Origin of the sequence: Paenibacillus residui, assembly GCF_042677205.1 — a bacterium.
GTDB lineage: Bacteria > Bacillota > Bacilli > Paenibacillales > NBRC-103111 > Paenibacillus_L > Paenibacillus_L residui.
Map to the genome: position 1 here is coordinate 1 of NZ_JBHTIU010000108.1, position 57,671 is coordinate 57,671.

General features: G+C 49.8%; 46 protein-coding genes, 2 pseudogenes and 1 riboswitch (1 of these 49 running past the window's edge). Of the genes and pseudogenes, 32 read left to right on the forward strand and 16 right to left on the reverse strand.

Features of this window, described 5'->3' with window-relative positions:
• Positions 1-310: 310 nt before the first annotated feature.
• Both ACFQ03_RS25035 and ACFQ03_RS25040 read right to left on the reverse strand, forming a co-directional pair.
• Complete coding sequence (locus ACFQ03_RS25035; RefSeq protein ID WP_379291748.1) at positions 311-1,540, reverse strand: IS701 family transposase; 1,230 nt, start codon at positions 1,538-1,540, stop codon at positions 311-313.
• Between the two features lie 304 nt (positions 1,541-1,844).
• Positions 1,845-3,029 carry a MalY/PatB family protein gene (locus tag ACFQ03_RS25040; protein WP_313960585.1) on the reverse strand — a complete coding sequence of 395 codons (1,185 nt, stop codon included), beginning with the start codon at positions 3,027-3,029 and terminating at the stop codon, positions 1,845-1,847.
• A gap of 254 nt (positions 3,030-3,283) precedes the next feature.
• On the opposite strand from ACFQ03_RS25040, the gene ACFQ03_RS25045 reads away from it, so the two are divergent.
• Positions 3,284-4,210: a thermonuclease family protein gene (locus tag ACFQ03_RS25045; protein ID WP_379291750.1), complete on the forward strand. Its 927-nt coding sequence runs from the start codon at positions 3,284-3,286 to the stop codon at positions 4,208-4,210.
• A 24-nt stretch (positions 4,211-4,234) separates the two neighbouring features.
• Here ACFQ03_RS25045 and ACFQ03_RS25050 read toward each other — a convergent pair whose 3' ends face one another.
• Positions 4,235-5,002, reverse strand: coding sequence for an HAD-IIB family hydrolase (locus ACFQ03_RS25050; RefSeq protein WP_379291752.1), 768 nt, complete (start codon positions 5,000-5,002; stop codon positions 4,235-4,237).
• 245 nt (positions 5,003-5,247) lie between these two features.
• A complete protein-coding gene (pdxR, locus tag ACFQ03_RS25055) occupies positions 5,248-6,633 on the reverse strand; it encodes a MocR-like pyridoxine biosynthesis transcription factor PdxR (RefSeq protein ID WP_379291754.1) in 1,386 nt (461 codons plus the stop codon).
• A 304-nt stretch (positions 6,634-6,937) separates the two neighbouring features.
• On the opposite strand from pdxR, the gene ACFQ03_RS25060 reads away from it, so the two are divergent.
• The 12 genes from ACFQ03_RS25060 to ACFQ03_RS25115 all read left to right on the forward strand — a co-directional run bounded on the left by ACFQ03_RS25060 (position 6,938) and on the right by ACFQ03_RS25115 (position 22,772).
• Positions 6,938-7,492: a helix-turn-helix domain-containing protein gene (locus ACFQ03_RS25060; RefSeq protein WP_144937433.1), complete on the forward strand. Its 555-nt coding sequence runs from the start codon at positions 6,938-6,940 to the stop codon at positions 7,490-7,492.
• A 192-nt stretch (positions 7,493-7,684) separates the two neighbouring features.
• Positions 7,685-9,418 carry a sensor histidine kinase gene (locus ACFQ03_RS25065; protein ID WP_379291756.1) on the forward strand — a complete coding sequence of 578 codons (1,734 nt, stop codon included), beginning with the start codon at positions 7,685-7,687 and terminating at the stop codon, positions 9,416-9,418.
• 62 nt (positions 9,419-9,480) lie between these two features.
• Entirely contained in the window at positions 9,481-11,094 is a 1,614-nt protein-coding gene (locus ACFQ03_RS25070; protein ID WP_186328354.1) for a response regulator transcription factor, read from the forward strand.
• 301 nt (positions 11,095-11,395) lie between these two features.
• Positions 11,396-12,361, forward strand: coding sequence for an ABC transporter permease (locus ACFQ03_RS25075; RefSeq protein ID WP_379291758.1), 966 nt, complete (start codon positions 11,396-11,398; stop codon positions 12,359-12,361).
• Between the two features lie 12 nt (positions 12,362-12,373).
• Positions 12,374-13,261 carry a carbohydrate ABC transporter permease gene (locus ACFQ03_RS25080; protein WP_144937375.1) on the forward strand — a complete coding sequence of 296 codons (888 nt, stop codon included), beginning with the start codon at positions 12,374-12,376 and terminating at the stop codon, positions 13,259-13,261.
• Between the two features lie 67 nt (positions 13,262-13,328).
• Positions 13,329-14,966, forward strand: a complete 1,638-nt coding sequence (locus ACFQ03_RS25085) for an extracellular solute-binding protein (protein WP_186328352.1) — start codon at positions 13,329-13,331, stop codon at positions 14,964-14,966.
• Between the two features lie 166 nt (positions 14,967-15,132).
• Positions 15,133-15,234, forward strand: a riboswitch (TPP riboswitch).
• An 87-nt stretch (positions 15,235-15,321) separates the two neighbouring features.
• On the forward strand, positions 15,322-15,924 hold the full coding sequence (locus ACFQ03_RS25090) for a YkoF family thiamine/hydroxymethylpyrimidine-binding protein (protein WP_379291760.1): 603 nt from the start codon (positions 15,322-15,324) through the stop codon (positions 15,922-15,924).
• A 14-nt stretch (positions 15,925-15,938) separates the two neighbouring features.
• The gene (locus ACFQ03_RS25095; protein WP_144937366.1) at positions 15,939-16,529 is read left to right on the forward strand and encodes an ECF transporter S component; all 591 of its coding nucleotides are present in this window, start codon (positions 15,939-15,941) and stop codon (positions 16,527-16,529) included.
• The gene (locus ACFQ03_RS25100) at positions 16,513-18,306 is read left to right on the forward strand and encodes an ABC transporter ATP-binding protein (protein WP_379291763.1); all 1,794 of its coding nucleotides are present in this window, start codon (positions 16,513-16,515) and stop codon (positions 18,304-18,306) included. Before ACFQ03_RS25095 ends, ACFQ03_RS25100 begins: the two co-directional genes overlap by 17 nt.
• Positions 18,287-19,072, forward strand: a complete 786-nt coding sequence (locus ACFQ03_RS25105; protein WP_379291765.1) for an energy-coupling factor transporter transmembrane component T family protein — start codon at positions 18,287-18,289, stop codon at positions 19,070-19,072. Before ACFQ03_RS25100 ends, ACFQ03_RS25105 begins: the two co-directional genes overlap by 20 nt.
• Before the next feature lie 369 nt (positions 19,073-19,441).
• Positions 19,442-22,105: a TPM domain-containing protein gene (locus tag ACFQ03_RS25110; protein ID WP_379291767.1), complete on the forward strand. Its 2,664-nt coding sequence runs from the start codon at positions 19,442-19,444 to the stop codon at positions 22,103-22,105.
• 148 nt (positions 22,106-22,253) lie between these two features.
• Positions 22,254-22,772: a ferritin family protein gene (locus ACFQ03_RS25115; RefSeq protein WP_144937354.1), complete on the forward strand. Its 519-nt coding sequence runs from the start codon at positions 22,254-22,256 to the stop codon at positions 22,770-22,772.
• Between the two features lie 118 nt (positions 22,773-22,890).
• Here the strand turns inward: ACFQ03_RS25115 and msrA are convergent, their stop codons facing one another.
• The gene (gene msrA / locus ACFQ03_RS25120; protein WP_144937350.1) at positions 22,891-23,871 is read right to left on the reverse strand and encodes a peptide-methionine (S)-S-oxide reductase MsrA; all 981 of its coding nucleotides are present in this window, start codon (positions 23,869-23,871) and stop codon (positions 22,891-22,893) included.
• A 144-nt stretch (positions 23,872-24,015) separates the two neighbouring features.
• Positions 24,016-24,729, reverse strand: coding sequence for a gamma-glutamyl-gamma-aminobutyrate hydrolase family protein (locus ACFQ03_RS25125; RefSeq protein ID WP_379291770.1), 714 nt, complete (start codon positions 24,727-24,729; stop codon positions 24,016-24,018).
• A gap of 253 nt (positions 24,730-24,982) precedes the next feature.
• Between ACFQ03_RS25125 and ACFQ03_RS25130 the strand changes: the two genes are divergently transcribed.
• The 9 genes from ACFQ03_RS25130 (at position 24,983) to ACFQ03_RS25170 (ending at position 33,408) form a co-directional block, all read left to right on the forward strand.
• A complete protein-coding gene (locus tag ACFQ03_RS25130; RefSeq protein WP_144937344.1) occupies positions 24,983-25,729 on the forward strand; it encodes a YwmB family TATA-box binding protein in 747 nt (248 codons plus the stop codon).
• Positions 25,730-25,825: 96 nt separating this feature from the next.
• Complete coding sequence (locus tag ACFQ03_RS25135; RefSeq protein ID WP_222126662.1) at positions 25,826-26,647, forward strand: DUF4097 family beta strand repeat-containing protein; 822 nt, start codon at positions 25,826-25,828, stop codon at positions 26,645-26,647.
• 123 nt (positions 26,648-26,770) lie between these two features.
• Entirely contained in the window at positions 26,771-27,127 is a 357-nt protein-coding gene (locus ACFQ03_RS25140; protein WP_379291773.1) for a hypothetical protein, read from the forward strand.
• A 339-nt stretch (positions 27,128-27,466) separates the two neighbouring features.
• Positions 27,467-28,069 carry a uracil-DNA glycosylase gene (locus ACFQ03_RS25145; protein ID WP_379291775.1) on the forward strand — a complete coding sequence of 201 codons (603 nt, stop codon included), beginning with the start codon at positions 27,467-27,469 and terminating at the stop codon, positions 28,067-28,069.
• 139 nt (positions 28,070-28,208) lie between these two features.
• Positions 28,209-29,306 carry a PRK06851 family protein gene (locus ACFQ03_RS25150; RefSeq protein ID WP_379291777.1) on the forward strand — a complete coding sequence of 366 codons (1,098 nt, stop codon included), beginning with the start codon at positions 28,209-28,211 and terminating at the stop codon, positions 29,304-29,306.
• Between the two features lie 561 nt (positions 29,307-29,867).
• The gene (locus tag ACFQ03_RS25155) at positions 29,868-30,881 is read left to right on the forward strand and encodes a protoglobin domain-containing protein (protein ID WP_379291779.1); all 1,014 of its coding nucleotides are present in this window, start codon (positions 29,868-29,870) and stop codon (positions 30,879-30,881) included.
• Positions 30,882-30,977: 96 nt separating this feature from the next.
• The gene (locus tag ACFQ03_RS25160) at positions 30,978-31,364 is read left to right on the forward strand and encodes a DUF488 domain-containing protein (RefSeq protein WP_379291781.1); all 387 of its coding nucleotides are present in this window, start codon (positions 30,978-30,980) and stop codon (positions 31,362-31,364) included.
• A 208-nt stretch (positions 31,365-31,572) separates the two neighbouring features.
• Positions 31,573-32,550, forward strand: a complete 978-nt coding sequence (locus tag ACFQ03_RS25165; protein ID WP_379291783.1) for a diaminopimelate dehydrogenase — start codon at positions 31,573-31,575, stop codon at positions 32,548-32,550.
• A gap of 183 nt (positions 32,551-32,733) precedes the next feature.
• A complete protein-coding gene (locus ACFQ03_RS25170; protein WP_379291785.1) occupies positions 32,734-33,408 on the forward strand; it encodes a uracil-DNA glycosylase in 675 nt (224 codons plus the stop codon).
• A gap of 87 nt (positions 33,409-33,495) precedes the next feature.
• On the opposite strand, the gene ACFQ03_RS25175 is transcribed toward ACFQ03_RS25170, so the two are convergent.
• From ACFQ03_RS25175 to ACFQ03_RS25200, 6 genes and pseudogenes are all read right to left on the reverse strand, one after another.
• Complete coding sequence (locus ACFQ03_RS25175; RefSeq protein ID WP_260982077.1) at positions 33,496-34,470, reverse strand: SPL family radical SAM protein; 975 nt, start codon at positions 34,468-34,470, stop codon at positions 33,496-33,498.
• Between the two features lie 162 nt (positions 34,471-34,632).
• Entirely contained in the window at positions 34,633-35,745 is a 1,113-nt protein-coding gene (locus tag ACFQ03_RS25180; protein WP_379291789.1) for an RNA-guided endonuclease InsQ/TnpB family protein, read from the reverse strand.
• Positions 35,705-35,818, reverse strand: a pseudogene (locus tag ACFQ03_RS25185) (IS607 family transposase); the annotation flags it as partial. The gene ACFQ03_RS25180 and the pseudogene ACFQ03_RS25185, both read right to left, overlap by 41 nt.
• Positions 35,819-35,892: 74 nt before the next feature.
• Positions 35,893-36,036, reverse strand: a complete 144-nt coding sequence (locus tag ACFQ03_RS25190; RefSeq protein ID WP_379291811.1) for a MerR family transcriptional regulator — start codon at positions 36,034-36,036, stop codon at positions 35,893-35,895.
• 209 nt (positions 36,037-36,245) lie between these two features.
• Positions 36,246-37,178, reverse strand: coding sequence for an AEC family transporter (locus tag ACFQ03_RS25195; RefSeq protein ID WP_186328484.1), 933 nt, complete (start codon positions 37,176-37,178; stop codon positions 36,246-36,248).
• Positions 37,179-37,243: 65 nt separating this feature from the next.
• Positions 37,244-38,443 (reverse strand): hypothetical protein, encoded by a 1,200-nt coding sequence (locus ACFQ03_RS25200; RefSeq protein WP_379291791.1) that lies wholly within the window; start codon positions 38,441-38,443, stop codon positions 37,244-37,246.
• A gap of 364 nt (positions 38,444-38,807) precedes the next feature.
• Here ACFQ03_RS25200 and ACFQ03_RS25205 point away from each other — a divergent pair, with 364 nt between their 5' ends.
• From ACFQ03_RS25205 to ACFQ03_RS25220, 4 genes are all read left to right on the forward strand, one after another.
• The gene (locus ACFQ03_RS25205) at positions 38,808-39,116 is read left to right on the forward strand and encodes a hypothetical protein (protein WP_144940952.1); all 309 of its coding nucleotides are present in this window, start codon (positions 38,808-38,810) and stop codon (positions 39,114-39,116) included.
• 330 nt (positions 39,117-39,446) lie between these two features.
• Positions 39,447-40,613 (forward strand): HD-GYP domain-containing protein, encoded by a 1,167-nt coding sequence (locus ACFQ03_RS25210; protein ID WP_144940955.1) that lies wholly within the window; start codon positions 39,447-39,449, stop codon positions 40,611-40,613.
• Positions 40,614-40,819: 206 nt separating this feature from the next.
• Positions 40,820-42,007: a hypothetical protein gene (locus ACFQ03_RS25215; protein ID WP_144940958.1), complete on the forward strand. Its 1,188-nt coding sequence runs from the start codon at positions 40,820-40,822 to the stop codon at positions 42,005-42,007.
• 76 nt (positions 42,008-42,083) lie between these two features.
• Positions 42,084-42,497 (forward strand): hypothetical protein, encoded by a 414-nt coding sequence (locus ACFQ03_RS25220; RefSeq protein ID WP_144940960.1) that lies wholly within the window; start codon positions 42,084-42,086, stop codon positions 42,495-42,497.
• Positions 42,498-42,673: 176 nt separating this feature from the next.
• Here ACFQ03_RS25220 and ACFQ03_RS25225 read toward each other — a convergent pair whose 3' ends face one another.
• On the reverse strand, positions 42,674-42,895 hold the full coding sequence (locus ACFQ03_RS25225) for a DUF378 domain-containing protein (RefSeq protein WP_379291795.1): 222 nt from the start codon (positions 42,893-42,895) through the stop codon (positions 42,674-42,676).
• 492 nt (positions 42,896-43,387) lie between these two features.
• On the opposite strand from ACFQ03_RS25225, the gene ACFQ03_RS25230 reads away from it, so the two are divergent.
• From ACFQ03_RS25230 to ACFQ03_RS25250, 5 genes and pseudogenes are all read left to right on the forward strand, one after another.
• Positions 43,388-45,154, forward strand: coding sequence for an ABC transporter ATP-binding protein (locus tag ACFQ03_RS25230; RefSeq protein WP_379291797.1), 1,767 nt, complete (start codon positions 43,388-43,390; stop codon positions 45,152-45,154).
• Complete coding sequence (locus ACFQ03_RS25235) at positions 45,144-47,246, forward strand: ABC transporter ATP-binding protein (RefSeq protein WP_379291799.1); 2,103 nt, start codon at positions 45,144-45,146, stop codon at positions 47,244-47,246. Before ACFQ03_RS25230 ends, ACFQ03_RS25235 begins: the two co-directional genes overlap by 11 nt.
• A gap of 318 nt (positions 47,247-47,564) precedes the next feature.
• Positions 47,565-48,647 (forward strand): glycoside hydrolase family 172 protein, encoded by a 1,083-nt coding sequence (locus ACFQ03_RS25240; RefSeq protein ID WP_144940973.1) that lies wholly within the window; start codon positions 47,565-47,567, stop codon positions 48,645-48,647.
• Between the two features lie 1,054 nt (positions 48,648-49,701).
• Positions 49,702-50,820: pseudogene (locus ACFQ03_RS25245) on the forward strand (DUF4855 domain-containing protein); the annotation flags it as partial.
• A 501-nt stretch (positions 50,821-51,321) separates the two neighbouring features.
• Positions 51,322-51,816: an FIMAH domain-containing protein gene (locus ACFQ03_RS25250; RefSeq protein ID WP_379291812.1), complete on the forward strand. Its 495-nt coding sequence runs from the start codon at positions 51,322-51,324 to the stop codon at positions 51,814-51,816.
• A gap of 550 nt (positions 51,817-52,366) precedes the next feature.
• Here the strand turns inward: ACFQ03_RS25250 and ACFQ03_RS25255 are convergent.
• A complete protein-coding gene (locus ACFQ03_RS25255) occupies positions 52,367-53,530 on the reverse strand; it encodes a transposase (protein WP_379291814.1) in 1,164 nt (387 codons plus the stop codon).
• A gap of 694 nt (positions 53,531-54,224) precedes the next feature.
• A complete protein-coding gene (locus ACFQ03_RS25260) occupies positions 54,225-55,097 on the reverse strand; it encodes an AraC family transcriptional regulator (protein ID WP_379291802.1) in 873 nt (290 codons plus the stop codon).
• A 362-nt stretch (positions 55,098-55,459) separates the two neighbouring features.
• Between ACFQ03_RS25260 and ACFQ03_RS25265 the strand changes: the two genes are divergently transcribed.
• Positions 55,460-57,442: a hypothetical protein gene (locus ACFQ03_RS25265; RefSeq protein WP_379291804.1), complete on the forward strand. Its 1,983-nt coding sequence runs from the start codon at positions 55,460-55,462 to the stop codon at positions 57,440-57,442.
• A 160-nt stretch (positions 57,443-57,602) separates the two neighbouring features.
• Here ACFQ03_RS25265 and ACFQ03_RS25270 read toward each other — a convergent pair whose 3' ends face one another.
• A protein-coding gene (locus ACFQ03_RS25270) for a hypothetical protein (protein ID WP_144940987.1) crosses the window boundary here: on the reverse strand, positions 57,603-57,671 show its end. It continues 111 nt past the right edge of the window; 69 of the gene's 180 nt are visible here — the last part of the coding sequence; the start codon falls outside the window, past its right edge — the gene reads right to left on this strand; its stop codon occupies positions 57,603-57,605.

Here is a 57,671-nt window from a genome sequence, read left to right on the forward strand (position 1 = left end):
ATCGTCTCATGCTGGTCGCCTCCCTAAGAAATACAATAATATATTGTAGGGTAGGACTCCAGTTTCATTAGGGGGCCGTGGAGAAAATACAGCTAGTTTGTGTAAAAAAGGCGTTATCACCGAAAATCCTCAATTTAAATGTAGTTTTTCCCTTTACTTTTTCCTTGAATCTACCTACATATTTTCCATTTACTTTAATCGTTTCCACCATTCGCTTGAATTTACCTATATAAAATACTTGAGTCTTGCGAATCGCGGTACTTTACGCCTTAAAAGGGCAGACCTGTAGCGTGAACGGTAAAGTAACGGTTTAGGCTGAGAGTCTGAGATGACGCAAAATGTCGAGAAGCGGTTTCTTTTCCAGGGCTTGTTGGTAAACATATACGACAATTTGCCCAAAGAACTCTTCTCGGATGCGACGTACCACATCGCCAAGCGTCACATCAGTACCGCCATTCATCCACTCCTGCCGTTGAAACTCCAGGAAGTTCTGCGTCAGGAACTGAATGGCCCAAAATCGCTGAATACCGCGAAACGAAAGCAATTGATATTGGTCAAAGCCCAGCAATTCCTTGAAATAACGATAACCCGTCTCGATGTTCCAGCGTACGTGATAGTAACGTTGAATGGTAACGAGATCCAACGTCGGATCCGTACACAGAAGACAAACCTGCGGTTTGCTCGATGCGGTGTATTCGTCTTTCCAAGAAAGCAGCAGCCTGACATTCTCGATTTCGCTGACCGGCCCCTCATAAGCATAAACCCAGTACACACCCTGACCGTCCACCGTAACGGAGCGGAGATCGGATTTGCGAATATACTGCTCGGCGAAATCGTTAATCTTGATGGTCATGCCAGATGGACAGATGAGTCGGTTCGTCCTGATGGCGGCAATGACATGAAACCCTTTGCGATTACAGGCGTTGACGACTTTCCCGCTGGTATACCAACTATCCATCAGCGCATAAACGCGCTCGTTATCGTTTGCCGGAAAAGCTTCGATCATTTCGACGGCCAAATCGTTCTTGCTCTTGAACGCGATCCGTTGGGATTCACAATATTCGCTCGGGTAGTAAGGGCGAAAATCGAAGGCGTAAGATTGACCGTCGCTGACGACATGAGTAGTAACGAGATTGTGACACCAGACGGATTTGCCTTCTTCATGCGAATACTGGAAGCTGAGCGCCTCCATTTTCTGTGTCGTCCGGTCTTTCTTACAACAGGTGTCATCTACGATCAGGAACACGATTCTTCGGGAATCGCCACCGTTAAGGTGCGATTTCCGAATGCGGTTCATGATCGCCTGAATTCGCCTGCGCTGCATGCGATTCATACACCATGGCGAATGATTCAAAAAATTCGTGAGACAGCTTAAATGATGGTGGTCTTTAGCAGCGTGCTGAATCTGCGTGATATTTTTACGTCCGGCACAGAGAATGATGCCATGGACCAAAGTGAACAAATGATTCAACTGTGGTTTGGAAAATTCCAATTTCAGTGCCAAAATGAACTTGACGATCGGCAGATAGAGGGATACCATGAGAATGGGACATCTCCTTTTATTGGAAATTGTGTTTGTGGTGAACAACAATTTCTCGATTCATGGACGATGTCCTTCTTCTATTCTGTTATTCGACAAAGGTTCTAAATTTCCGATCTTTTGGCACGTTAATCGACGGCGATATTTTTGCAAGACTCAAGTAAAATACAGTTAAATCCTCGTTACTGCGAGTAGACCAGTCAAATCAAACCTTTTCGCTCTGCGAAAGTTAAGTCTTAAGTTCCAGGCTCCCCGCAAAGTACCTGGAATACACTCCGAAGGTTATGCTTCACTTCGCGGGATTTTAATTTGTACGTCCACGTACGGCACGTGTGAAGCGCTCCAGCCCCTCCAGCAGCAGAGAGCGGGGGCAGGCGATATTGACGCGCAGATAGCCCTCGCCTTCCGCACCGAATCCGGAGCCTTCGCTGAAGGCTACCCGGGCTTGCCGGAACATAAGATCCTTCAATACAGAGGCTTGCGGCGAGATGTTCCGGCAGTCCAGCCAGACGAGGTAGGTTCCTTCGGGACGATAGGCTTTAATTTCGGGGAGCTCCTTCTCTACATACCTGAGAACCGTCTCCACGTTTTCTGCCAAATACTCCAGAAGCTGATCGAGCCAGGCTTCGCCGTAGTTGTAGCAGCATTCGACGGCCGCAACGGCGAAATAATTTTCCGATTGGAGGGCCAGCGATCTTTGCTTGCGCTTAAATAGTCTGCGCCATTCCGGATTCGGAATAATCGCGCTGGAGGATTGTAACCCGGCAATGTTGAAGGTCTTGCTGGGGGCGATACAGGTCACGGATTGCTGCGCAAACGCCTCGGAAAGCGAGGCAAAAGGAGTATGGCGGTGTCCGCGATAAATAATGTCGCCATGGACTTCATCAGACAATACGATAACATTGTATTTCAGACATAGCTGCCCTAAGGTGTGAAGCTCCTCCTTGGTCCAGACGCGGCCGACCGGATTGTGCGGGTTGCACAGAAGCAGCATTTTGACCTGTTCCTCCGCCATCTGGCGCTCCATAAGCTCGAAATCCATCTTGTAGCTTCCGTCTTCAATCTTCAGCGGATTGCGGACGATGACGCGGTCATTCAGCGTAATAATATCGTAGAACGGGGGATAGATCGGCACCTGAAGCATAATGCGGTCCCCGGGCCGGGTCAGGACTTCAATCAGCATGCCAAGCGATGTCACTACTCCCGGGCTGCTGCAGATCCAGTCCTGCTTCAGGCTCCAGCCGTGGCGCCGCTGCTGCCAGCCGATAATTGCATCGTAGTAAGATTGAGGACGGATGGTATAGCCATAGACGCCGTGCTCCGCCCTGCGGATCAGAGCCTCTTTAACCTCCGGCGGGGATTCGAAATCCATGTCGGCCACCCACATCGGAAGGATGTCCGGATATCCGAACAGCTTCTCCGCCTCGTCCCATTTGCTGCAAGCCGTACCGATCCGGTTAATCACTTGATCGAAATTGTATTTCACCATGCTCGTCCTCCTTGTTTTTCAGTGGGTCAATTATATTTGATATAAATATTCCAAATAAACGATTGAAATATCGATTTTTCCAGAAAACACTCGATGGTGATTCATTGAATATTATAAAGGAACGAATCCTTTATTCAAAGGGATTGTTCCAAAGCTATCAGAGGATGGAAATATATGTTTGGTAATCATGTACAAATATAGATATGATGGAAAATTGGAGTTATATATATTGTACATATGGAGAGAGACAATGCATGAGAAAATGGATCTTGTTTTGCATGATCATGTGGGGCAGTCTGGCCATTCTGACCGGCTGTGCGAAAGGGCCGTCCCTTCAAGGAACACAGGCATCGACAGGTGTTGAGAGCCAAACCGGATCGGGCTCCCTTGCCCAAGAAGGGGATGAGGACCAAGCCCGCCGGATTCCTGCGCAAATTGTTCGGGTAGTGGACGGGGATACCGTAGAAGTCAGTATTGACGGCAAGCAGGAGAAGGTTCGTCTCTTGCTGGTCGATACGCCGGAAACCGTTCATCCGAACAAACCGGTCGAGCCTTTCGGTCCCGAAGCGTCCCAGTTTGCCAAAGATACGCTGACGGATAAGGAAGTTCAGTTGGAAATGGACGTATCGGAAAGGGATAAATACGGCAGGCTGCTTGCTTATCTGTGGGTGGACGATCAAATGTTTAATGAAATGCTGCTTGAGAAAGGGCTGGCCCGTGTCGCTTACGTCTATCCGCCTAATGTGAAGCATGTCGACCGGTTCAGAGAAATTCAAAAGCAGGCTCAGGAGAAGGGCATCGGCATCTGGTCTATTGAAAATTATGCCCTGGAAGACGGGTTTAATCAGAAGGCTGCTGCCAAGGCGGAGCAGGGCGAGGCCGACGGTCAGGGCACAGCCGGGAAATCCCCCGAGCCATCCCCATCCGCTAAACCGCCTAAATCCTCAGATCAGACCAAAGCTGAGGAGCCAGTCAAGGAAGAAGAGTCTTCTTCCGCTGTCGCCGCCGGGGAGCCGGCTGCGGCCTGTGAAGAGCCGACCATTAAAGGTAACCATAGCTCCTCAGGAGATTGGATCTATCATGTTCCGGGCGGCCAATTTTACGAAAAGACCAAGGCGGAGGAAATGTTTTGTACGGAAGAAGAGGCTGTCGCCGCCGGATATCGAAAATCAAAAAGATGACGAGCAAGCACATTCGCTTGCTCGTTAATTCTTGTCGGCCCCGGCGGCAAGCTCGGTAAGCTTATCCCTCAGCTTGCTCTCAAATTGTTCATCGATGTCTAATTGATCGGTGGCCACGCCGGCAAGCAGGGGATGATTGCCTACCAGCACCGAGCGGGCCGCCTGACGGAACAACGGAAGATCGTTCGTATCGTTGCCGAAGCAAACGGTGCTGCCGGACGACAGGCCGAAAGCTGCGACGGCATTCCACTTGTCTACGCCGCAATTGGTAATATCGAGCACTTCTTCTAACGAATGATTGTGAAGGTTAATGTCCAGAGCCTTCACTTCTTCTTTCAGCCGCTGCGGATCGGCGCTTTCCGTAACCAATATTTTGACCGGCTGCCGGACCTCATCCAGGCGAATGCGGTTTGCTTGCTTCAGAGGATCGACCCTGGACAAGAAGGAATGATCCTCCGCTCCTTTATAAGCATAATCCCATTCGGTGTCGATCAAGTAGGAGGCCTGGAAGCGATCCAGCAATTGAGTGATGCGCTGAAAGAGCGGACCGGGAATAGGACAAGCCCGGATCAGCTTGCCTTCGTAATAAGTGACGGCCCCGTTTCCTCCGATCAGCAGGTGATGATGAAACCTTTCGTCGAGAACCGGAAGAATATCGCGGCTGTGCCGGGCAGAGGCAAAGGCAATGAAGTGACCTTGTCGTTCCAGCTCGCAGAGGGCATCCAGAATACCGCGTGACACAGGCTTTCCATGGAAGCAGATGGTACCATCTATATCGAATACAAAATTCATGGCAGTTTAGTCTCCCTTTCAATAATATCCTCACGAATGACGGCAATGGCTCTTTAAGGGAGGCTTCCGCTTGCAATTCGCAAGACTTGGTTTGTAACGACCTCCCTAGGCGCAGGTATAAAATTTAGTAATCAACTACGTATAAGCAGTGTGCCGTCATGTGAAGAGCGGCTAAGGAAATCATAGCCTGTCATGCGAGAAGTTGAAAAGGGACAGTTTCATCCGGGCTCACCGGGACAAGGCTTTTAAGAAAACCAAGCTTTTGCCAGCCTTTGGATCCCGTCTTTAATCTGTTTTTCCTCCATGGCCCCATATCCAAGGAGTACGGTGGGGTACGAGGCAGGATCCCGGAACCAGTACCGGGAGGTTTCGTAAACTCTGATCCCGGCCCGCAATGCCGTGTCGATCAGCTCTTCTTCCGAACGTTCCGTCCTGACGGTCAGAAAAAGATGCAGCCCGGAATCCTTTCCTCTCATGACGACATGATGGCCCATATATTCGGTGACGGCCTGGAAGAACAGTTCTCTCTTGCGGGCATAGTTCTTCCTCATTCTCTGCACGTGCCGGAACCAATATCCGGTTTGCAGAAATTGGCCGAAGGTTAACTGATCGATAACCGAAACCGGCTGATCATATTCCGGCATCCGTTCTTTAAAAACGGGTACCAGGGAAGGCGGAAGCACCATGTAACCGAGATTAAAGACGGGAAGCAGCGCTTTGGAAATCGAGCCGAGATAAAGAACTTTGCCCGTAGAATCCAAGCTGTGGATGGAAGGGATAGGGTGTTCGTCATATTTGAATTCCCACTCGTAATCATCCTCGATCAGATAGCTCGCTTTCTGCAGCCACTGGACGAGCTCCCTTCTCTTGGACAGAGGCATAACCATCTTATGGATAAACTGTTGGGAAGGGCTGACATAGGCAATATTGGCCGAGCTGCTGCGGAGGTCCTCCATCTCCATCCCATTGTCCGTGAGAGGGATCCCTTTGACGGTAAATCCATAGTTGATAAAAGTATTGCGGGAGCCGTCATATCCCGGATTTTCTACCGCTATTATCGAAGTGTCCCGGTTCAGAATTTGGCAGATCAGCGTCACCAGCTGCTGCGGTGTCGCACCGATAACGATTTGCTCCGGCGTGGCGGCGATTCCTCTGGAGGAATGCAGAAGATGGAGGATTTCCTGCCTTAACACAGCTTCACCCTGGGAGTCGCCCACTACGCTGTATTCGTCCATGCAGCCGTGGATAAGCTCATTGCGGAGCCTGTTCCAGTTGGCGAAAGGGAAGTCGCTCAGCTTGCAGTTCCCGTATCGGAAGTCGTAGACGATCGGATGCGCAGAATCCCACTGAGCAATCTCCGGAAGAGCAGAGGGAGCGGCCGTCAAGCTTCTTTCCAACACCTTATAACCTTTGCGGGGAATGTTGTCCACGTAACCTTCGGACTGGAGAAGCTGGTAGGCGACCTCTACCGTATTTTTGCTAACCCCCAGCGATTTCGCGCATTTTCTGATGGAAGGTAGCAGAACCCCCGGAGCGAGATGGCCCTCGTCTATCTCCGTCTTAAAATAGTCGTAGATTTGGTAAAATAGTGGTCCGTTCTCTGACTGCAAGTGGATAGCATGATCGGTCACCGCTCTCACCTCGATAAACTTTTAAATAGATTCAGTGTATTGTATTATATTATCAAATATAATAATATTACTATATACGATAATAAAATTGGATGTCTGGAAATTCACGCCACTTGCCTTGAAATAGAGCGATATCAATTTTGATAATAGTCGTGGAGCCAATTCATTTCCCGTACAAGCACCGCGCGCGATGGGAGATGATATGGTATGCTCCATTATATATTATATAATAACAGGTTGCCGGTCGGACTGACGGATGCTATCCTCAGTATGACCGTTTGATGAGAGAGAGGGAACAGGAATTATGGCGGAAAACAAAGCGGAGGTCGTTCTCCATCCGATCCGTATGAGAATTATTCAGTGCCTGGCCGATGGAGAGCAGTTAACCGCCCAACAATTAAACGAGAGAATGCCGGACGTGCCTCCGGCTACCCTATACCGGCATCTCAAGAAGCTGCAGGAGGCGGAATTGCTGGTCATTGCGGAAGAACGCCCCAATCGCGGCACATTGGAGAGAGTCTACATGCTTCCGGAGCATGCGGAAGGCATGTCGGTGGAAGAACTGAAGCAAGCCGGTCCGGAGGATCATTTGTCCTATTTTATTAATTTTATGGCCCAAATTATCGGGGATTACGCACGCTATGTACGCCATCCGTCCTTCGATCTGTTTCAAGATGGCGTCATTTACAGACAGATGCCGCTCTATTTATCCGACCAGGAGAATCTGGAATTGCTTCACAGAATTCGGGAGCTGATGCTTCAGGCGGCAGAGAATGAGCCGACGCCGGAGCGGCGTCAACGGTTGGTGACAACGATCGTCTTTCCGGAGCCGGGTCCGGACGCGGAAGGCAGTGAATAGCTGGTCCGGACATTTATCGTTTTGGAAAATCTATAATTTTTACACGAAATTTATAAATTTTCCCAGTAGAATGCGCAAGCCTCACTCCAATATAATTGGAATAAGCAAGTTCCCGTATATTGGATGAGGATGTTGTTTAGTTTGGAATGGAAGCGTTACCAATATCCTTTATCGAGGAACGAGGCTGAGGATATGTTTACTAGAAGACGCCTTTTTACAAGCATCGGCAACAAGATGTTTCTGATCGCTTTCCTGTCGGTGCTGTCCGGTTTAATCATGATCGGGGTGTTTGCCTACTCTACGGTTTATGTATTGATAAAGGAAAATCAGGAGAAATCGCTGCAGTCTTCAGTCGTGCATGTAGAAGACTATTTGAAATGGTACATGTTGAATATCCAGTCCCAACTGCTTTACTTTTCCAATGTCGATATTTTTGAGTCACTGAGCCGTGAAAATTACATGCTATTGATGAATAATTTCATCACCTTGTATTCCAACGATATTAATGCGGCTTATGTTATTGAGCAGGGGGAGCTGCTGGTGATATCGCCGGAGCTGTATAAACATTCCGTTTCGCATCAGTGGCTGGAGGAGGTTGACAAGCAGGCGTCACAGTGGGGCTTCTGGTGGAGTGATCCTTTCGACTCCGGATTCGGCCGGGCGGTGACGGTAGCCAAATCTTTCCGCTCCTCCGACAAAACGAGAACGATAACGGTTGCCCTGGAACTGAATGTGGAATCGTTCGCCAGCTTGGGGGAATCCCGGCCTACGGACAAAACGATTTATATTTTCTCCAGAAGCGGGAAGTTTGTCGCCTCCAACACTCCTATAGACCATTACTCGCAAAAACTGCAGCGGGACGAGATGGTGCGGATTCTGGGGGAAACACTGATTGAAAAAGGGAAGGACTTTAATACGATCCATACACCGCAGGGCGATTTCAAAATTTTAAGAAGCGACAACAACCGATGGGATTGGATCGTGTTCTCGGTCGTTAACGAAGCCAAGGCCTATCCGCTGTTAACTTCATTGCAAAAACAGTTTTTGCTCATTTTGCTTATTTGGATCACCATCTCGCTTATCATATCTTATCGCTTGGCCGCCTATATCAAGAAGCCGATCCGAACGATCATCCGCCAGATGAATGCCGGTTCACTGGGCCGATTGGATACGCGCATCGAAATCAAGCGCAATGACGAATTTGGCTTGATTGCCACGCATTTTAACAAAATGATGCTGAACCTGAACGACCTGTTCAACAATTTGAAAGAGGCCGAAGAAAGAAAACGGGTGCAGGAAATGAAAGTACTGCAGTCGCAAATCCAGCCTCATTTTTTGTACAACACCTTAAACGCGTTCTACTGGCTGAGCGAAACCGAGCGTTCCCGCGAGATCGGACCTTTGATTCAGGCATTAATGGGCTTGTTGAAATATTCCATCGATAAGGTAGGGGATGTCGTCCCTCTGGAGGAGGAGGTCAGGCAGCTGCATAATTATGCGGAGCTGATGAAGCTTCGGTACGGTCCTGTATTTGATCTGGACATCGTCATTCCGGATTCCATTGCGGCTCAAGCGACGATCCCGAAGCTAACCTTGATCACTCTGGTAGAGAACAGCATTTTCTATGGGCTGAGCAAGCCGAATCACCGCAACCATATCATTATTTCTTCGGCGGAATCGGATGCGGGCCAATTGCTTCTGGAAGTGAGCGATACCGGCCCGGGAATGAAAGAGGATGCCATCAGGGATTTGTTCAAGAAGCAGGAGACCCGCTCGACCTTCAAAGGGCTGAACAATCTGGGCATTCGCAATATCCAGGAGAGAATTCAGCTGTATTACGGGTACGAATACGGGTTGAGCATTGAAAATGATGAGGAGGAAGGGCTGCTGGTCAAAATTCGGCTGCCGTTTCCGAGCATAAGCTGATCTTGCGACAGAACATCAGCCAAGTCGAAAAGATGTGGACATCGCATTCAGGGGGGCCTTCTATGGAAAAGCTGAAAACGATGGTCGTGGACGACGAGCATTTTGTCAGAGAGCATTTTGAACGGAGAATTCCTTGGGAGGATGCCGGCTTTATCTGGTTGGGAGCGGCCCAGAACGGGCGGGAAGCCATCGAGATGATGGAGCGGGAGCTTCCTCACATCGTATTGACAGATATAACGATGCCGGTCATGGACGGACTGGAATTTGCGAAGTATGTCCGGGACCGATGGCCGAAGGTGAAGGTCATATTCTTAACCGCGCACGATGAATTTGCCTATGCTCAGAAGGCATTGGTGCTCGGAGCCAAAAATTATTTGCTCAAGATGGGACTGTCTAAAGAAGAGATTCTTCAAGCCTGTACTCAAGTCGCGGAAGAAATCAAGCAGGAACGGGACCAGGAGGAGCATATTCACTTCCTTAAAGCAGAGTATAGCGAAAAGGAGTGGTCCGCCAGACGGCAACTGGTTCAACGTCTGCTGGAGGGAAGTGCGGCCGGCAGCGAGCTCCTGCGTCATCTTAACGGGGCCATCGCTTTAAACGGCCGATACTATGCCGTTCTGTCCTTCGGCTGGGACGGCTATTCCGTAAGTGCGGAACAGGCCTGCGAGGCACATACGCTTGAAGAAACGCTGGATCAAAGGCAAAAGCAGACCGGCCAGGCGATCGAGCAATGGGAAGGGATGTCCGGGGAACCGGATATTCAGGCCGCCGTCTTTCCGTATAAACGCTGCCAATTGTTTATCATGCTTACTTGTCCCGTTCACCGGGGCTATGCCTTTTTCCAATGCAAGCTTAATGAGTTCGTTCATAACCGGCTGTCCCTGTTCAAGCAAAGATTAGGCACAGACTGCTTTGTATACGTCGGCCCGATAACAACCGAACCGGAGCAGTTTTCGAAGTTGGTCAGAGAGGCACTGGCCCGGATTCAGGAACATTTCTATACCGGTCTGAGCGTCATGTCGGGTCCGGACACAGGTTCCTTCTATGAACCGGGGAAGGTGGGGCGGCTTGAAATCATTGCCGAACTGACCCGCTCCCTGCATGCCCGCAACTGGCAGACATTCGCCGAGCATGTGCAGCAGTTAACACAACTGCGCAATCCGCCCTATTCGCCGAATTTTCTGTTAGGTGTAGCGGAAGCGGTTCTCGATACCGTCATGGAAGGCAGCGAAGCGGACATGCATGATTTGAAGCTGCAGTTGGAATTGATTGTTTCCTGGGAGCAGTACGGCTGGTGGTGGCAGCAAGTTAAGGAGCGGCTGGCGGTCATCTACGGGCTGCAGGGGGAGAACCGGAAGGTGCGCAGGGAAATCCAGGCCATCTGCCAGATGGTATCGGAACAATATGGCAAGAACTGGAGTATGGCTGATTTGGCCAAGGCCGTCAATCTCAACCCGGCTTATGTCGGACAGCTTTTTAAACAGGAGACGGGCGAATATTTGACCGACTACATCAGCCGGGTGCGGCTGCATAAGGCTAAGGAACTGCTGGAGCGGACCGACATGAAAATTTACGAGGTGGCCCAGACGGTAGGCATAACGGATTACCGGTATTTTTGTAAAATGTTCAAAAACATGGTCGGAGTGACGCCAACCGAATATAAGAAGTCCATTTAGCTTCGTGGCTGAATGACGCTTGAGGGGAGAATCCTAAGATTGCTTGGGGTTCTCCCATTTTTTCTGCCTCCATTGTCCGCTGCATGGCTGTCCCTGTTTACTTAGCTTCCAAGCGGTATCCTGATCGTTTCTTTGAGCATTCTCGGAGTAGACAAAGCGGCGACAGATTGCTCAGTCTTATATATATAATTTTTACACAGGTTATAAAATTTTTCCCGTAGAGGAGGGTGGAGTCACGAAGCTATAATTAAGTCAGACCAAAATTGTAAGCGCTTTACAAAGAGAAAGTGGGAGTGAGAGAATGGCGGATATTACTTTGGAAAAAGACCTGGCGCCAGCTTCGAACAAGAAAAAGACGTGGCGGACGAGATTCGTCCGAACCATCAAAGAATACAAGTGGATGTATTTGATGCTGATTCCCGGCATGCTTTACTACCTATGCTTTAAATATTTGCCCATGTTCGGCCTGATCATAGCATTCAAGGATTACAACATCATGAAGGGTGTGTTTGACAGTCCATGGGTGGGCTTCAAGCATTTCGAGGAGATTTTCCAAAGCGCAGATTTCTATCTTCTGCTTCGCAACACGTTGGTGATCAGCGTATTCAAAATTATATTGGGCATGGTCCCCGACATAATGCTTGCTCTTATTTTAAATGAAATCGGTTCCAGGTGGTTCAAGCGGACCATTCAGACCATCTCATATATGCCTCACTTTTTATCCTGGGTTATCATTTATGGGCTTGCGTTAGCGTTTCTGGCTCCGGCGGATGGCTTGATTAACGAGTTTCTGAAATTTCTAGGCAAAGAACCGGTCGATTTCCTCACCTCCAAGAGCTGGTTCCGGCCCATTCTGTATATTACCGAGATATGGAAAGAAGTCGGCTTCGGGGCGATTATTTACCTGGCGTCGCTATCCTCCATCGATCCGAGTCTGTATGAAGCGGCGGTAGTTGATGGAGCGGGCCGCTGGCGCAAGATATGGCACGTCACCCTGCCGGGAATCCGAAGCGTCATCGTACTTCTTTTGATTATTCGACTGGGAGGCATTCTGGACGCCGGCTTCGGCCAGATCTACATCTTCCTGAACGCGAGAGTTTACGAGGTAGGGGATATTATCGACACCTGGGTTTTCCGACGGGGGCTGGAGGAGATGCAGTTCAGCTTCGCGGCTGCGGTCGGGTTCTTCAAATCATTCGTAGGCCTTATACTGGTGCTCAGCGCCAATAAAATTGCCAAGAAGTTCGGCGATTCCGGCATTTGGTAGGAGGGAAGCTTCATGAACACACAGATCAAAACAACGGGAGACCGGCTAATCGACGCTTTGTTCTACACCATCCTGACCTTGATCGGCTTGGCGACTCTGTTTCCGATGTATTATGTCGTCATCATGTCCATTACACCGCTCAAGGAGACGATTCGCAACGGAGGCTTCGTTCTCTTCCCGTCGGAAGTGACGTTCAGCGCCTATCGTGCCATATTCGAGAGTCCGAGATTGCCGCAATCGCTGAAAATAACGACTTTGATTACGGTCCTCGGGACCTTTCTTAACCTGGTTTTTACCTTGCTTCTGGCCTATCCGCTGTCACGCAAGCAGATGCCCGGGCGCAAGCTGTGCCTGTTCCTGATCGTATTTACGATGGTTTTTAACGGAGGGCTGATCCCGAATTATCTGGTGGTTAAGGAATTCGGTTTGCTAGACTCTATCTGGGCGCTCATCATTCCCAGCCTGATAGCGACCTTCAACCTGCTGATTGCCAAGACATTCTTCGAGAATATGTCGATTGAAATTCAGGAGGCGGCCAAGATCGATGGCTGCAACGATTTGCAGACGCTGTTCTGGGTCGTACTGCCGCTGTCCAAGGCCATCATTGCGACGATTGGATTGTTCTATGCGGTAGCCCACTGGAACGAATTTTTCGCAGGGATCATGTTCATTACGAACGATAAGCTGTATCCTCTTCAGGTCATCTTGCGGGATATGCTGCAGCAGCCCAATATGAGCGTGGAAATGATGAGCCAGGTTCAGGGCTTGGAGGCCGAGCTTCCTCCATTCTCCATTCGGATGGCTATGGTCGTAGCTACGACGTTGCCTATATTATTTGTTTATCCGTTTGTCCAGAAGTATTTCACGAAGGGGGTTATGCTGGGAGCGATCAAAGGTTGATGAAGGCTAACTACGATATGCAATAGCTAAAAAGCCATTTTACAAAAACATGGAAAGGGGAAGTCCAATGCGCATTAAACCAATAGCAGGAGGATCTTTATCCATTATTATGGGGGCTATGCTTGTGCTTACCGGGTGCGGCAAGTCGGAACCGGCACCGGCGGCCAACCCGTCACCGGATGCCTCTGCATCCACACAGCCTTCGGAGGCACCCAAGACGGATGATATGGGGAAAAAGTATGATATTGAGTTTTTTGTCCCAACCGGTACGGGAGGGTCGCTTCCAAGTGAAGATAAAGATTTCGTCAAGAAAACGATCGATGAGAAATTTAATGTCAATCTGAAAATCACCCATATGGCGGCCGGACCGGACTCGACCAATAAAGTCAATGTAAGGTTCGCCTCCAATACTCCGCCGGATTTGGCAGTCGTCGGCGGGAGGGATTCCCAAACCTACGCCAAAGACGGTCTGGTGGCCGATCTGCGCCCATTCATGACTAAAGAGGCGATGCCCAATTACTATAAATGGATTAGCGATAACGAATTCAAAGGCTATTATACGATTGAAGGGGTAGACGACGGCCTGCGGGCGCCGACTCCATTTGATCTTACAGCGTACAGCGCTTGGTATATTCGTAAGGATTGGCTGGATAAATTAGGCCTTCCGGTGCCGACCAATTATGAAGAAATGCTGGAAGCGATGCGGCAATTTACTTTTAACGATCCCGACGGGAACGGCAAAAATGACACCTACGGCTTCACCACTTCCGGCAATGGGGCCAATGTCGGATTCGATTGGCCTCATTGGGTCAAGAACGGCTTCTACGCCTCCATGTATATTGACGAAGGAAAGCTGGTGGACGCCGGTTCCCACCCGGATACGGTCAAGGTACTGCAGGAAATCAAAGATACTATTGCGGAAGGTATTGTCGATCCCAACTGGTTCTTGAATAAGGGGTCGGAGCATCTCAATAAGATCATCGAAGGCAAGGCGGGAATCGTTAAAGCCGGTGGCCGCGATTTTGCGCTGGAGAGTGTGGAGACGAGCGCGGTGAGCCGGGCAAGACAAATCAATCCGGAAGCGGATATCGTTCCGTTCAATCCTTTCCCTGATGCCAAAGGGATCAAGACGGATCCGCAAGGCTCCTTCGGCTTTGTTGTTCCCAAGCAGCTGGCCGAGCAAGAACCGGATAAGGTGAAAAGAATGATGGCCATCCTGGATTATCTGGCCAGTCCGGAAGGTTTCCTGCTGACGCATTACGGCCTGGAGAACGAGTCCTATACGAGAGAAGGCAACAAGGTCACGTTAAAACCGGACGTCATCCAAAAAATCAACGAAGAGAACGGTAAATTCCTGCAAATTTACGATTTCTTCACCCGGGTTTCCGATACTAGTCCAATCGGACTGGAAATCATCAATCCGAAAGAAACGGAACGGGACCGCGCTATCGTGGAAGAATTGCTCAGCTATAAATCGGTTCCTTACACTGGAGGACCTTATGTGACACCGCCGGCCGGCATCAATATTGCCGATTACCGGAAGGAAATGAACTCGACTCATGCGAAAATCGTCTTCGGCGATCTGCCGGCCGACAAGTGGCCCGAGTATTTGGAGGAGCTGATGACCAAGCATAAGGGAAGAGAAATTTTCGAAAACTACACGAAACAAATTCGCGAAGGCGGCGGGTTTGACGCTGTGAAATAACCCGAATAACGTTTTTATGAGTTCTCAGCATCGGGCTAAATGAGCATTCCCCTGCAATAGCGGGGGAATGCTGCGTTTCACCGAAATAGGCCCGATGGGCCAATTGACAAACCGGAAGCACTCCACTACGATAAGACTCAAGCAATGAAAAAACTGCATATTCATTCAAATGCACTAGGGGTGCCGTAATCGGCTGAGACGGACGCTGTCCGATCCCTTTGGACCCGATCTAGGTAATGCTAGCGTGGGGAAGTGTAGCTGCACAACGTTATTTTAGCCTTGTGTTTAAACTGCATCTTGCCCGGGTGCAGTTTTTTTATTTGCTCAAAACCATTTACATGGAGGGTGTTCGCAAATGGAACAGACAGGTTGTGGAGCCAGTCGGATCGTCGGCTGCCGGTTCTCTCTTTATCCCATGTCGGACCGGTTCGTAGAAATCATTATGGGCGTGTTGGAGAAGGTGGATCGATCTAAAGTATGGATGAGCACGGATGATATCAGCACTTGTATTCGGGGGAAGGCCGAGCATGTCTTCGATGTGGCCAAGGCGGTTTACATTCAGGCTGCTGTCTCCGGGTTGCATGTCGTATGGAACGGGACTTTCTCTATAGGCTGTCCGGGCGATAGTGAAGGAGACGTCTATTTGTCCGAGGATGAGGAGAGGATGAATGAGGCCGGTTTGCGGCAGCATTCGATCGAGACGGCTTGCCAGTTCGCCCTGTATCCTCTCGGGAACCAAGGCTATATGAAAATTATTTATGACCAAATCGAACGGGCCAAAGCGCGGGGAACCTTCAGCGGCGGCGTTCACTATGCGAGCCGATTGGACGGGGATGCCCATGAAGTGTTTGCCTCTTTGGAAGAATCGTTCGTGAATGCGAGCAAGCTCGCTTCCCATGTGACCATGACGGCCGTGCTTTCTGCGAACAGCCCTTCCAGGAAGCCGGACAGAGTGTAGAGGGGGCTGCCGTAATGAAGCGTTGGAAGCTTCGCGAGGTGGTAGTGCTTGCCGCGTTATCGGTCGTTTTTGCCGTAGTCTATCTGGCTTTCCTACAATTCGGCAATGTCTTGGTCGGCCTGATGGGCCCGATTGGCTACGAGTTTATCTTCGGCATCTGGTTCATTGTATCCATCATCGCCGCTTACATTATCCGCAAACCGGGGGCGGCTTTCGTGTCCGAGACGATTACCGCAGCCATCGAGCTGCTGATGGGCAATGTGGCCGGCCCCAGACTGCTGCTGTCGGGGATGATTCAGGGGCTCGGGGCGGAGGCTGTATTTGCCGCTACCGGCTGGCAGCGCTATTCGACCTGGGTGCTGGTCTGCGCGGGAATGGGCTCGGCGGTGTTCAGCTTCGTGTGGGGCTTCTTCGTCTCGGGCTATGCGGCTCTTCACCCGGGATACGTCACGGCCATGTTCATTCTTCGCCTCATCAGCGGGGCTGTTCTGGCCGGCCTGTTGGGCAAAGGGGTGGCGGACGGCCTTGCCAAGACCGGGGTGCTGAGAGGCTTTGCCATTGCCAAATCCGCAAGAAAGAGAGAGCATCATGACATTGCAGGTTAACTCCCGTCTGCTGGAGGTGCGCCGGTGGACGTTTGCTTACGATGAAGAGTCGGCTCCGGTCATCGATAACGTCAGCTTCGAAGTAGCGGAGAACGATGCGGTTCTTCTGCTGGGGCCGAGCGGATCGGGCAAGAGCACGCTCGCTTACTGTATAAACGGCCTGTATCCGGAGGCGGTGGATGGTCATTCTGACGGAACAATTCTGCTGCAGGGCCAAGAAATAAGCTCTTACAGCCGGTCGGATATTAGCCGCCGCATCGGAATGGTCTTCCAGGATCCGGAGAGTCAGTTCTGTATGGTGACTGTCGAGGATGAGGTGGCCTTCGGCCTGGAAAACCTGGCGGTTCCTCCGGAGGAGATGGACGCGCGAATCGACCGGGCACTGAATTGGACAGGGCTTGCGGAATGCAGAAGGTCCAAGCTCCATCAGCTCTCCGGCGGAATGAAGCAGAAGCTGGCCCTGGCATGCGTTCTGGCTATGGAGCCCGGCGTCCTCATTCTGGATGAGCCGACGGCCAATCTGGATCCGCTGTCGACCCGGGAATTCGTCTGCATGATAGACCGTTTGCGGAAGAGAAGCTCATTGACGCTCGTAATTATCGAGCATAAGCTGGATGACTGGATGACGGTCGCCAATCGGGCTGTGGCGATGGATCGCCGGGGGAAGCTGGTGTACCAGGGAGGATTGAGAGACTTCTTCCGTAATCACGAAGAATGGAGTCGGGAGGAAGGGATATGGTGGCCGACGGCCTACAGGATGGGGAAGGATTGGCGGGCCCAAGGCATCTATGCCGGCAGTCATGATCCGCTGACGGAGCGGGAGCTGCTGGCGGGAATTCAGGAGCCCTACCGGGGATGGGCGGAATTGGCGGCTGCGCTTCGCTGTCCGGATGCCGGGGTGGAGGGGGACCCGGCAGCCAGCGGGGCCGTACCGCCCCGATGTGGGCAGGAGCAAGCTCTTGCTGTGAAGTCCCCTCTTATGACGCTAAATCAATTTTCCTATTCCCGCAAAGACAAGTCTGTTCTGCAGGAACTGAGCCTGGAGCTTTATCCGGGCGAACTGCTCGCCATTGTAGGACCTAACGGTGCTGGGAAAACGACCCTATCTCATGCATTGGCAGGGATTTTATCCGGTCCTTCTCAAGGGGAGATTGCGCTCTATGGTCGTCCCTTATCTTCTTGGAACGAGAGAGAGCTGCGCCGGCAAGTCGGGCTTGTATTCCAGAATCCCGAGCACCAGTTCGTCACCTCATCGGTATTTGAAGAGGTGGCCTTAAGCCTGCGGATTCAAGGAATGCCGGAGCGGGAAATTAGCGAGCGGGTACAAGAGTCGCTGCGTATGTTTCGTTTGGCGGAGTTGGCCGAAGAGAACCCGTTTGCCCTCAGCCAGGGGCAGAAGAGAAGGCTCAGCGTGGCCTCCATGCTCGCCGACGAGCAGAGGATACTGGTGCTGGACGAGCCGACCTTCGGTCAGGACGCATACACGGCAGGGCAGCTTATGAATCTGTTGGTTCAGTTGAAGGAACAGGGCAAATCGGTTGTCATGATTACTCATGACATGGAGCTGGTGCGGCAGTATGCGGACCGGGTTGCCGTGTTGATAGCCGGCCGTCTTCGTTTTGCGGGCACGCCGTTTGAGCTGTGGGACTATTCCTCCGATCTGCTGGAGGAGGCCCGGCTCTTGCTGCCGATACCGGTTTCCGTATGGAAGGTGCTCGGTGAGCAAGTTCATCTTACCGATCAGGAGAGGCTGCCTTATGGTATTACAGAGCATTAATCCGGGGATCAAGGTGGCTGCCGTTCTGCTTTGCGTCTGTTTGCTTGCTCTCGTGTTCGATCCCCTTACTCCTCTCCTCTTTTTGTCCTGGACGATCGGGATCACTTTTATATTCGGCCGGGTCCCGGCCAAGAAATGGCTGCTGTTTTTCTCTCCCTTCCTGATCGTTGCTTTGGGCTATATTTGGACGGCGATACTATTTGCCAAGGTGCCGGAGGGAGGAACTGAGACGATACTTCTGCGGTTGGGATGGCTGGAGGTTACCCAAGAGGCCTTGATTCGCGGAGCTTCGTTGGCCGCACGGATGCTAAGCTTCGCAGCCCTGTCTCTGATGTTCGTCTTCACGACCGATTCCACCCGCTTGATGCTTAGTCTGATGCAGCAGTTCAAGCTGTCCCCCAAGCTGGCCTACAGCATTATGGCGGGCTATCGCTTCCTTCCTCTGTTCAGGGAGGAGCTGCAAATATTGCAAAATGCCCATCGAGTAAGGGGGATCAACCGAAGCGGAGGGTTTCGTGGGAAGCTGAAGCAAATCCGCCGTTACGTCATCCCTCTGTTGGCCAGCGCCATACGCAAGGCGGAGAGAACAGCCGTAGCGATGGAATCCAAAGGGTTTACCGGTTCACGCGACCGGACCTTCTATCAGAAGGTTAAGGTGCAGCCCCGGGATTGGATGTTCCTGGGGAGTATGCTTGCCGTCCTGCTGCTTTCCTTCTATATTTCCTGGAGGCTCGGTTTGCTGCAGTGGTACGCCGGGCAATTGTAAACGACCGGTGTCATGGGTGATGCTATGGCGATATAATGGCCGAAGTGCGTTGATCGATGCAATGATTGATGCAATGACCGATGCGTGGATTCCCCGCGGCCGCTTTCATCCTCTCTGGATGGGGGCGGCTTTTTTTGCATAGTTTGTAACTCAACTTTCGGTGCGGCCAAGCGAAAATGCGCGAAGATTATTGCGATCGAGCGCATTTTGTACGATAAAGCATACAGTAAATGCCGCAAAGGCGTAGTTTATGTATGAATAATCTATAATCATATAAATCGACGCACAAGTTAAAATTGCCATCTCTATCCAATTTCCTTTATTTTCAGTATACTGATGATTATAGACATGAAAATGGGGGATAGACTTGTGAAGAAATTAACCTGCTTCCTGCTCTTATTATGTTTACTATTGAGCCCGGTCATGGTCTGGGCGGCAAATACTCCTGTGAAGAATGGAACGGTGCAGGACCAGGCGGGCATGTTCCGTGAGGAGGCGCTGGCCTCGTTGGAGCAGGCGGCTCAAGGGCCCCTCTATACTTTCTATATTTTGACGATCGACAGCTTGCAGGGTGAAGATCCGTTCGATTATACGACACGCGTATTTAATGAATGGGGTTTGCAAAATAATGAAATATTGCTGCTGATATCCAGTCAGGACCGGCGGATTGAAATGAATTTGGTCAGCGAGGAGCTCCAGCGGAGCATCCGATCCTTCTATGGCGGCGGCGATATCGGTGAACTGATCGGAAGGCTGACGGAGGAGTATTTCATTCCCGCGGCTAAAGAAGGGGATTTCGCTCAGGCCAGCTTGAACCTGATGAATGCGGTTCATGAACTGGCGGCAGAAGACGCCGAGGCGGTCCAGCCTGCCTCTGTCCCTGATCCGGAGCCGGAGGCTCCCGCTGCCGATCCTGAACCGCAGGCGGGGGACATGAGCCCGGCCGAAACCTCTGCCGATGTTGACAAGAAACCTTTAATACCTCCTCTGAGCCAGTGGAACTGGACTCTGATCGCTATCGTTCTCACCTCGGTTGTTCTGGCATGGATATTACTATATGGAATGATTCTCAAAATCCAGTGGTCCAAGCTTCGGTCCCGAGCGAATCAACTGCTGATTGAGGTTAGTCATGCCAACGAAGAACTGAAGCCTTATGTCGGGCTGGTTCAAGGACAGACCGAGAAGCTGGTCAACCAGCTTAACGAACTTGTCACACTGCTGTTGATTGACCTAGGCAAGCTGCAGCAGGACATGGAGGCGAAGATCCTTTTTATCAGGCTGCTCGCTCTTCGCCAGGGAATTCGTGAAGGCAGATTAACAGTAGCGAATTGTCAGGCTGTCTTCGAGAAGATTTATCCGGAAATTGTCCGGGTGGGGGAAACCGAACGTCAAGTGACTAGAAAGGTCGAGGACCTATCCGGGAAGCTGGAAGCCGCTCAATCGACGGTTCAACGGCTTGCGGAGAAGCACTCCTTTCCGTTAACCTGCATGACGGAGGAATTGACCGAGTTGGAAGCGGAGCTTAGTCGGGTGCGCGATCTGAAGGTGTTCGATCCTTTAAGAGCGAGCGAAGCGGCCGCCGGGTTAACGCAGCCCATGGAGAAAGCGTTCAAGGAGGCTGAAGAACTGCCCCAATGGTTGAATAAGTATAACGCCTTTCCTCAAACCTTATCGGAATGCAGACAAGAGCTGGAGCGTTGGATAAACGAGCATTGCCTGAAATTGGTCGGAATCGATCCGTACTCCAAGCTGGATGAGGCGCAGAGGAATATGGAGCCCTTATTGGCAGAGCTGCGGGTCGGAAATATGCCTAGTATTCGCCAGATATCCGGAAGAATGGACGAACTGCTGGCGGAAGCACTGGAGATGACGAAGAGGCATGCTTATTTGCGGGGCAAGAACCAGGAGGATATTCGATTCATCAAGCAGAAAATAGCGGAGTTCGCGAAGGTCGAGGCCGATCTGGAGCAGTTATTGAGTGATCTGCGGGCGGCTTTCGTTAAGGAGCATTGGGTGGACCTGGCCGTTTCCCTGGAGGCTGCCAAACGGATGATGCAGGATACGGCCGTTCAGCTTCCCAATGTAATCAAGCTGACGGATGATGATCACCAACACTTTGAGGAGGCTCGTCTAAAGCTGGATGAGATGCTTCAGTGGCTTGACGGGGTGGATCAAATTTCAAGCCATTGCCAGTCGATTTCCATGCAATTGAACGAAGCTATGGATGATCTGCGAACGGTCGTGAATGAGAGCTGGAAGCAATTCATGGAATCTGCGCAGTTGGCCAGAAATGAAAAGCTAATCTTCTTGGAGGGGGCAGGGCCGGACGAAACCTACCCCATTATCTATCCCATGTTTCAAAAGTTGAAATCGATGCTCCATACTACCCCGTACTCTTTACAGGAACTTGAGCGGCATGTCCGCGAATTTTCCGGCAGCATCGACGATTTCGTGATCCATGTCGAATTCGTATTAGGGGAAAAGAACTATGCTCTGGAAGCGATCAGCTTTATGGAATCAAGCTTCCAATCTGCAGTGGCCAGGACCCGGAGGAAGATCCGGGTGAGAAAATATGAGAAGAACTACCGCAATATTCTTTATGAAGTGAACAACCTGATGGCCTCCGGCTTCTATATGGATGCAGCCGAGAAGGTTAACGAGGTACAATATCTTATTGACGAAATGGATAACGAATATCAGCGTAAGCTATATTCAGAGCGGACATCGGCCTCCTCTTCAAGCTGGGGGTCCAGTTCCTCGGAAACCTCTATATGGGGTTCCAACTCGTCGCGCAAGCCTTCCGGAAGCTCTATATGGGGTTACGGCTCGTCTCGGAATACCTCCGGGAGCTCTACAAGGGATTCCAGCTTCTCGCAGAATACGTCCGGAGGGTCTTCTTGGAGTTCAAGCTCTTCGCGGAATACGTCCGGAGGCTCTACATGGGGTTCGAGCTCCTCAGCGAACAAATCCGGCGGTTCCTCCTGGGGTTCCGGCTCAAACAACAATAATAAATCCGGGGGCTCCAATTGGTAGTTCACCCGGACATGCGAACAGCACGATCCTAAGCGGATCGTGCTTTTATTGTGCTCAATAGCTGCACCTGGATTATGAACCATAGGCACCAAATAGGCGGTAGTTCCATAGAGTATTAGCAGAATCTCATGGAAAGGAGGAACTAAGGATGAAAGGGAATCGTTACGGGAGCTCTCCAATTCTATGGGGAGGAAGCTGGGTATATCCGCCATATAGCGCAGGTCCTTCGTACAATACCCGGCTGCAAGCCGGACCCGCAGCCGATACGGATACTGCCTCGCTGATCCGGGAGCTGGCCAAAGCGATCAATGGAGAATACAACGCTATCCGGACATATGAATGGCTGGCCAGAGAAGCTCCTGACGAAGAATTTCGTAAAATAATTTCAGACATAAAGCAGGATGAGGAACACCACTTCCGGCTATTTTCCAGCTATTATTCCCAGCTGACAGGCGGTCGCAAGCCGGAAATTAAGGCGGGTCCACTCCCGGAATCTTTCGTTAAGGGTGTAGAGGAATCCATTAAGGACGAGCTGGAGGATTCGAAGAGCTATCAGCGATTGTCGGAGATTGTGCCTTTGCCTCTGCGCAGAGGGCTGATCAACGCCTCGCATGACGAGCAGCGGCATGCCACCTGGTTCTCTTACATTTGGAACAGGACCAGATAATCCGACCCCATAGGCCGACGTCAACATGCGGCTGGGCGATTGGGCAGCCGCATGGCAGGACGCAGGCGAAGCCTCATCATTCGTGATGAGGCTTGGGCGATGCTCTCTAACGAGAAAGTTAATCGTTCTTATGTTCGAATAAATAGAGATACTCTCCGTAGCCTTCTTCCTCCAGTCTTTCCTTCGGAATAAAGCGTAAAGAAGCGGAGTTGATACAATAACGAAGCCCGGTGGGTGCCGGCCCATCGTTGAAGACATGGCCGAGATGCGAGTCGGCTACCCGGCTTCTGACCTCCGTTCGAACCATCGAATGCTTCAGGTCCAGCTTCTCCTTGATGCTGTGTGACTGCAGCGGTTTCGTAAAGCTGGGCCACCCGCACCCGGAATCAAATTTATCCAGGGAACTGAAGAGAGGCTCTCCCGATATAATATCGACATAGATGCCTTCTTCCTTGGAATCCCAAAATTCATTTTGGAAAGGCGGTTCTGTAGCTTCGTTTTGAGTAACCTCATACTGCATAGGGGTGAGGCGAGTTTTTAAGCTGTCCCGATCTATCTTGCGGCTCCAATGCCGTTCGATAAAATCCTCCCTGCCGGAGCCTTGCCGATAACGACGGTAATGGGCGGGATTTTTGCGATGGTAATTCTGATGGTAATCCTCTGCCGGGTAGAAAGGTGCCGCCGGAATAATCGGGGTCACGATCGGCTTGTCGAAGCGGCCGCTATCTTCCAGCTCCTTCTTGGATTGCTCGGCTTCTTCCCTCTGCTTCTCATTGTGATAGAAGATGGCCGTCCGGTAAGAGCTTCCCCGGTCATAGAATTGTCCTCCCTCATCGGTCGGATCGATCTGCATCCAGTAGATTTCCAACAGCTTGCGATAAGGGAAAATCTCGGGGTCATAGGTGATCTGAACCGCTTCATAATGCCCGGTTGTGTCCGAACAGACCTGTTCATAGGTCGGGTTTTCCAGAGTCCCGCCGGTATATCCGGATACGACTTGAATGATGCCGGGCAATTCCTCGAATGGGGAAACCATGCACCAGAAGCATCCGCCGGCGAAAGTGGCCAGTTCATAGTTACGTTCTTCTTGCGGGGCCATGGTGTGTCCTCCTTCATATACTATTTGTCAGGGTGAAACGGATTGAGATGATTCTTATTGTAATTATCCTTCTCGGCATTGGCAAATGTATGGCGAATGACGTAACGAAGGAATGTCGAATATCGGCGGCTTCGTTCCATGGGTTTAATCCGGGCTGCTGCAGGCTTGGACGAAGGCTTCGAACAATTTGGCGGACAAGCTGTCCGTAAGCGCGGTATGTTCGGGATGCCATTGGACGCCAAGAACGAACTTGGAACCGGGATGCTCGACCGATTCAATGACTCCGTCGGGCGCCCGGGAGGAAACCCGGAAGCCGGGGGCTTCCTGCTTGACCGCCTGATGGTGAAAGCTGTTGACCTTGACCTGTTCTGTGCCGGCAATGCTATGAAGAAGCGTGCCTTCCAGAATGGTGATCTTGTGGCTCCTATGCGATCGGGGAGCTTTCTGGGCATGCTGGATAGAGGGATGCTGCGAACCCAGATCCTGATATAGGCTTCCCCCGAAGGCCGCATTTAACACCTGGCAGCCGCGGCAAATGGCAAATACCGGTTTGTTCAGCGCGAGAAAGCGGCGGGCCAGGTGAATCTCGCTCCAGTCTCTTGCCGGGGTCACAGTGCCCAGTCCGGGGATAGGGTCCTCTCCGTACCACTCCGGATCGATGTCTTCCCCTCCAGATAACAGTAAGCCGTCCAGAGTTTCGGCTAATTGCTCCACATCCTGCAGCTCCCGAATGACCGGAATAGCAACAGGCAATCCCCCGGATCTCAGTATCGTATCCGAATATACATGTCCGAGATAAACCTGCTCTTCATTCATATAACAGGTAATTCCCACAAGCGGTTTAATCGCAAAGACCACCTTTCGTCCTTAGTTTGATTCCATTGTACTCCTTCTTCTTCCAGGTTAGAAGAGGCCGGGGCTTAGGAGATTTCAGGGGAAAATGTCGAATTTGGAATTCCTTTGTCATACTTTGTAATACTAAATATTACTTGTCGGAAGAATGAAGCTATTTAATAGAAAGAAAAACAAGTATAGCTTTTGCTAGATTCGGGAAAACTGAGTGTGAGAAGAACTAATAAAAGTCTATTTTTTAAAGATGGGGTGATTAAGAATGTCTTTCAGATCGCCATTTTCTATTAATCGACTGGCACTTATCACTATTTTCCTTATTTTGTTAGGGGTATGGGGGCAATTTCGCGTGTTTGCCGATGTTACGGCAGCCGAAGACCCATGGCGGGAACTGATGAACTTAACCGATTCTTTATATGATGAAGCTAATCTGGTAATCTATCAGGAGAGTGTTTTTAACACTTATAGCGATCCGGCGGAATTCACAGCTATAGGCCGCGAGACCGCAGAGAGGCTTCAATTGCCGGAAGGAAGCCTGAACGCACTCCCGGATGGACGCCTCTGCTATGAGACCGCCGCACCTATGTCCGGCGGTCAGGTAACGATGAGACTAGTCGCCCTGGATGATGGTGTTACGGCTTATCTGACCGTGCGTTGGGATGGGGCTGTCCGGGAATTTCCGCAGGCTTTGGAGTGGCGGGAATCGATGCCGGAAAGCGATGGAGCTAGATGGAATATAGGGATTCAGGGGATGGTACGGGATAGCTTGCAGGCGAACTCCGGCAAGGAAGAGGTTATCCTGAGCGTACAGAATAAGCTGCAGGCTCAGCGCATTGACCGTTATGAAGATGCCGGAAGCTTGAGCGTTTCATTGTCCTCCCCGCTGCTTAATGAATATATCATAAGCGGACAGCATAAAATTCATGCGCAAGCCGCTGTGCACCAAGTGACCGAAAGCGGCAAATGGAGGCTGACCCTCGGTTTTCCGGCAATCACGATGGAGTATTAGCACGGCATAATTGTTTATAGCGAACGCCGTGCAAGCGGCTGTCAGTATAAGGCCGCGAAGAGATGGGAGGGAAGGTTTTCTCGAATGAGAGGATCGATGAAAATCTTTTTGGCAGTGCTTTTTTTTGTAGCGGTCGTCATTTATATTGTAATTTCCCAAGGAGGCTTGTCCTGGTTCGCCAGTAAGAATGTATTTCAAGAGCAATCAGTGGACGCTGACAAAATAGAAAGAATCAATATTAATACCAGCAGTGCAGATGTGCAAATGGTCTCCGGCGACGCTGAGCAGATTGTGATTAAGCTGGAGGGGAAGGCAAACCAAAGCTACCGGAAGAAGACGGCTCTGCGGGTCAAAGAGGCCGGAGACACTCTGAATGTTGAGGTGAATCTGCCTAACGGCATCAGCTTCGGCTTCGCGCCAAACGATGTTAATCTCAAGGTAGAGCTCCCCGAGAAGATTTATAAAGAATTGAAGCTGGAGAGCTCAAGCGGAGACCTTAGCCTCGATTCGGTGAATGCGGTCTATATGCAGTTAAGAAGCTCTTCCGGGGACATTCAGGTCAGCCGGTTCTCCGCCGATCTGATTGAGTTCCGGGCATCCAGCGGAGATATCAGCATTCTCGACGGATCGGCTGAGCTCCAGGGAGAAACCAGTTCGGGGGAAATTTCGATAGAGCTGGGTGAGCTGGGACAAGACATGAATCTGGAAACGTCCAGCGGGGATATCGACATCCGGCTAAGCGACTGGCCTTCGGGGCTGGACCTCGATTTCCGTTCCGGTTCGGGGGATGGCAGAGTCGGACTGGAGGGCTTCGAATACGAAACGGATAAATCCAACCGGATTGTCGGCAAGATAGGTGAGGGGAAGATCAAGATGAAGGTAAGGACAAGCTCGGGTGATTTTTCTCTGACGAGGTGAACTCGGGCACAGATCCGCGACGGGGTCCAATAAATAATGGGCGTTGGTCCCTATCCTTTGTTCGGGCGAATGCATAGGATATAGCAGCCTAAGGAACAACCCGATAAAGGAGTGTTACTTTCAGTGAGTTATTTTGATACGGGAATCCCCTATGGATCTCCCCAGCCGTTATACCCATCTCCGTCTTACCCGTCGTATCCGTCCTATCCATCCCATCCTTCTTATCCTGAAGGACCAGGAGTTTTACCCGCTTTTGCCCAGCCATCGATTCGCCCCCGGGAGCTGATTGCCCGCTTCCGCCCGCTGGTGAATTACGGATTAAAGGAGGCGCAAACGACGGGTACCCGACATGCCATGACGGAAGTAGTATTAATAGCGTATTTAATGGGAAGAGGATATCCTCTTCAGAAGGCCCATCAGTTGGTGGAGTCTTGGGAAGTGGATGAGACGTTTCCCCGAACGGAAAATGGGGAAGTATAGCAGCATAAGGGAACCGGCAGAACCAACTGCCGGTTCTTGGCTTATTAGTATGTTTGTGGGCAACCGGGTCATGTGACCCGGGTCCAGTCGAGCGAAACAAGCTTCAATCCGTTTGAAGACTATCCGCTGACCGAATTCGTGTTAGGTGAGAAAGGAACCGAAGAAGTAAGTTTCCGGCCTGGAAAAGCGCCGGCGTTCGCCTCGTTATCCCAGGATTTCAACCTTCAAAAAATAGATTCCCAAGAAATCTGAGAATAACAGCGATTGGATGTCTAAACTTGTCTCGTTGGACAGGCTCCATGGATCAGTATGGGAAAAAATCAGAAGGCGGTGAAGAGAATGGATTTTCAAGCGACCAGTTGGCAGGAGGAACCGGCTCCTCCCCATGCCATAAATTGCAGCAATTGCGAGTTAGCCGGACAGCGCACCCGGGTGATTTGGGGAGAGGGGAATCCGCAAGCATCCGTTCTAATTTTGTTGGACAACCCCGGGGAGAGGGAGAACCGGGACGGAGAGCCGTATGTTTGCGGCACCCGGCAAACGTTACAGAAGGCCGCATGGGAGGCGGGCTTCACCGAGAACGATCTCTATGTAACCTATTTATTGAAATGCCGGCCGAAGAGAGCCTACAATAAAGAAAAGGCAAGAGCGGCCTGCAGGGAGCATTTGCAGCTGCAGTTAGATCAGAAGCTTCCACGGTTTATTTTTTGCTTGGGAAATACGGCTGTGCAGTCTTTTCTCGGAAATCCGGAGGCCGAGGTTAAGGAACTGCGGGGAACGTGGCTTGAAGCCGATGGGCGCCATCTTCTTTTGGTTTCTTATCACCCTCTGGCGGTTCGGAGAAGACCTAATTTATACCCCCGTTTTGCCGCCGATTGGAAGATGCTGTTTGACCGTTATCGGCAAGAGCATGCCGGAACCGGGGCGCTCACAAATAAGTAACGCATGGTGGGCTCTACCAGCGTACCGCGTCTGATTTGACTTGCTATGATTGACTCTTAGGCAAACACACATCCTGGGCGCAAGCATATATTATCCATATAGAGGCAAGAGTGATGCAACCGAAAGGAGTGGCTAATCGATGCGAGGTCAGGCGAAGTCTTATTTTATTGTCGGAAATACAGCGAAAGGTCCTCACAGCCTGTTTGATTCGGCTTACAGCAATGTGAAGAGCCTCTATGTTCTTACAGGAGGGCCCGGTACGGGGAAATCCGCCATCATTCGAAATTTGGCGAATACAATGCGGGAACGGGGCTGGGATGTGGAGCTTTATCATTCCTCCCTCGACAGTGAAGACCTGGACGGGATGATCGTTACCGGCTTGCAGGCCGGTTTGATTGACGGCACGGCTTGTCCTGAAGCTTTGCAATCCGGTGTAGGGAATGCGCTTGAGGTATTCGATTTGGATGAAGCGGTCGATCGTAATTTATTGCAGGCGGATGAGAGCCGGATGTCCGAACTGCAGCTGGAAATAGAGCATTGGTACAATAAAGCGATAGATACTTATAACAAGGGCTTGCATATCCACGATGAATGGGAAAAGATCTACATCGATAACATGGATCATGCTGCAGCCGATCGAATTACCCGGGAATTGATCGATTCTTTATTTGGAGCAAGGAGGGATTCGAAACCGGCCAAGGTCATTCACCGCTATCTTGGAGCGGCGACATCCAGAGGCCCTGTTGATTTCATCATGCCTTTGACAGAGGGACTCTCCAGACGGATTTTCGTTAAGGGGCGCCCAGGCTCGGGGAAATCGACGATGATGAAGAAGCTGGCTGCCGAGGCGGAAAGAAAAGGGTATGATGTGGAAATGTTCCATTGCGGCTTCGACCCGAACAGTCTCGATATGCTGATTTTTCCGGATATCGATGTGGCCATTTTCGATAGTACGGCTCCCCATGAGCATTTTCCTTCCCGGGCAGGGGATGAAATTTTGGATATGTATGAGAAAACCTTTCCGCCAGGAATAGATGAAAAATATGCGGATTCGATTGCGGAGATCCGTGCCCGCTATACTTCGGCAATGAGTGAAGCCAATGCTTGCTTGGCCAAGGTGAAAAGTCTGCGCGACGAATGGAAGAGGCTTTACCGCAAAGGTGTAGATTCCGCCAAGGTTGCTGAGATCGAGAGCCGAATTCGGGGGGCTTTCGAGAAGCAAGTCCATAAGATTTAATCCATCCTATTGCAGGGACTATCTGATCAGGTAGTCCCTGTAATTTATTGCTACTGTTTTCTCACCTCTTCGAAAAGACTTCGTAAATCTTTTTTTTACCACATTGGAAAGTTTAAGTTCATTAAAGTATTGAAATGGAGTGACTTTCTAATTGGCATAAAAAGCTTCCGCTAATACCGGGTTATTCAACTTCGAAAAAACTTCGTTAAAAGCTTTTTTTACCACATTGGAAAGTTTAGGTTCATTAAAGTATTGAAATGGAGCGACTTTCCAATTGGCATAAAAAGCCACCTCTAGTACCGGGTTATTCATCTTTGAAAAAACTTCGTTAAAAGCTTTTTTTACCACATTGGAAAGTTTAAGTTCATTAAAGTATTGAAATGGAGTGACTTTCTAATTGGCATAAAAAGCTTCCGCTAATACCGGGTTATTCATCTTCGAAAAAACTTCGTTAAAAGCTTTTTTTACAAATAAAGGAGGATTCTGAACGGGATTAATACTATAATAAGATTAAGAGCAAAAGCAGGAAATTTGGTTGAAGACATCGGGAGGCGTTGAAGAATGATTAATTTGACAGAGGAACGCAGGAGACAGCTGGAGTATGTAGGCATCCGCGATGCGGATTTGTCCTTGCTGAAATCGAAGAAAGCGGAGTTTCAACAAATTGTGGAAAGCTTGGTGGACGAGCTTTATGACCATATTATGGCGCATCCCGAATTGAAGGAAGTTATTGAGAAGCATAGTACGATGGAGCGTCTGAAAGAAACCCAAAGATGGTATTTCATGTCGATGACCGAAGGGGTTATTGACGAGGAGTATATTCAGAAGCGTATGCATATAGGCTCTGTTCATTCTAGAATCGGATTGGATTCCAACTGGTATTTGGGAACGTATATGATTTATCTGGACATAGCTTCCGTCCGTTTTCAACAAACCATGCCCCAAGATTGGGTGAAGGTGATCCATTCCTTGACCAAGATGTTTAATTTCGACTCCCAATTGGTTCTGGAAGCATACGAGAAGCTGGAGAAGGCAAAACTGGAAGCGGTCAGTATGGAACAAAGCAAGATGCTGCAAGGAATTAATGCCTCCATTCAGGATCTTGTGGGCATGATGGTTCAGCTTGGAGCAAGCAGTCAGTCTGTGGCCGAGATGGCGGAGAATACCGTCAACTCCCAGGAAAAGGCGAATCATCTGCTGTACGAGCTGGATAAGGAAATTCAGTACATAAATGAAATGGGTACCTTGATGCAGGAAGTTTCCGATCAGACCCATTTGCTCGGTCTTAACGCAGCCATTGAAGCCGCACGTGCAGGAGAAGAGGGGCGGGGCTTCGAGGTCGTGGCCAACGAGGTCCGTAAGCTGGCTTCCCGTTCCAGAGAAGCCCTGGATCAAATCCGGCTCAAGCTGACGTCCGTTCATCGTTTTCTGCGCCAGGTAGAAGAAGAATCGAAGCGGACTTCGAACTATGCCAAGAATCAATCGGTCAGTTCCCAAGAGCTGGCTTCCTTCGTTAATATGATTGAAAAGGTTACCTCCGAACTGGAAAGATTGAAGACGGCGAAAACCGGCTGATGGGTATAAAGAGGAGCGTCTCCATTAGGGAAGACGCTCTTGCTGCTGGATTGGCCCTTTCATGCGGCAGGATTCTATATGTAAGGGGGATTTGGTATGGGCAAGATCTCGGTCAAACGGATCTATGACAAGCAGGCGCCGACGGACGGACTTAGAATTTTGGTAGACCGGCTTTGGCCAAGAGGCATGACTAAAGAAGCCGCACACTTGGATGAATGGATGAAGGAAGCGGCTCCCAGCCGAGCGCTGCGCCAATGGTTTGCCCACAATCCGGATAGATTTGAATCGTTCAAAGAACAATATATGCGGGAATTGGACCAGGCCGACGGGGAAGCTGGCCGGACCCTGCATAAGCTTAGACAAATGGTTAGGGGCAAGGAGCCTGTCACCCTTCTATATGCGGCCAAAGATGAAAGATATAATCAAGCGGTTGTCTTGAAGGAATGGCTGGAAGAGAAAGAGGGAATGAATAAACAAAGCTAGTCCTGACCCGCAAGTGATATAGGGGCGGATATTATGGGGCCGGATTCCGGGGGTCCTTCAGAAATAAAAATGCTTTCCGATAGCTATAAAATATTTCTATTGAGCGGTTCGTTGTGATGATGTTAATTTTATTGATATAATGTTTCAAAGCACGAACTTGTATTACAGGAAATATAAATCTTCTGGTCACAGAAATGAGGGAAATCATATGGAACATAAAATAACTGTCGGTATTGTAGGCTACGGGAATCTGGGTAAAGGTGTAGAGCTTGCACTCAAACAAAACCCTGATTTCCAACTGGAGGCCATCTTCACAAGAAGAAAACCGGAAGAGCTCACAGCAGGCTCCAAGCTGGTCCATATTTCTGAAGTGCAGGCTTATCAAGATAAGATCGATGTAATGATTCTATGCGGGGGATCTGCGACCGATCTGCCTGTCCAGGGGCCCGAATTTGCCGCAATGTTTAACACGGTGGACAGCTTCGATACCCATGCCCGCATTCCTGAATATTTCGCCAAGGTAGACGCCGAAGCGCGTAAGTCCGGGCACGTCAGTGTCATCTCTACCGGCTGGGATCCCGGCTTGTTTTCCCTGAACCGTCTGCTCGGGGAAGCCATTCTTCCCGAGGGTAAGGAATATACTTTCTGGGGTAAGGGAGTCAGCCAAGGACACTCGGATGCGGTTCGCCGGGTAGAAGGAGTCAAGCTCGGCATCCAATATACGATTCCAAGCGAAACGGCCGTATCGAGAGTTCGCGCCGGAGAGAATCCGGAGCTGTCGACCCGGGACAAGCATCTGCGGGAATGCTTTATTGTACCCGAGGAGGGCGCCGATCGCGATCGGATCGAGGCGGAGATCAAGTCGATGCCGAATTACTTCGCCGATTACGAGACGATCGTTCACTTCATTTCGGAAGAAGAGATGAAGGCCAACCACTCGGCTATGCCTCACGGCGGTCATGTGCTTCGTTCCGGGAAGACCGGAGCGGACAGCACTCAATTGATCGAGTTCGTGCTGAAGCTGGGCAGCAATCCCGAATTTACGGCGAGCGTGCTGGTCGCTTATGCCAGAGCGGCTTATAGACTGGCCAAGGAAGGACAAACCGGGGCCAAGACGGTGTTTGATATTCCGTTTGGTGCCCTGTCCCCCAAATCTCCTGAACAGCTGCGCAAAGAGCTTTTGTAAGCAAACGATAATATGGAACAACCAACCCGTAAGCCGGGAGCATCGGCTGCGGGAGGAATAGGACAAGCCTGCGGATGGATCATTCTGCAGGCTTGTTTTTTTGTGCTTGATGCAGTGAAGAGGCCCGGGAGATTATGCTACAATTCTATTAAACTTAATTTTCATACAAGGAAGGTAAGTAGAATGGCTATTTTGAAGAACGATTGGGCACCGCTGCTTGAGGATGAATTTGCCAAGCCTTATTATCTCCGTTTAAGAGAGTTTCTCGTTCAGGAGTATAAAACTTATACCGTATATCCGGATATGCACCATATATATTCGGCCTTGCATTCAACGCCATATGAGAATACGAAGGTGGTCATTATCGGCCAGGATCCGTATCACGGTCCCGGTCAGGCTCACGGCTTAAGCTTCTCGGTCTTGCCGGGCATCCAGCCTCCCCCATCTCTGCAAAATATCTATAAAGAGCTTCGCGACGATCTGGGCTGCAAAATTCCGAATAATGGCTATTTGCAAAGCTGGGCGGAGCAGGGGGTACTCATGCTGAATTCGGTGCTGACGGTCAGAAGGGGGATGGCAAATTCCCATCAAGGGCAGGGATGGGAAGCGTTCACGGATCGGGTGATCGAGCTGCTTAACGAACGGGAGAAGCCGCTTGTCTTCTTGTTATGGGGGAAATATGCCCAGGAGAAAGCGGCGCAGATTACATCGGACAAGCACTGCATCATCAAGTCCCCGCATCCGAGCCCGTTCTCGGCGAATCGGGGATTTTTCGGCAGCAGGCCGTTCTCCAGAGCCAACCGCTTCCTGCGGGAGAACGGGATCGCCGAGATAGATTGGCAGATCCCGGATCTGTAAGCTGCTTCAGATGGACCTCGGAGATTGCAAGGACGGACTCTGTTATTTATCCGGGATAATAATCTACCTCGAGTAATATTAGTGCGATTAAAGATTCTCGAAGGAAAAGCTCAACTGAACCGGCTGTTCTTCCGCCTCCTGCGGGTCTAGGCGGAGCTCCGTCTTGTGAATATGGGAATTGTCTTTAGGCCCCGAATGGGAAGTCTGCAGATGGTGCCGGGCAAGCTGCTCTTTGATGAAATACATTTTCTCCTCGCGGTATTCGGACGGGATATAGCCCGAATGCCGGTAGAGACGGGCATAGCGGGCGAGCAGCTCCGGATAGGTCTGTTCCAGGGTGGCGAAGAACCAAACCTTCACTTCGGCTGTGCTCAACCGCAGATAGGACGGTATGACATAACAAGGATTGTACGAAGGAACGGTATCGACGAATTCCTGCAGCTCTTCCGGGGTATCCGTCAAATAGGGAAGGATCGGCGCCATGAAAATTCCGGCCTCTATTCCGGCTTCCCTCAACTGCTTGACGGTTTCCAGTCTTTTGACCGGGGACGGGGTGGAGGGCTCCAACTGTCTCCATAGCTTCCGGTTCAATGTATTGACGCTCAGGTTAACCGATACATGAGGCAGCTTCTTCAGCAAGTCAAGGTCTCTCAGGATAAGCGGGGACCGGGTCGTTATACTGGCCGGTACCCCATATTCAATCAGGACCTCCAGGCATTGCCGAGTCAGACGGGCCCGGCTCTCGATAGGCTGATAAGGATCGGTCGCGGTGCCTATGGCGATGCTCCCCAGTGCTTCCAAACCTTTCTTCGAACGGGCGGCGGCTGCAAGCTGCCGCTTCAATGCTTCCGCCGCATTCTCCTTCAAATAGATATGCTTCTGAAACGTATCGTCCGCCTTCTCTCCCAGGTAGGAATGAGTGCTGCGGGCATAGCAGAAGCTGCATCCATGCTGACATCCTCTGTACGGATTTAGAGACCAGTCAAAAGGCATGGAGGGCGCCTTGACCGAATTGAGCATGGTCTTGGCTGTTATGGGCTCGTACTGAATTGGGCCGGACAATCTTCTCCCGTTGCCAAGAACTTATAAAAGTCTATAAATCCTTGTTTGCTTCCTGTTTCGCCGTGTCCGCTTTTGCCGGAACTACTCGCGTTTGGTATGACACTCCACAGGCGTAAATTCGGATGCAACGAATCCTACATATTGGCGATGACAAGATACGTGTCAGACCGCCAATTTAGATAGGTTGATCGCCGCGTTCAAGTCGCGGTCGATCACATGTCCGCAAGTACATTCATAGGTACGATCAGACAGTTTCAGGTCCGGCTTGATCTGACTACAACATGAGCACATTTTCGATGAAGGGAACCATTTGGCGGCTTGAACAAATTTCGCGCCGATCTTCTCGCACTTGTATTTCATCTGCCGGATGAACTCGTGCAGCTTCTGTCCGGCAATCGCCTTGCTCAAGTGGCGGTTCTTCATCATTCCGCTCACATTTAAGTCTTCCATCACTACAGCGCTTGGCTTGGTTTTCGCTATCGCGCTCGTCGTTTGGTGAATGTGATTGGTGCGGATATTCGCTAGTCTCCGATGAAGCAAACGAATCGAATTTTCGACTTTTACAATGTTGCGTGTCTTGACGAAACGGTTTCCCTCCTTGTTCATCCCGTATTTGCGGGAAACCTTGCGCTGCAACCGACGCAAGCGTTTCTCCACCTTTCTTACGGCGGCAGACTTGTTGATGTTCTTGAACACCATTCCGTTACTGCATACCGCCAATTCCTTAATGCCCACGTCAATACCGATCACCTCGTCCGTCAGTTCGGACTTCTCTTGCTCGTGCCTGATACCAATAGACACATACCAATACTTGCCGTCAAAGGATACTCGCGGATTGCTATATGCTCCTGATTGAGGAATCGGTTCATTGGTTTGTATCCAGCCGATCTTTTCCAGATAGACCGTGTTTCCATCTGCTTTAAATCGGTCATATCTGCTATAAAATGCTGGTTTTGAATGTTTTCTGCTTTTGAACTTCGGTTTCCCGGATTGTCCTTTGAACATCTTCTTGTAGGCATCACATGCGTCTTTGACGGCTTGTTTCGTTGTCTGGGCGGATATATCGTTCAGCCACGCATATTCTTCCGTCTGCTTCAGCTTCGTCAATTCTTTTCGCAGCTCGCCATCAGGAATAAACTTGCCGCCATTCCGATAGTTTTCTTCCTGACGAGCCAGCGTCCAATTGTATACCCACCTAGCCGCCCCGGCCGAACGCCATAACGCTTGTTCCTGATCAGGAGTCGGTTTGATTCTGACTTTTTTCGCAAGAATCATCTTCCATCAACTCCTTGGGCATCTTTCTCGCTTTGTTCGCTCGTTTCCCTTGCAATCGACAACTAAATTCGGTGGCGCTGTATCCGCTGGCGCTGACATGATGGGGTTTTAGCTTTCCTTTTTTAAAATATAAGAAAGTATAAGTTTTCATCTATACCTGTTCTTATATTTCATCGGTAAACGCGCCCGTCCTAAGGACGGCGATAGCCGTTTATCCTTGTCCCATATCCTCAAAGTTTGCTGCGTAACGCCAATCAACTTCGAAAAGTCGCCAATTCCGTACAGCTTTATTACATCACCTCTATATCATTTGGTATAGAGTATACTAAAGGTTTATAGATATTGAGTAGCGTATGTTCCCTCCTCCAGCCGTTAACGGCAATCTATAATAACGTGATGCGTACATAATGGGAACGTACATTCCCCTTTCATGAAATTGTAGCATAGTTTTGTGCGAAACGGCAATGAAATAAAACCGGTAAACAATGCCAGCAGGCCGGTTAAACTGCCGAGATGATACTCAATACATAATAAACGAGGGGAAGGGTACCCAGAGACAGTAATGCGGTCAGGCAGACGGTCATCGAAGCGAAACGCTCGTCTCTGCCGTATTGCCGGGCATAGAGGGATATGGTCGGAGCGGAGGGCATGGCTGACAACAGGACAGCGGCTGCCAGCACTTCGGCCCGAATCGGCAGCACAACAGCGGGAATGAGAAGGAGGGGGACAATCAGCAAGCGGGCTGTGGCGGCGATAAGCAGGTCCTTGTTCCCGAAATACTCACGCATCTCTTTCAGAGACATGTTCGCGACCATACTGCCGACCAGCAGCATGGACAGGGGAGTTGTCGAGGAGCCTATCGTCCAAAGCATATCGTGGATGATTCCCGGGAGGTTAAACGGAAGCAGGAAAATAAGAACCCCTGCGGCTGTGGAAACAATTCCGGGATTCAGCAGAAATTGTTTTCGGTTTGATTGGGGAGGCCGTCCGGCCACCAGATAGATGGCGTAGGTCCAGATTAGCAGAAGGTAGGGAATATTAAAAACGGCGGCATAGATTACTCCATTATCGGGCAGAACAGTCAGGCAAACAGCCAGCCCCAGGAAGCCTTGATTTCCAAATATGACGGCCCCTTGAAAGACGCCGCTGCGTACAGGAAGCAATTTTCTCCAACGGGCTAATAGATAGGCCAGCCATGCCGCCGCTCCCAGGACTGAACAAGAAAGCAGCAGCAGCCAGCCAAAATCCCCGAATAGTTCTGCCGAATATGGCAAGTCCAAAGAAACGATGATCAGGGAAGGGAGGGTGATCTGAAGCAGCAGCCGGACCACTGCCAGATCGACAGAATCGTTGATGATTCCCTTCCGTTTGGCGGCATAGCCTACAGCCGCAATTAAGTAAAGCATGGCCAATGACTCCCAGAACCCGCTCATACTCCCGACCTCCCGATGCTCCAGCATATGTCGGGGGCGGCTGGCAGGTGTCTGGTGCAGCCGGTTTATTCATTCCGGTCGGTCGTTTCTTCCGCGGCTTCTTCCTCCTGCCCATCATTGTTGTCCATGTCTTCGGATTCGGGGGCTTCCTTAAGGAGAAGAGCTTTAAGCAGCCATTCCTGCTTCAACTCGGCCCCTCCCTGTAAGGCGGGGAGAGGGGAAGTCCACGGCTCGTCCCAATTGCTCGAGAAAGCTTTCAGAATATGGAGCAGAGCCGCTCCCCATTCGTCTATCTCGTTAATAATCGGGGCAACCCGAGGATAGTAGTGAAGATAGGTTTCCCTCATGATCGATTCCGCAGCGGCCACAATATTAGGGTTCATTTGAGCTTCAATCTTCTGCCTCTGCTCCTTGGTGAGCTCTCTCGTTTCCGCGGCTCCCCCCTCCTGGGTTTCGATAAGGCCGTGATTTTCACCCCACCATAGAATAACCCATTCGATCAGAGACTCATAAGGCTTGGGCAGGTTCAAGTCTAATTTGGGCTCCGGCTTCTGGAGATTAACGACGAAGGAATCGCCGAATTTGATCAATTTGACATTTCCGGTCGTACCGTGCCAATGAAGGGCGATCAAGGCCCGGGTCTTCGTTTTGTTAGAGGCTGCTTCACTGCGGCATACCCGTCTCAGCATCTTCTCGGCCCGCAAACCTGGAAAGTAGGTTAGCATACGGACGCCCAATTCCATAGACTTGGGCTGATTCATCAACGGTTCTATCAGGTCGTAAATCTCATCCGGTTTCTTCTCCATGATCCAGTCCAAATAAATTTTATGGTCCGCGATCTCGGCTACGGTAGGGGGCTTGGGCTGCTCTTCCTTCGTACCCTTGGATTCATTCTTGGCGATCATTTCCTCCAGGTCGGAGATCATATGCATAAGCATCTCGCGGTCCTTCTCTTCCGCCTTCTCGGAATAAAGCTGCAGCCATTCGGCCAGTGCATACGGATTATGCCTGTAGGCGCTGAGAGCGGAGCCAATCAGCTCCTTCACAAACGGCAGGTCCCGCTTGACGTATCGGGCCAACAAAACTTGCTGCTCGGCCGTTTCCTTCATAATTCCCAGTCCAAATATGAGACTCACCCATGATTGGTAATGTCCGGGATCAAGCAGTATCGTCCGGTAGAACAAATTAGATGCCGCACCCAGTGCACCGCGGCCTATATAGTCCACAGCCAGATTAAAATGAAAGCTGATCGGATTTTCTCCCATGATTAAATTCCCTCCATCAACGAATAAACTGTGCAAGTCTACTTTACCAGATGAACCTTAATAACAAAAGTAAAATAACCTCCCACCGTCGGAGACCGTCACCCAAATAACAGAAACGGATGCTCTTCGGATCTGCAAATCTCACACTCCGAACAGGGGCAAGAAGATATAAAAACAAGCGGCCGCTGCGACCTATCCGATGTCGTACAGGAGCCTTTGGCACACGTTACCCCAATTTTGGATCATGACAGTAACGGAATTTGCGAAAATTTTACAAAAATATGAATGGGCAATGTGTTTCGCTGCATATGATTTGGGGTAACTTCTTATTGGAAGTATAACTCCTATAAAGGCGGTGTTAAAAATGACGTGGTTATGGATACTGCTAATTGTGGCCATTATCGCTGTAGTCATTTGGAAATCGCGGACCGGATGGACAACGGTATTTGTTGGAACCGGTGCACAGATGGAGGATGCGGAGTACAAGTACAATTTGCTCAAGGAACAAGGAATACGCTGCAAACTGAGATCAACGGATCCGCAAGGAGCCGCAGTCGGGATGGCCGGACCGGCAGGGCCGTCAAGTCAGGGACAGTATAAAATATTAGTCCACCCGGACGATGTGGAGAAGGCAAGGGAGCTGCTGCAGCGCAAAGCCGGCGCCATTGTCTGATGTTTTCCACAGGAAACAAGTGTGCCCGCATTTCGTCCACTGGCCGGAATGCGGGCATCTCTATGAAATTCCCAGTTTTACTAATGAAAGCTAATTATTTAGGTAAAATGGTAGATTTATTTAAAAAAATAGTATAAAATAGCAAAAAAAGCAAGTTTTTAGAACAGGACATTGGCATGATCCGACAAACTCGGACATGTTCAAGAGCTTTTCGCTAGAAAAACATGGATTTCTCTATAGCTGATAGAAGGAAATAGTCATTCTGTGACGAAATATGTTAGGAAGGACATGCGGCAGTGACTAATCCTTTGCTATTGAGGTAATTAACTTATGCGAAAAGGTCTTTTACATGACACACTCAACCATCAAGAACGTCAAACGGTCAAGCTGTTTCTGTTCTTATTTTATTTAATCAATATTTCTTATGATGCTTCCTATTATTATCTTCTTCCTATGATTATTAAAGACCCGAAATTCGGATTTGAGAATTATTGGGTCGGATTTGGAGATTATTTCGTCCAGATTGTTCTTCTTGTGATCGCCATTTATCTGCTGCGGCGGAATGAACCGGAGAAGATCAAGTACATATTTTTTATTGCTTACATGTTAAGTGCAGTGATTGGCGAAATCATTATTTTCTCAGACTCTGAAGCAGAGTATACCAGCGGCAATGTCGTAGAGCTCTTTCTGGTCTTGTTCTCTCCAGTATTCATCAACAAGACCTTCTGTTGGGTTGTTTCGGTCGGCACGATTATGAAATATCTTGTCGTCGGGGTTATCCTTGGAAATCCTGAAGTTCTGCTTCCCATTCTGTTGGTTGTCTGTTTAACGGTCATTGCGTTCATTCTGCTCAACCGTTTCGAAGGGTACGTTCAAGCGATCAGGCAATCTTACAATAACCAGTTGGAAGAGATCGTCAAAGGAATTATAGCTGCACTGGAATTGAAGGATCCCTATACCCGAGGACATAGCGAACGGGTTGCCCAGTACGCCAACCTGTTTGCACGCAAGATGGAAATTTTCAGCGAGGAAGAGCTGAAGAGTTATTATTATGCTTGCTTGCTGCACGATGTCGGCAAGGTACATATACGCGATGATATCTTGATGAAGCCGTCCAATCTGACGAATGAGGAATACGAGATTATTAAGAAACATCCCATTGTTGGAGCAGAGGCTGTCAAGAATATAGAGGGCTTGCAGGAGAGTATTGACGTCATCCGGTATCATCACGAGAGATGGGATGGCAAGGGATACCCCGATCGTCTCAAAGGCGAAGAGATTCCGCTGCTGGCACGCATTGCTTCGATTGCGGACGCATTCGACGCGATGACAACCGATCGCTCATATCGGCCGGCCTTATCCTTGGATATGGCTTATCAGAGAATATTGCAAGGTAAAGGCTCTCAATTCGATCCGGGACTTATCGATATATTCGTTGAGGTTTATCCTTCGTGGGCGTCTCATTACTACGCCCAAACGAAGATGAACATAAAGTAAGCCTTCTTATGTATAGGCTTCCAATAGGAACCATTTCGAGGAGGTGAAGCAAAGTGAAAATCCGTAAGCTTTCCAGAATCAAGTTGACTTGTTGGTGGTGCGGTTGGAAAAGATAAGGGATCATTGTGAAAAAGGATGCTTCTGTTGCAGCGGCATCCTTTTTCTAATTCATAGAGGATAAGGTTTCAGGGGAAAGGAGCGGGAGCATGGAGCTGACTCCGGATAGCCGGATGAAACTACGGGCGATCACCATTCATGAAAAACGCAAAAATTATATCGTGGAGGAGCCGGAAAGCGGGGATTTCTACGAGATGCCCGTTGTCTGTGTAGAGGCTATACAACTATTGGGAGAAAATAGGGCGCTGGGAGACATAGAACAGCTGCTGCAGAGCAAATATCCTTCCGAGGAAGTGGATATGATCGCCTTTGCCAATCAGTTGCTGGAGCTCGGGCTGGTTCAAGAGGTGGATGGCCGGCAGATTGAATCAAGCCGCAGGATTGATGATACGGGTCAACGGTTAATGATTTCCGACAAGGTGGGGAAGCTTTTTTTTAACCCGTTCTCGCTTGCCCTATATGCTGTGCTGTTCGTTGCCGTTATCGCGATATTCGTGATTCGGCCCGATTTGTTCCCCCACTACAGAGATTTTTTCGTCAGTGATTGGATGCTGGTGAACTCCGTTGTATGGCTTGTCATGTCTTTACTGGTCGTGTTATTCCATGAACTTGGGCATTTTCTCGCGGTAAGGGCGGAAGGGCTGAGTTCCCGACTTGGAGTAGGGCATCGCTTGTTTCTCGTCGTCTTTGAAACCGACATGAATGCGGTTTGGAGGCTGCCTGCCCGCAGGAGATATGTCCCTTACTTGGGCGGGATATGCTTCGATACCGTGTTATTGTTTGCCGCTCTAATGGTTCGCCTGCTGTCGGGAGACAGCTTGCAATGGCTTTCTGCCGTCATGGGCACCGTGGCGTTCTACATTTTCATTACTATCGTATATCAGTGCCTGTTCTTCATGAAGACGGACTTGTATTATGTCATTGAGAATGCATTAGGCACCTATAATTTAATGGAGAACAGCCGCGCATGGCTAAGCCGTTACCTTCCTTTCCTGAAGGAGGACAAGTCGGTCGTTTACGGAGACGAGGAGAAGGTGGTGAAGGGCTATGCCTGCTTCTATGTTGCCGGATTAGCCGTTAGCCTTCTTCTGTTTGCCGTCTATTTTTTCCCGCAATTCATTTTTGCTTTTGCACTAAGCTTGCCCAAGTTGGGCGAACCGTTCACCAGCGCCGCATTTTGGGATGGAGTATTCTTCATGGCCGAGGCCGGCCTGATGGGCGGGCTGCTGCTCTTCTCCTGGATACGCAAGTACGCCCCTCTGCAGCGATCCGGTTAGAAACGGGTGAAATAGGGTATTACAAAGTATAGAAAAAATAAACAAATCATAATACCTTAGCAGAGGAGGATGAGCAATGGCCAGAAGGATCCAGGCGTATTTCAGAACAGAGGACGACGCGGAGAGTGCAAGAACGAAGCTGCAAACCTATTCCGTCTCCGAAATGGAAATCGGAGAGCTTCCGGAAGGGATGGAGAATAGTGCGCGATTGCTTGCCCCATTCGCACTAGGCGCAGGAACGACAGACGGCACGGTTATGGGGTCGGGAGCCGGAGTATCCGGTGCTGATCGAGGGATTGGCGCGGCCATCGTCTGGAAGGAATTGGGCCGGAATAACGAGATAGATTCAACTGCGGAAGCTAACGGCACAGATGAAAATTCCTTGAAAGGCTTCAAATATGTCCTCTCCTGTCAGGCGGCGGAGGAGGATTATGATGAGGTTATCGATGTGATTCGGCGAAATGAGGGCGCTGTAGAGATAATGGAGTAAGAGTGCCTATCTGCCGGAGTGAGTACGTATATCCGTAGAGCCATTGTCCGGCAGAGAAGAAGGAATGACGTCAGCGAAGAAGGCATCCGGGGATGCCTTCTTTTTGCGTATAAGTTTCACCTTATCGGTAAACGCGACTCTCCAAAGGCGGCGATAGCCGTTTATCCTTGGGGGGATTATTCGGCTGTTTCCATACGATGATCATCGGCAACTTTATTAAATAGTGTAAAGGCATAGATCGCTGCAATCCCTACAATCACGTAAATGATTCTGGATAAGACGCTATCCATGCCGCCGAAGATTCCCCCAACCAGGTCCCATTGGAAAAGTCCGAAAAGCAGCCAGTTCAACCCTCCGACGATCAGCAAAATTAAGGACAATATATTTAATGTTCTCATGGTCAGACCTCCAATTCATTGATATGTTCGGAAATAGTTAGATGGATCTATACTTATATTGGTAATGATTTTATTTTTTTATACACGAAAGGAAATTTAATGAATTTCGGTAAAAAACAGTTATACTCAAATATTCCGGCTTAATTAGCGGGCAGGTATGCTAGAATAATAAATCTCTCTGTAGGGAGCATTTCAATTTTGAAACGCAAATATAACTATAAGATCAAGAGGATGCCTGAATTCGATGTCCGAAGGCATAAGTTTATTGCGTGCTGAATAACTTCAAATTCTATTGGCGATAAAAACATCCTTTAAACGCGGTCGCTCATCCATGAAATACTCCAATAAGTTTTTCTCATACGCTAGATTAAAGGAACATATGTTTGTTATAATGAAATTCTAACAGACTTTTTTATGCAAAAAGGCCCGGAATCAGGGTTGTTTGGGACTCCGGGGAAATTCGCCTGTCTATTTATGATATGAGGTGAGGGAATGTCGTTCGTTATTAAATTGCAATGGTTTTTTAAGCAGCAATGGATGAAGTATGTGACGGCTATCTCTTTAATGGCTTTAATCAGCCTGGGAAGTATGATTCCGCCTAGACTGGTCGGCCAGCTGATTGACTCGATCCGTGTCTCGTCATTAACCCGCGAGGGGCTCGTCACCATGGTCGGCCTACTGCTGGGGCTGGCCGTTATTACCTATGTGGTCAATTATATTTGGATGACCACCTTGTTCGGCAATTCGATCCTGCTGGAGAAGACGATGCGCAGCCGATTGATGAGGCATTGGACACGAATGACCCCATCCTTCTTCCAGCGCAACCGGACGGGAGATTTGATGGCGCTGGCAACGAACGATGTCTTGGCCGTCAGCCAAACAGCGGGCTTCGGTGTCCTTACTCTGGTTAATACCGTTGTGGGAATAACGGTAGTCCTGGGAACGATGATCCTTTTTACCAGCTATAAGCTTATGCTGGCAGCACTTATTCCGATGCCGTTCCTGGCGTTTGCGATCAGTCGGCTGGGGAAGGCTATGAGGAAGCGGTTTCTTGCCTCGCAGGAAGCTTTCGGAAGGATGAACGATCAAGCGCTTGAATCGATTTCGGGTATGAGGGTTATCCGTTCCTATGTGCAGGAGACGCATGATGCCGCCTCCTTCCACCAGGTTACGACAGACGTTATGAACAAGAACCGCAAGGTCGCTTTCATTGGCGCCATGTTCCAGCCGGTCATTTCGACCATTGTCGGGATCAGCTATTCGATTGGGATCGGTTATGGCTCCTATCTTGTTTTTCACGGAGAGCTGTCACTGGGGCAGCTGGTGACGTTCAATATTTATTTGGGGCAGCTTGTCTGGCCGATGATTGCGTTCGGTGAGTTCATTAACATTCTTCAGCGCGGCAACGCTTCCGTAGACCGTCTGGAAGCCTCCCTCGGACAGAAAGCCGATGTCCGCGAACCGGATCAGCCGCTTGAAGTTGCGCAGCCTCTCGGTTTGGAGATTCGGGGTCTGACCTTTCGTTATCCGGACTCGAATGCCGACAGCCTGAAAGGGATATCCCTTCGGGTGGAACGGGGAGCGACGCTGGGTGTGGTAGGCCGTACAGGAAGCGGCAAGAGCACCTTGCTGAAGCAGCTGCTTCGCCTTTATCCCGTGGATCCGCATAAGGTATTCATCTCCGGGGTGCCCATAGAACAAATATCGATAGAGCGGATTCGCAGCTGGATCGGTTATGTGCCGCAAGAGCATATGCTGCTTTCCAAGACGATAGCGGAAAATATTGCGTTGGGCAAGACGGAGGCGACGGAGGAGGAAATTCGCAGAGCCGTTGAGATGGCCTCATTCGCGGGCGATGTGGAACAGATGAAGGACGGGCTCCAAACCATTGTAGGAGAGAACGGGGTTATGCTCTCAGGAGGACAGAAGCAGCGGTTGGCGATTGCCAGGGCTCTGCTTGTAAATCCGGAAATTCTGCTCTTGGATGATTCCTTGTCGGCTGTCGACGCCAGGACGGAAAGCGCTATTCTTAACAATCTGCGCAGGGAAAGAGCAGGCAAAACGACCTGGATCTCCACCCATCGCCTTTCGGCCGTTAGCCATGCCAATTGGATTATTGTTCTGGAGGAAGGGCGTATTGTGGAGGAAGGAACACATGAACAGCTCATGAATCTGGGGGGCTGGTATAGACAGCAGTACGACAAGCAGCAGTTGGAAGCCAGTTTGATGGGGGAAGGGAGAGAGGCAGATGGCGAATAAACCGAAGCCGGCTTTGGCCAGGCGGCTATTCCGGTATGCCCTTCTTTACAAGAAAACCATTCTGTTCGCTTTATTGATTCTGTTTGCGGCCACGGCGGCGCAATTAGCAGGGCCCTACATTGCCAAGGTTATAATCGACCAGCACATTCAGGGGATTGAGAAGCCTTGGTATGCGGCAGATCCCGCCACGGTTCCGGAAGGAGTCCAGGTTGTCCAATACCAGGATCGTTCCTTCGTGCGGAGCGATTGGCTTGAGAACGGGCAAGAAATTCCGCAGCAATGGGAGAAAGCCAGCATATCGGCCATAGGGGCTTCCTTCTATCTCATCGTCGGGGACATTCCGCCGGGTGCCGCGTGGAGTCCGGTATCCGATGATCGCGTCGAGGTGGTTAGCGACGGTCAGACACAGTCTTATCCCGCCGCGAAGCTAACGAAGGAGGAAATTATACAATTCTACAGCTACGACTTCAAACCGGTTCTATGGCTGATCGGTCTGTATGTTATCCTGCTGCTGGCTTCGAGCGGCTTTACCTTTATCCAGTCCTATCTGCTGCAATCGGCCGCTCTTGGCATTATCCAAAAAATGCGCACCGATGTCATGAATCATATCCAGCGGATTCCTATTCGTTATTTTGATAATACTCCTATCGGTGCCGTCGTATCTCGGATAGCCAACGACACGGAAGCGATTAAGGAATTGTTCATGAGCTTCATGGCAACGTTCGTTGTCAGCGGCGTCAATATGATTGGAATTATTGTGGCTCTCTTCATTCTGGATATGAAGCTCGCTCTGCTTACGCTGCTGCTTATCCCGGTCTTTGTCGTCATCATGGTTGTTCATCTGCGCTTCTCCAAGATTTACGTAACGATCATGCGGGCGCGGTTAAGCGATATGAACGCCAAGCTGAACGAATCGATTCATGTGATGCCGATCATTCAGGCCTTTCGCCGGGAGAAGAAGACCATTGAAGAGTTTGAGGTACTGAATGAGGACCGCTACGTCAATCAGAAGAAGCAGTTCCGGGTATTCTCTTTGTCGTCCAGAAATGCCGTCAGCCTGATCATCGGTTTGGTTACAGCCGGAGTGATCTGGAAGTTTGGAGGCGATTCGCTGCAGGCTGCCATTTCATTCGGGGTGCTGTACGCCTTCATCGATTACTTGAGCCGCTTCGCCCAGCCGATTATCGGTATCTTCGATCAATTGCTCAACGCCCAACGCGCCTTCGTCTCCGCCGAACGGGTATTTCACCTGATGGACCAGCCGGCCGAGAATGAAATTGTAGAAACGAGCGAAGAGACCGTCAAGAGGCCGGAAGGACATGTGGAGTTTGATCGCGTGTCCTTCGCATACACCGGAGAGGAATATGTGCTCAAAGAGATTTCGTTCGAAGCGAAGAAAGGCGAGACGGTCGCTCTAGTCGGACATACCGGCTCGGGTAAGAGCTCGATCATGAACCTTCTGCTCGGTTTCTACGAGGTGAATTCGGGGTCGATTCGGATTGACGGCCGGGAAATTAGCGAGTACTCGAAGCAGGAATTGCGTAAGCATATGGGAATTGTGCTGCAGGACCCGTTCTTGTTCACCGGCGATATTAAATTCAATGTGAGCTTATATGACTCTTCGATCGGGCCGGAGCAGGTGAAGCAGGCTCTAAAGGATGTCGGGGCGGCCCCCTTCATCGAGCAGCTTCCGCAAGCCTATGACACACCTGTTGTAGAGCGGGGAAGCACTTTGTCGGCCGGTCAGCGGCAGTTGATCTCGTTCGCGCGGGCTCTCGCTTATAATCCGGCTATCCTCATTTTGGATGAGGCCACCGCAAGCATTGACAGCGAAACGGAAGGGCTGATTCAGCAAGCGCTCAAGGTATTGAGCGAAGGAAGAACGACCTTCATCATCGCTCATCGGTTGTCTACGATCAAGGATGCCGATCAGATACTGGTCCTGCACCGCGGAGAAATAGTCGAACGCGGTACACACGACGAACTGATGAGTAAGCAGGGGCGCTATTACCGAATGTATCAGCTGCAAACCGGGGAGACGGGAACGGCCCGCTCCGGTTCACTTACTTCCGTTCAAGCACAGGGAATTTAACGGCTTTATGGAATTATGAAAGAGATCCTAATAGTCTTGCATAATAGATAATTTTTATGTTCGTCCAATTTAATCAAGCTCCTTTTACACGCGCCCGCAAGGGCGCGTGTTTTTTCGTTGTAGACGAACTGCCCAAAACGGTTTGCGAGAAATACTTGTCGTGGCTTTCTCCGTCTGACGTAGGGGAGAGCTTTGTTTATGTTTGGAAATGTCCATAAGAGCAGAATCGGTTAACCATTTGCTAATTTAGGCTAAAGCCACTCCTTATTTTATCCATTACTATTTGAAGCATAACGATATGGATAGAGGAGGATTTTAATGCAGCCATTTAACGGTCTTGGAATGGGGATGGGCAATTTGTCGAGGTTATCGCCGGCGAAGACAAGATCCATCAGCGCGGAGAACTTTACCGGTGACAAAGGAAAGGGAGGTATGGCAACCGAGGGAACCGGAAAGGATTTCGCGCGGGATTTGGGCCAGGGGTGGAAAATTTCCCCGTCCGTACATATTCCGGCTAACACTACATTTACGGTGGCGGAGATCGAAGGGCCGGGCGCTATTCAGCATATTTGGATGACCAGCTTTCCGACGACCTGGAGAACGTGGATTCTTAGAATGTATTGGGACGGTGAAGATAAGCCTTCCGTGGAGGTTCCTCTTGGCGACTTCTTCTGCAATGGGTGGTGCGAGCGCAGCAACGTGATTTCGCTCCCGGTTGCCGTTAATCCGGCTGGAGGCTTCAATTGTTATTGGGAAATGCCATTTAAAAAGTCGGCCAAAATTACGATGGAGAACCGGTCGAATGAGACGGCGATTTTATTTTACCAAATTGACTATACACTGACCGAAGTGCCCGAGGATGCGGGATATTTCCATGCACAGTGGCGCCGGAGCAATCCGCTGCCGTACAAGGAAGTTCATACGCTGCTGGATGGCGTGCAGGGGCAGGGGCATTATGTAGGAACCTATTTGGCCTGGCAATCCAACAACAATGGCTGGTTCGGGGAGGGGGAAATCAAATTTTACTTGGATGGGGATGAAGAATACCCGACCATTTGTGGAACGGGAACGGAGGATTATTTCGGAGGTGCCTGGAACTGGGAGCAGCCGCAGGGGGAGTACGGCATTTACTCCACGCCGTTCCTTGGAATGCATCAGGTCATCAAGCCGGACGGCCTGTATCGCAGCCAGCAGCGATTCGGCATGTACCGCTGGCATGTGCTCGATCCTATCCGGTTTGAGCAGGATTTGCGGGTAACTATACAGGCGCTGGGCTGGCGCTCCGAAGGAAGATATCTTCCGCTTAAGGATGATATTGCATCCACGGTATTTTGGTATCAGTCGAAACCATTTACGAACTTCCCGCCTCTTCCGGGGAAAGACGAGCTGGAGGTTATTTAACCACATTAGAAAGTTTAAGTTCATTAAAGCTTTAAAATAGAACAACTTTCTAATTGGCATAAAAAGCTACCTCTAATACCGGGTTATTCATCTTCGAAGAGTCTTCGTTAGGAGTTTTTTTAATTTCTTGGTGCTGAGACGCCATGAAAGTGAATTTAACATTGGAAGGGTGGGATGTGTGATCACGCCATCTTCCTACCCGAGCCGCAAGCGCGCCTGTCGGCGCGCCTTGCGAAACTGAAAGCTTAGCGCGAGTAAGTAGGAGGTTCACTTACGCGACCACTTGCCAAAAACTGAAAGTGAAACAAACGATTATGGATGGCACGCGTGTCTCATCCCGCACCTCCTTTTCTTAAGGTCGATTCTATCAATTGCCGGTTCCGCAGGCTTTTCTCCATTCAATTATGCCTTTTAGAGCCGGGAAGGACATGAACAACAAGGGAAGGAGGTGATCATTGACGTTTTCCCGTTTGCTTTGAAAGCGAATACAAAACAAGGAGGTTTTGCAATGCGAATAAAAAAAGGATGGTATTCTGCCGTAGTTTGTTGTTTGGCAATAGTGTTATGGTGGGGAGGCAATCTGCCGGCTTCCGCACAGGAGGGGCCGACTTCAGGACCGATTAACCTCGCTCACGGACGAATTCCCGAGGTGGTGAAACCCGACGCCAATATCATGTATCAAATGAACATCCCGGACTACGGTTCCCCGTTGAATGAATTGTACAAGCTGACGGACGAGATCCCCGCCAATAGGAATGACTGGGGAGATTCCACCTGGTTTAAATTTTACCGGGATTCCAAGCGGGAACTAATCTTTGACCTGGAGCAGCTCAGCACGATTAACGAGCTATCGATAGGCTTCGGGCAAAGAAGCGATGTCGGGATTGCTCCTCCGCTTAATGTCAGATATTATGCTTCCGGCGATGGGGAAAATTACGTCTTTCTGGGCAAGGCGGAAGCCGATGTTCCGCTGTACTTTGAGAATGTGAAGCCGGCCCCTGATAAAGATATTCATCTGAAAAAATACAAGCTTGATAAAGTAGGCACAGAGCCTATGAATATCCAGGCGAGATTTATTAAAATCACCTTCGTGGTCGATGTGAACTGTTGGGCTGACGAAGTCGAGATTTCGGGGTATGAGGGAATTGTGAACGGAGCTCAACCCCCCAAGGCTCAGCCCGATCCGGACAATCCTGAAGTGAACCGCTTTCCGGCTCCGGGATCACAGGAAACCGCCTATATGTCCGATCAATTTCTGTTCCCTACAGGGGCTTATAAAGATCCGGAAATTACTAATTGGACCAAAGAAAAGGTGCTCAGCGTCCTGGGATACCAGGATCTGAAGGGGAATTATACCGATTGGCTGTTCGATGATATTCTTTTTTCGACGGTGGCTGCGATCATCACGCCTTCCGGGTTTGATTCCAACGGCTTCGGCATCTTTGCAACTCAGGCCGATTACCGTTCATACTTGGATTTCGTTTTTCAGGAAGACACCCAGCTCGGAGCCATTAACAAGGCGGCCGGCGAATTAAACGCCCTTCTGGGCACGGATAAAAAAGTAAGAATAAACTTTGCCATTCCGAAATTGACAGCCAGCTCCGATTTTGGAGATCTATACGGAGACGGTCGTCAAGTCAGCCTTAAACCACAGGATTTTGCCGATCAGGTGAGCGATCCCGATAGCGAAGCAGGCAAGATGGAAATGGCGCGGCTCGCACTGGAGAACAAAAAAGCGGCCATTCGCTGGTATATTGACGAAGTCGAGAAAAGGTTTGCACAGGCAGGCTATAACAATCTGACCTTAAACAGCTATTACTGGGTCCCTGAAAAAATATTTGACATGGGAGATTTTGAAGTGATTAGGGGCACGGCAGATTACTTGAAGAGCAAAAATTACTTTTTCACATAGGTGCCCTATCTGCAGTCGCAATCCCCTTATCTGTGGAGAGAGCTTGGTTTCACGGCTGCATCCATTCAGCCCAACTATGCCTTTAACTTTTACAAAAAGGGGGTTCTGCCGGCCACGGCCGATATTGCCCGCAAGGTCGGCGCTTCCGTTGAGGTAGAATATAATGATTATCATACTCTGGCCCAATATTTGAACTATGGCATTACAGAAGGGCATATGAAAGATACGTTCAACGTATATTATTTGGCTACGACGCCGATCGTGGACGGGGCCAACGCCTATCTTCCGCTCCAACCGGACAAAGCGGCCGATGCGACATCGATCATTAAGCGGACCGTCTATGATCGAATCTATGAATATGTGAAGGATTCGTATGTTAGAAGGTTTACTATGACGCTTGCAGCAGATCTAAGCCAGCCGAATCGATTGTCGGTTGTGCCGAAGATCACGCTCGCCGATCATTTCACAGAGGGCCATTTTACCGTTATATTTGATCCGGATAAAGTCGATTTTCAATCGTATGAGCTTCCCGCTTCTCTTGTCGATAAAGCACAGGTCACTGTGACAACCGACGTTCCCGGAGAGGTGAGGGTGGCATTTAAAATGAATCGGCCGGAGGATGCGCTCTACAGCGATTTGGCCAAAAAACAAGACCCTGTCTCGAGTGCCATAGAGATGGCCAAGCTGTATTTCAGTGCCAAGGACGGGGTTCCCGGAGAAGAGATCAAACGCCGCAGCTTTATCATTGCCCGGGAAGGAAAAATGACCGATATCCATGGCGATGTCTATTTAAACTGGAGTGAAAGCGACATTCTCCCCGGCTCGCTGGAGGAGCAAATTGTTGAGGCCGCGGAGGCGGTTCGCAAGGCCGAGGCTTCCTTGACTCTCCACGCAGCCGTAGACGCTGTAGAGAAGGTCGGCAGGCTGCCGGATGGAGGCAGCAAAAACAGATTGAATGAACGCTTATGGAACGTTAAAGGGCAAATCGGCGTTGCCCCTGTTTCAAGGCTGCTGGATAGCTACGAGGCTTCCGGAGACATCCGCGAACCGCTGCTGCACAAGCTTCGCAACCGACTTGAGCAAGCGGAACATCATGACAGTAAAGGGCATGGGCCGCAGGCGGTCAAGTCGTTAAATGATTTGGTAAAACACCTGGATATGAATTCTAATCGCAATCAAGTCTCTTCTGATGCTAAAGAAACACTGGATACGGAGGTTCAACAATTGATCAGTCTCTGGTCCGGCTTGACTCCTTAACGTTTGTTATATCGATTACAAATAAAGGCTGGATTACGACAATCGAGACTAGATACAACAAACGAAGATAGCTTGAACTGACATCAGAAACGTACTAGAAGAATCAGCTGAATAGCACGTACTAGGCGCTTTCTCATATGAAGGCGTCTGTTTTTGTTTTTACAAAAGTATCGAAATAATTTTCATAGCCAATTGATGCCCTTGAAGACGTTCTGTTATCGTTTTCTGGGGTAATTGCTTAGGATGTCAGTTCATGTTCTAAATTTGATCAGCATTTGTTTTCATGATGCTTTTGACTATTATCCCATAGACTCAGATTATGAAAAATGCATCCCTTTGTTGCGCATGTTGTTGCAATCATCTTTAGATATGTAACTATGCGCTCGCATTTTTGTGTCATACACGAGCTTATATTATGTTGTCGCATATAAGGTTTTCATTTTTGTTACCGTAACCTAACCCGCAATATTCCTTCCCTCATGCTTTTGATTGTTATCCCCTTAGCTCAGAAATAAGAAAAAACCGGAATTTCATGGATTTGGGGGGATTTTCAATTCGCTAACTGATTTCGTAATATCCTTATACAAGCACGGGCGAGACGATCAAAAATCGGGACGTTCTGCAATTGTAAATTCAGACGAAAACAGAATTCATCCAGGTAATGCTGTAAATACTTCGGTCCGATCCCGTTAAATACTCGATTGGTCCAGGCTCTCGCTTTGCGCAAATAATTCCGCAGGGAAGGAACGCGTTGATAATGGTAGCGCCTTGTCTCGATATCCACGTCTATTGCATCCGGGCTGACATGCTCCTTGATGAAGTGCTCGCCCGCAGACCGATAGATTCTGCCATCCTCTATATCTTCCGGACGAACGGTTTTGATTTTGACCTGCTGAGGTACAGTTCCATTGCCCAAGGAAGCAACGACGAATACAGGCCTCTGTTCGGGATAGAGCCCTAAGACCGATGCAGCGCTGCGGAAAGGGCGATGAAAGGCTGTGCCTCCCTTCACTACACCGGTTAACGGATTGGCGTTATCAGCCTGAGACAAAGCTTGGCGAATCTTGTGAAGGATCGCCCAGGCGGTTTTATAAGTGACCTGCAGGAAAGAACTGAGCTGAACGGCATTCGTGCCTCGCTCGGTATTGGCAACGAGATGAAAAGCGAGAAACCATTTGCACAGTGAAGTCCGGCTTCCTTCCATCACTGTACCAGTGATCAGGGAAGTCTGGTGTCGGCAGCTTCGGCACTCATAGAGCGGCAGCCGGCGGGAGCGGATGACATACGCCTGCCTATGCCCACAACGAGGGCAGGAAAAGCCATCCGGCCATTTCGCTTGATAGATGAACTGCATACAGTCCTCCTCGGTTTTAAAGCGATCCTGAAAAGCTTTTTCCTCTTGCCGAAAAGCCTCCTCGTCCCATTTAGAGTACCGATCCATAGACAGATTTAACAATAGATCCTGAATAATCTTCGAATCTACACTTCGACTCACATTCGCTTCTGGCTCTCGGTGCAAATCCGAACGGCAGCCTACCATATTTCCATGCAAAGCTGATTGTAAATTTATATCTATCATTCCACGTAAATTTGAACGGAAGCTTTCATTTGTCTTTACATGTAAATCCGAACCGAAACCCTCTTCATACTTTCCATAATGATCAGAGCCAACATTGCTGGCCAGATTTCGATCCAAACCTGAATTGAAATTCATACGTCGATTTGTATACAAAGCCTCTGAAGCAAATGTCGACACAGCATTCACCCCGAAACAGAACGTTTGTTTGCTATTATTATACAGAATGTATGTTCCTATTTCAAGCTGTATTAAAGAGTGGTGAGAAGTACTGATCGAAAGGGATAACAGTCAAAAGGTGTGGGGAAGAGATACAGGCGCGGCCGCAGAGGAACAGAGTGTAAGGGATGGCAGTCGAAGGATGTGGGAATGGAAGAAACTGATCCAAAGGGATAACAGTCAAAAGGTGTGGGGAAGAGATACCGGCGCGGCCGCAGAGGAACAGAGTGTGAGGGAAGGCATTCGAAGGATGTGGGAATAGAAGAAACTGATCGAAAGGGATAACAGTCAAAAGGTGTAGGGAAGAGATACCGGCGCGGCCGCAGAGGAACAGAGTTTAAGGGACGGCAGTCGAAGGATGTGGGAATAGAAGGAACTGATCGAAAGGGATAACAGTCAAAAGGTGTGGGGCAGAGATACCGGCGCGGCCGCAGAGGAACAGAGTATAGGGGATGTCAGTCGAAGGATGTAGGAATAGAAGGAACTGATCGGGGGATCGTCAGACAATAATTGGAATGCTGGTGAATCCCCTTATGTAAGAGAATTTATTGAATATAAACTATTTTTCATGATCGGACCATACGTTGTCTCAAGTGGATTATATACGGCTGCTTCATTGTTTTTGACTGCGGTAGAAGGACGGGGGAACGCCCTCCAATTGCTTGAAGGCCCGGCTAAATGCATGGATGCTCTGAAAACCGACCTCTTCCGCAATTTCGGTTAGCGGGATGGAGGTGAATTGGATCATTTCCTTCGCTTTCTCTATCCTCACCATCTGATGATATTTGATAGGAGAGCTTCCGAAGGCTTTTTTGAACAGGCGGATAAAGTGGTTATTGCTCAGGTTTGCCATCTCCGCCAGCTTGTCCACGTTCACCTCTTCGTTGAAATGATGGTTCAGAAATTGCTTGACCTTGGTCAATTGCTCCCAGTTGGAGTGGATGTGGCTGTTCTGATTCCAATGGTGTTCTCTCAACAGGAAAATCCAAAGCTGAATGAACAAGCCCTTGACCGACGCCTGACTGAAGGGCAGTCCCATATTGAATTCGCGAATGAGATCGAGCAGCAGCTTCTCGAAAACAAGCGGGTTCCGCAGCCGAAAATGATTCGGTAGATCAAATGGAGGCACGGAACAGTCGTCTTCCCGAAACCAGGCGTGTTCCTGTGGGGACATTTCTTCAATGGGTTTAAAAGAGACTTTGACCTCCGGGCTGTCGGGCCGGTAGAACAAATCAAAATGGATATGGGGTTGACGGAGAGGGATGCTTCCTTTCACGGCAATGGAGTGTCTTTGTCTCGGCTTAAATAGAAAGATATCGCCCGGCTGGCCGTTGTACACCTGATCCAAAACCGTAATGATGACTTCACCTTCCTTAATATACAGCAGCTCGTAGTCAAAAAGGTCCCTCTCTTTAACTTTCCAGGTTGGAACAATGACGTTATCCAACGCTACCCGGATATAAGGAGATAAGGCGTTCAAATCCATGGAGCAACCCCCGTTTTCGCTGATTAAAAACATTGTAGGGGACAGGCGCCAAATTGGCAATATGCGTTAAATGATTAATATTCCAAGATAAATACCTCTGAATCCGGGGGCGTTATGATGATAGAGAAGGATGATCAGGAGATGTGAATAAATGGTGCGAGGGGAATCGATGCGTGAGAAACCGGTGCTAAGGAATTAATGCGTCGAAAATCGGGTGAAAGAATCAACCTGGCCAAGGGATCAAGAGAAGGGGATTTTTGTAAGTCAAGCTAATTGAAGAATGATGTGAAGAGAGTTGAAGCGTTAGATGTGAGTAAAACGAATGGCAGAGAACGATGTGGAACGAAGGGCGGGAGAAATCGGTGAATGAAAAATTAGAATGGCTGAGGTCCTGGGTTCAGATAAAGAATTTGCCGGATGGTTATGAACTTATAATAAACGGGGAAGAGACAGAAATCGCCGCAGAGGAGGGTAGAACCAAAGCGGCTTCACTGGAGCTCATTCGAAAAGGAGCGGCCATCACCACAGACCGGGCGGGGGTGGAAATGATGTTGGCCGATCCGCAAATGGAATGCATCTGGAAGCCTCATTTGGCGCCGGAGGAGGATTTAGTGATCGGGGACATGGTATTTCGTTCTCCGGCGATTGTTTTTGTCTGCGGAAGCCGGATGTTTGCTCTTATTCCGGATCTTGACGAAATAGAGAGAGAAAGGCGCGTTCCTCATAGGATGGACTATGTGGAGCCCGACCGCACCCTGTATTACGAGCTGGGGTATTATGTAAAAATAGAGCATGTGTATCACCGGAAGATACAGGAACGGTTTAGGCTGGAGCATGGTCAACGCTTGTTTCGCTTCTATTTGGTGGAATGGGACGGCGTGAACGGAAAACGGAACTTGGCCCCGGTGGCGGACTTTATGTGGGAGAAATTTGCCAAACGACGCATGTTAGCGGAATCCTCCATAGTGTCCGATGATAAAGCCTTGCTGTCCGGAATGGAAAAGTACGCGGAATACACTTATGATTGGGCTTTTAACCGATGGGGGAGCATCGTTTGGCAGCAGTTCAGGCTGAAGGACGAGGAGGTGGGCGGATGTGTATTTATTGTACGTGCGGCCCAGACACCCGGCGGCGGTCTGGAGAATCATTGGCGGGAACGCAAAAGTCTGTGGAACCAGGCTTGGTTCTGCAGTCTGAGAAGCGCCTACGGTTACCGTTTGTGGGGGGAGCACTGGCGATCCTGTGGCGGGCGTTTGCCTTCCTGCGATTTAGTGGCCAAGGCCGCTTTGGCTAAAGCCTTTGCCTTGTCTGCACCTCAGCGGGACGGATTATTTCCCAATGTTTATTCGGCGGATAGTTCGTACCGGTGGGAGAACGGAGAATGGGGCTTCTCCAATCGGAGGCCTCCCGGCCATGAGCATTATGCCCATTTGCTGGATATGTCCTGGACCTGTTATTGGATGCTGAAATGGTATGAGGATCTGGAAAGGGATGAACGGCTCCTTGGCTATACGATTAATTATGTAGAGAGGCTCCTGCGGTTGCAGGCGCCGGACGGAAGCTTCCCGGCCTGGGTTCATATCGATAGCGGAGAACCTTCGCCTTATCTGCTGAACAGCCCGGAGACGTCTATGCATGTCTTGCTGTTAGCCAGGCTCTACAGAATAACCGGCAACAAGATGTACCTGGATTCGGCGGAGATAGCAATGGCTTTTGTAAAGAGAGAGATTATGCCTTGCGGAAGGTGGGAGGACTTCGAAACGTACTGGTCCTGCTCGGCGGCTTGGGAAGGCAAGCAGCCCGGGGTGAAGGATAAAAGAAGCGGATTATACAATCAATGCACCTTCTCCATCTATTGGACGGCCGAGGCACTGAAGGAGCTGTATTGGGCCACCGAACATCGTCCTTATCTGGAGGACGGGGAAGCCGTGCTGGGAGAGCTTTCCCTGTATCAGGCGGTATGGGAGCCTCCATATATGACGGTCCCCACTCTCGGCGGGTTCGGTGTCATGAATTCCGACGATGAGTGGAATGACGCCCGCCAGAGCTTGTTCGCGTTGACTTATTACGATTACTACAAGATCACCGGCAAAGAACAGTACCGGGCGCGAGGATTGTGGGCGATGCGGGCTTCCTTTTACATGATGTATTGCCCTGAGAATGCTGTCGTGAAGAAGCTTTACGAGAACCGTTTCCCTTATTTTGGGGCCAAGGAATACGGGTTCTCGATGGAAAATGTGCACCATGGCCCGGACAGCGAGCATATTGTAGGCGAGTTCACCATCTTCGATTGGGGAAATGGTGCGGCTTGCGCTTCTTTGGCCGAGCTATTGTTCAGAAAATAACGTCCGCAACATTATAGGCAACAAGTGAGCGAAACCGCCATGCAGAGCGGTACCATACGATGGCGTACGATTTGGCAAACGCATATCCTAACACTCATTATCGCGGCAACAGCGGGCCTAGTCGTGGACAAGCCCCGGCACATGCGGCCGGGGCGTACTTTCAGCAATTGATTTTGCTAAGCTCCATCCTCACGAGGCTGGTCAATTCTTCTTCATAGCCTCCGGAAAC

Excerpts from the sequence above, each read along its gene's own strand:
- ACFQ03_RS25035 (WP_379291748.1), bottom strand. The coding sequence starts at position 1,540 with ATGGTATCCCTCTATCTGCCGATCGTCAAGTTCATTTTGGCACTGAAA.
- ACFQ03_RS25040 (WP_313960585.1), bottom strand. The coding sequence starts at position 3,029 with ATGGTGAAATACAATTTCGATCAAGTGATTAACCGGATCGGTACGGCT.
- ACFQ03_RS25045 (WP_379291750.1), top strand. The coding sequence starts at position 3,284 with ATGAGAAAATGGATCTTGTTTTGCATGATCATGTGGGGCAGTCTGGCC.
- ACFQ03_RS25050 (WP_379291752.1), bottom strand. The coding sequence starts at position 5,002 with ATGAATTTTGTATTCGATATAGATGGTACCATCTGCTTCCATGGAAAG.
- ACFQ03_RS25060 (WP_144937433.1), top strand. The coding sequence starts at position 6,938 with ATGGCGGAAAACAAAGCGGAGGTCGTTCTCCATCCGATCCGTATGAGA.
- ACFQ03_RS25065 (WP_379291756.1), top strand. The coding sequence starts at position 7,685 with ATGTTTACTAGAAGACGCCTTTTTACAAGCATCGGCAACAAGATGTTT.
- ACFQ03_RS25070 (WP_186328354.1), top strand. The coding sequence starts at position 9,481 with ATGGAAAAGCTGAAAACGATGGTCGTGGACGACGAGCATTTTGTCAGA.
- ACFQ03_RS25075 (WP_379291758.1), top strand. The coding sequence starts at position 11,396 with ATGGCGGATATTACTTTGGAAAAAGACCTGGCGCCAGCTTCGAACAAG.
- ACFQ03_RS25080 (WP_144937375.1), top strand. The coding sequence starts at position 12,374 with ATGAACACACAGATCAAAACAACGGGAGACCGGCTAATCGACGCTTTG.
- ACFQ03_RS25085 (WP_186328352.1), top strand. The coding sequence starts at position 13,329 with ATGCGCATTAAACCAATAGCAGGAGGATCTTTATCCATTATTATGGGG.
- ACFQ03_RS25090 (WP_379291760.1), top strand. The coding sequence starts at position 15,322 with ATGGAACAGACAGGTTGTGGAGCCAGTCGGATCGTCGGCTGCCGGTTC.
- ACFQ03_RS25095 (WP_144937366.1), top strand. The coding sequence starts at position 15,939 with ATGAAGCGTTGGAAGCTTCGCGAGGTGGTAGTGCTTGCCGCGTTATCG.
- ACFQ03_RS25100 (WP_379291763.1), top strand. The coding sequence starts at position 16,513 with ATGACATTGCAGGTTAACTCCCGTCTGCTGGAGGTGCGCCGGTGGACG.
- ACFQ03_RS25105 (WP_379291765.1), top strand. The coding sequence starts at position 18,287 with ATGGTATTACAGAGCATTAATCCGGGGATCAAGGTGGCTGCCGTTCTG.
- ACFQ03_RS25115 (WP_144937354.1), top strand. The coding sequence starts at position 22,254 with ATGAAAGGGAATCGTTACGGGAGCTCTCCAATTCTATGGGGAGGAAGC.
- msrA (WP_144937350.1), bottom strand. The coding sequence starts at position 23,871 with ATGGCCCCGCAAGAAGAACGTAACTATGAACTGGCCACTTTCGCCGGC.
- ACFQ03_RS25130 (WP_144937344.1), top strand. The coding sequence starts at position 24,983 with ATGTCTTTCAGATCGCCATTTTCTATTAATCGACTGGCACTTATCACT.
- ACFQ03_RS25135 (WP_222126662.1), top strand. The coding sequence starts at position 25,826 with ATGAAAATCTTTTTGGCAGTGCTTTTTTTTGTAGCGGTCGTCATTTAT.
- ACFQ03_RS25145 (WP_379291775.1), top strand. The coding sequence starts at position 27,467 with ATGGATTTTCAAGCGACCAGTTGGCAGGAGGAACCGGCTCCTCCCCAT.
- ACFQ03_RS25150 (WP_379291777.1), top strand. The coding sequence starts at position 28,209 with ATGCGAGGTCAGGCGAAGTCTTATTTTATTGTCGGAAATACAGCGAAA.
- ACFQ03_RS25155 (WP_379291779.1), top strand. The coding sequence starts at position 29,868 with ATGATTAATTTGACAGAGGAACGCAGGAGACAGCTGGAGTATGTAGGC.
- ACFQ03_RS25160 (WP_379291781.1), top strand. The coding sequence starts at position 30,978 with ATGGGCAAGATCTCGGTCAAACGGATCTATGACAAGCAGGCGCCGACG.
- ACFQ03_RS25165 (WP_379291783.1), top strand. The coding sequence starts at position 31,573 with ATGGAACATAAAATAACTGTCGGTATTGTAGGCTACGGGAATCTGGGT.
- ACFQ03_RS25170 (WP_379291785.1), top strand. The coding sequence starts at position 32,734 with ATGGCTATTTTGAAGAACGATTGGGCACCGCTGCTTGAGGATGAATTT.
- ACFQ03_RS25180 (WP_379291789.1), bottom strand. The coding sequence starts at position 35,745 with ATGATTCTTGCGAAAAAAGTCAGAATCAAACCGACTCCTGATCAGGAA.
- ACFQ03_RS25195 (WP_186328484.1), bottom strand. The coding sequence starts at position 37,178 with ATGAGCGGGTTCTGGGAGTCATTGGCCATGCTTTACTTAATTGCGGCT.
- ACFQ03_RS25200 (WP_379291791.1), bottom strand. The coding sequence starts at position 38,443 with ATGGGAGAAAATCCGATCAGCTTTCATTTTAATCTGGCTGTGGACTAT.
- ACFQ03_RS25205 (WP_144940952.1), top strand. The coding sequence starts at position 38,808 with ATGACGTGGTTATGGATACTGCTAATTGTGGCCATTATCGCTGTAGTC.
- ACFQ03_RS25210 (WP_144940955.1), top strand. The coding sequence starts at position 39,447 with ATGCGAAAAGGTCTTTTACATGACACACTCAACCATCAAGAACGTCAA.
- ACFQ03_RS25215 (WP_144940958.1), top strand. The coding sequence starts at position 40,820 with ATGGAGCTGACTCCGGATAGCCGGATGAAACTACGGGCGATCACCATT.
- ACFQ03_RS25220 (WP_144940960.1), top strand. The coding sequence starts at position 42,084 with ATGGCCAGAAGGATCCAGGCGTATTTCAGAACAGAGGACGACGCGGAG.
- ACFQ03_RS25225 (WP_379291795.1), bottom strand. The coding sequence starts at position 42,895 with ATGAGAACATTAAATATATTGTCCTTAATTTTGCTGATCGTCGGAGGG.
- ACFQ03_RS25230 (WP_379291797.1), top strand. The coding sequence starts at position 43,388 with ATGTCGTTCGTTATTAAATTGCAATGGTTTTTTAAGCAGCAATGGATG.
- ACFQ03_RS25235 (WP_379291799.1), top strand. The coding sequence starts at position 45,144 with ATGGCGAATAAACCGAAGCCGGCTTTGGCCAGGCGGCTATTCCGGTAT.
- ACFQ03_RS25240 (WP_144940973.1), top strand. The coding sequence starts at position 47,565 with ATGCAGCCATTTAACGGTCTTGGAATGGGGATGGGCAATTTGTCGAGG.
- ACFQ03_RS25250 (WP_379291812.1), top strand. The coding sequence starts at position 51,322 with ATGACCGATATCCATGGCGATGTCTATTTAAACTGGAGTGAAAGCGAC.
- ACFQ03_RS25255 (WP_379291814.1), bottom strand. The coding sequence starts at position 53,530 with ATGAATTTCAATTCAGGTTTGGATCGAAATCTGGCCAGCAATGTTGGC.
- ACFQ03_RS25260 (WP_379291802.1), bottom strand. The coding sequence starts at position 55,097 with ATGGATTTGAACGCCTTATCTCCTTATATCCGGGTAGCGTTGGATAAC.